General features: G+C 60.0%; 48 protein-coding genes and 1 pseudogene (2 of these 49 running past the window's edge). 25 read left to right on the top strand and 24 right to left on the bottom strand.

Features of this window, described 5'->3' with window-relative positions; all coding sequences use genetic code 11:
- Nucleotides 1-33, bottom strand: the beginning of a protein-coding gene (locus tag ACN0WV_RS09040; RefSeq protein WP_417605175.1) for an NAD-dependent succinate-semialdehyde dehydrogenase. 1,443 nt of this gene lie to the left of the window's left edge; 33 of the gene's 1,476 nt are visible here — the first part of the coding sequence; its start codon is at nt 31-33; the stop codon falls past the left edge of the window.
- An 81-nt stretch (nt 34-114) separates the two neighbouring features.
- Between ACN0WV_RS09040 and ACN0WV_RS09045 the strand changes: the two genes are divergently transcribed.
- The 5 genes from ACN0WV_RS09045 (at nt 115) to ACN0WV_RS09065 (ending at nt 4,436) form a co-directional block, all read left to right on the top strand.
- Nucleotides 115-906 carry an alpha/beta hydrolase gene (locus ACN0WV_RS09045; RefSeq protein WP_417605177.1) on the top strand — a complete coding sequence of 264 codons (792 nt, stop codon included), beginning with the start codon at nt 115-117 and terminating at the stop codon, nt 904-906.
- A 192-nt stretch (nt 907-1,098) separates the two neighbouring features.
- A complete protein-coding gene (locus ACN0WV_RS09050) occupies nt 1,099-2,304 on the top strand; it encodes an aminopeptidase P family protein (RefSeq protein WP_417605179.1) in 1,206 nt (401 codons plus the stop codon).
- Between the two features lie 338 nt (nt 2,305-2,642).
- On the top strand, nt 2,643-3,437 hold the full coding sequence (locus ACN0WV_RS09055; protein ID WP_417605180.1) for a hypothetical protein: 795 nt from the start codon (nt 2,643-2,645) through the stop codon (nt 3,435-3,437).
- A gap of 76 nt (nt 3,438-3,513) precedes the next feature.
- Nucleotides 3,514-3,777, top strand: a complete 264-nt coding sequence (locus tag ACN0WV_RS09060; RefSeq protein WP_417605182.1) for a hypothetical protein — start codon at nt 3,514-3,516, stop codon at nt 3,775-3,777.
- 14 nt (nt 3,778-3,791) lie between these two features.
- A complete protein-coding gene (locus tag ACN0WV_RS09065) occupies nt 3,792-4,436 on the top strand; it encodes a DUF1523 family protein (protein WP_084352847.1) in 645 nt (214 codons plus the stop codon).
- A gap of 150 nt (nt 4,437-4,586) precedes the next feature.
- Here ACN0WV_RS09065 and ACN0WV_RS09070 read toward each other — a convergent pair whose 3' ends face one another.
- The 16 genes and pseudogenes from ACN0WV_RS09070 to ACN0WV_RS09145 all read right to left on the bottom strand — a co-directional run bounded on the left by ACN0WV_RS09070 (nt 4,587) and on the right by ACN0WV_RS09145 (nt 26,855).
- A complete protein-coding gene (locus ACN0WV_RS09070) occupies nt 4,587-6,218 on the bottom strand; it encodes an alpha-D-glucose phosphate-specific phosphoglucomutase (RefSeq protein ID WP_417605364.1) in 1,632 nt (543 codons plus the stop codon).
- 66 nt (nt 6,219-6,284) lie between these two features.
- Nucleotides 6,285-8,345: pseudogene (gene glgX, locus ACN0WV_RS09075) on the bottom strand (glycogen debranching protein GlgX); the annotation flags it as partial.
- Nucleotides 8,346-8,377: 32 nt separating this feature from the next.
- A complete protein-coding gene (gene glgA / locus ACN0WV_RS09080; protein ID WP_417605366.1) occupies nt 8,378-9,805 on the bottom strand; it encodes a glycogen synthase GlgA in 1,428 nt (475 codons plus the stop codon).
- Nucleotides 9,806-9,833: 28 nt separating this feature from the next.
- On the bottom strand, nt 9,834-11,105 hold the full coding sequence (gene glgC, locus ACN0WV_RS09085) for a glucose-1-phosphate adenylyltransferase (protein ID WP_417605184.1): 1,272 nt from the start codon (nt 11,103-11,105) through the stop codon (nt 9,834-9,836).
- A gap of 29 nt (nt 11,106-11,134) precedes the next feature.
- Nucleotides 11,135-13,321 carry a 1,4-alpha-glucan branching protein GlgB gene (gene glgB / locus ACN0WV_RS09090; RefSeq protein WP_417605186.1) on the bottom strand — a complete coding sequence of 729 codons (2,187 nt, stop codon included), beginning with the start codon at nt 13,319-13,321 and terminating at the stop codon, nt 11,135-11,137.
- Complete coding sequence (locus ACN0WV_RS09095) at nt 13,318-15,729, bottom strand: glycogen/starch/alpha-glucan phosphorylase (RefSeq protein ID WP_417605188.1); 2,412 nt, start codon at nt 15,727-15,729, stop codon at nt 13,318-13,320. Before ACN0WV_RS09095 ends, glgB begins: the two co-directional genes overlap by 4 nt.
- Before the next feature lie 240 nt (nt 15,730-15,969).
- Nucleotides 15,970-16,869, bottom strand: coding sequence for a dihydrodipicolinate synthase family protein (locus tag ACN0WV_RS09100; RefSeq protein WP_417605189.1), 900 nt, complete (start codon nt 16,867-16,869; stop codon nt 15,970-15,972).
- Between the two features lie 269 nt (nt 16,870-17,138).
- A complete protein-coding gene (locus ACN0WV_RS09105) occupies nt 17,139-18,041 on the bottom strand; it encodes a 5-dehydro-4-deoxyglucarate dehydratase (protein WP_417605368.1) in 903 nt (300 codons plus the stop codon).
- A gap of 43 nt (nt 18,042-18,084) precedes the next feature.
- Entirely contained in the window at nt 18,085-18,774 is a 690-nt protein-coding gene (locus tag ACN0WV_RS09110) for an SDR family NAD(P)-dependent oxidoreductase (protein WP_417605190.1), read from the bottom strand.
- 2 nt (nt 18,775-18,776) lie between these two features.
- On the bottom strand, nt 18,777-19,811 hold the full coding sequence (locus tag ACN0WV_RS09115) for a DUF475 domain-containing protein (protein WP_417605191.1): 1,035 nt from the start codon (nt 19,809-19,811) through the stop codon (nt 18,777-18,779).
- An 18-nt stretch (nt 19,812-19,829) separates the two neighbouring features.
- A complete protein-coding gene (locus tag ACN0WV_RS09120; protein ID WP_417605193.1) occupies nt 19,830-20,771 on the bottom strand; it encodes a 2-hydroxyacid dehydrogenase in 942 nt (313 codons plus the stop codon).
- The gene (locus tag ACN0WV_RS09125) at nt 20,768-22,387 is read right to left on the bottom strand and encodes an ABC transporter ATP-binding protein (RefSeq protein ID WP_417605194.1); all 1,620 of its coding nucleotides are present in this window, start codon (nt 22,385-22,387) and stop codon (nt 20,768-20,770) included. The genes ACN0WV_RS09120 and ACN0WV_RS09125 overlap by 4 nt, the downstream gene beginning before the upstream one ends.
- Nucleotides 22,380-23,303, bottom strand: a complete 924-nt coding sequence (locus ACN0WV_RS09130) for an ABC transporter permease (protein WP_417605196.1) — start codon at nt 23,301-23,303, stop codon at nt 22,380-22,382. The genes ACN0WV_RS09125 and ACN0WV_RS09130 overlap by 8 nt, the downstream gene beginning before the upstream one ends.
- Before the next feature lie 7 nt (nt 23,304-23,310).
- The gene (locus ACN0WV_RS09135) at nt 23,311-24,225 is read right to left on the bottom strand and encodes an ABC transporter permease (protein WP_084352837.1); all 915 of its coding nucleotides are present in this window, start codon (nt 24,223-24,225) and stop codon (nt 23,311-23,313) included.
- A gap of 66 nt (nt 24,226-24,291) precedes the next feature.
- Nucleotides 24,292-25,794, bottom strand: coding sequence for an ABC transporter substrate-binding protein (locus ACN0WV_RS09140; protein ID WP_417605198.1), 1,503 nt, complete (start codon nt 25,792-25,794; stop codon nt 24,292-24,294).
- Nucleotides 25,795-25,985: 191 nt separating this feature from the next.
- The gene (locus ACN0WV_RS09145) at nt 25,986-26,855 is read right to left on the bottom strand and encodes a DMT family transporter (protein WP_417605200.1); all 870 of its coding nucleotides are present in this window, start codon (nt 26,853-26,855) and stop codon (nt 25,986-25,988) included.
- A 252-nt stretch (nt 26,856-27,107) separates the two neighbouring features.
- Here ACN0WV_RS09145 and ACN0WV_RS09150 point away from each other — a divergent pair, with 252 nt between their 5' ends.
- From ACN0WV_RS09150 to ACN0WV_RS09165, 4 genes are read left to right on the top strand one after another with little or no spacing between them, the layout of a single operon-like run.
- Nucleotides 27,108-28,241 carry a sialidase family protein gene (locus ACN0WV_RS09150; protein WP_417605202.1) on the top strand — a complete coding sequence of 378 codons (1,134 nt, stop codon included), beginning with the start codon at nt 27,108-27,110 and terminating at the stop codon, nt 28,239-28,241.
- Nucleotides 28,238-29,185, top strand: coding sequence for a 4-hydroxythreonine-4-phosphate dehydrogenase PdxA (gene pdxA / locus ACN0WV_RS09155; RefSeq protein ID WP_417605204.1), 948 nt, complete (start codon nt 28,238-28,240; stop codon nt 29,183-29,185). The genes ACN0WV_RS09150 and pdxA overlap by 4 nt, the downstream gene beginning before the upstream one ends.
- Complete coding sequence (locus tag ACN0WV_RS09160; protein ID WP_417605206.1) at nt 29,182-30,087, top strand: dihydrodipicolinate synthase family protein; 906 nt, start codon at nt 29,182-29,184, stop codon at nt 30,085-30,087. The genes pdxA and ACN0WV_RS09160 overlap by 4 nt, the downstream gene beginning before the upstream one ends.
- Nucleotides 30,088-30,100: 13 nt before the next feature.
- Nucleotides 30,101-31,222, top strand: a complete 1,122-nt coding sequence (locus tag ACN0WV_RS09165; protein ID WP_417605208.1) for an iron-containing alcohol dehydrogenase — start codon at nt 30,101-30,103, stop codon at nt 31,220-31,222.
- Here ACN0WV_RS09165 and ACN0WV_RS09170 read toward each other — a convergent pair whose 3' ends face one another.
- Nucleotides 31,223-31,951, bottom strand: coding sequence for a FadR/GntR family transcriptional regulator (locus ACN0WV_RS09170; RefSeq protein WP_417605210.1), 729 nt, complete (start codon nt 31,949-31,951; stop codon nt 31,223-31,225).
- Nucleotides 31,952-31,957: 6 nt separating this feature from the next.
- Nucleotides 31,958-32,962, bottom strand: coding sequence for a nucleotide-binding domain containing protein (locus ACN0WV_RS09175; RefSeq protein ID WP_417605212.1), 1,005 nt, complete (start codon nt 32,960-32,962; stop codon nt 31,958-31,960).
- A gap of 97 nt (nt 32,963-33,059) precedes the next feature.
- Here ACN0WV_RS09175 and ACN0WV_RS09180 point away from each other — a divergent pair, with 97 nt between their 5' ends.
- The gene (locus ACN0WV_RS09180; RefSeq protein ID WP_417605213.1) at nt 33,060-33,971 is read left to right on the top strand and encodes a LysR family transcriptional regulator; all 912 of its coding nucleotides are present in this window, start codon (nt 33,060-33,062) and stop codon (nt 33,969-33,971) included.
- On the opposite strand, the gene ACN0WV_RS09185 is transcribed toward ACN0WV_RS09180, so the two are convergent.
- Complete coding sequence (locus ACN0WV_RS09185; protein WP_417605215.1) at nt 33,940-34,179, bottom strand: hypothetical protein; 240 nt, start codon at nt 34,177-34,179, stop codon at nt 33,940-33,942. The genes ACN0WV_RS09180 and ACN0WV_RS09185 overlap by 32 nt on opposite strands.
- Nucleotides 34,180-34,400: 221 nt before the next feature.
- On the opposite strand from ACN0WV_RS09185, the gene ACN0WV_RS09190 reads away from it, so the two are divergent.
- From ACN0WV_RS09190 to ACN0WV_RS09205, 4 genes are read left to right on the top strand one after another with little or no spacing between them, the layout of a single operon-like run.
- Entirely contained in the window at nt 34,401-35,060 is a 660-nt protein-coding gene (locus ACN0WV_RS09190; RefSeq protein WP_084352827.1) for a paraquat-inducible protein A, read from the top strand.
- Nucleotides 35,027-35,662: a paraquat-inducible protein A gene (locus tag ACN0WV_RS09195; RefSeq protein WP_417605217.1), complete on the top strand. Its 636-nt coding sequence runs from the start codon at nt 35,027-35,029 to the stop codon at nt 35,660-35,662. Before ACN0WV_RS09190 ends, ACN0WV_RS09195 begins: the two co-directional genes overlap by 34 nt.
- Nucleotides 35,659-37,785 (top strand): MlaD family protein, encoded by a 2,127-nt coding sequence (locus ACN0WV_RS09200; RefSeq protein WP_417605218.1) that lies wholly within the window; start codon nt 35,659-35,661, stop codon nt 37,783-37,785. Before ACN0WV_RS09195 ends, ACN0WV_RS09200 begins: the two co-directional genes overlap by 4 nt.
- 4 nt (nt 37,786-37,789) lie before the next feature.
- Entirely contained in the window at nt 37,790-38,344 is a 555-nt protein-coding gene (locus ACN0WV_RS09205; RefSeq protein ID WP_417605220.1) for a PqiC family protein, read from the top strand.
- An 85-nt stretch (nt 38,345-38,429) separates the two neighbouring features.
- Here the strand turns inward: ACN0WV_RS09205 and ACN0WV_RS09210 are convergent, their stop codons facing one another.
- Nucleotides 38,430-39,347 carry a hydrogen peroxide-inducible genes activator gene (locus ACN0WV_RS09210; RefSeq protein ID WP_417605222.1) on the bottom strand — a complete coding sequence of 306 codons (918 nt, stop codon included), beginning with the start codon at nt 39,345-39,347 and terminating at the stop codon, nt 38,430-38,432.
- A 94-nt stretch (nt 39,348-39,441) separates the two neighbouring features.
- Here ACN0WV_RS09210 and katG point away from each other — a divergent pair, with 94 nt between their 5' ends.
- The 5 genes from katG (at nt 39,442) to ACN0WV_RS09235 (ending at nt 50,146) form a co-directional block, all read left to right on the top strand.
- On the top strand, nt 39,442-41,667 hold the full coding sequence (katG, locus tag ACN0WV_RS09215; protein ID WP_417605224.1) for a catalase/peroxidase HPI: 2,226 nt from the start codon (nt 39,442-39,444) through the stop codon (nt 41,665-41,667).
- Nucleotides 41,668-42,081: 414 nt separating this feature from the next.
- The gene (locus ACN0WV_RS09220) at nt 42,082-44,265 is read left to right on the top strand and encodes a DEAD/DEAH box helicase (RefSeq protein ID WP_417605226.1); all 2,184 of its coding nucleotides are present in this window, start codon (nt 42,082-42,084) and stop codon (nt 44,263-44,265) included.
- Nucleotides 44,266-44,493: 228 nt separating this feature from the next.
- Complete coding sequence (locus ACN0WV_RS09225) at nt 44,494-47,466, top strand: hypothetical protein (RefSeq protein ID WP_417605228.1); 2,973 nt, start codon at nt 44,494-44,496, stop codon at nt 47,464-47,466.
- A 122-nt stretch (nt 47,467-47,588) separates the two neighbouring features.
- Entirely contained in the window at nt 47,589-48,812 is a 1,224-nt protein-coding gene (locus ACN0WV_RS09230) for a multidrug effflux MFS transporter (protein WP_417605230.1), read from the top strand.
- A 152-nt stretch (nt 48,813-48,964) separates the two neighbouring features.
- The gene (locus ACN0WV_RS09235; RefSeq protein ID WP_417605232.1) at nt 48,965-50,146 is read left to right on the top strand and encodes a GAK system CofD-like protein; all 1,182 of its coding nucleotides are present in this window, start codon (nt 48,965-48,967) and stop codon (nt 50,144-50,146) included.
- Between the two features lie 39 nt (nt 50,147-50,185).
- Here ACN0WV_RS09235 and ACN0WV_RS09240 read toward each other — a convergent pair whose 3' ends face one another.
- From ACN0WV_RS09240 to ACN0WV_RS09250, 3 genes are read right to left on the bottom strand one after another with little or no spacing between them, the layout of a single operon-like run.
- Nucleotides 50,186-50,782 carry a MotE family protein gene (locus ACN0WV_RS09240; protein WP_417605233.1) on the bottom strand — a complete coding sequence of 199 codons (597 nt, stop codon included), beginning with the start codon at nt 50,780-50,782 and terminating at the stop codon, nt 50,186-50,188.
- On the bottom strand, nt 50,779-51,144 hold the full coding sequence (locus ACN0WV_RS09245) for a hypothetical protein (RefSeq protein ID WP_417605235.1): 366 nt from the start codon (nt 51,142-51,144) through the stop codon (nt 50,779-50,781). The genes ACN0WV_RS09240 and ACN0WV_RS09245 overlap by 4 nt, the downstream gene beginning before the upstream one ends.
- A gap of 10 nt (nt 51,145-51,154) precedes the next feature.
- Nucleotides 51,155-51,652, bottom strand: coding sequence for a flagellar basal body-associated FliL family protein (locus tag ACN0WV_RS09250; RefSeq protein WP_417605237.1), 498 nt, complete (start codon nt 51,650-51,652; stop codon nt 51,155-51,157).
- Between the two features lie 118 nt (nt 51,653-51,770).
- Here ACN0WV_RS09250 and fliF point away from each other — a divergent pair, with 118 nt between their 5' ends.
- The 6 genes from fliF to ACN0WV_RS09280 form a co-directional block, all read left to right on the top strand.
- A complete protein-coding gene (gene fliF / locus ACN0WV_RS09255; RefSeq protein WP_417605239.1) occupies nt 51,771-53,366 on the top strand; it encodes a flagellar basal-body MS-ring/collar protein FliF in 1,596 nt (531 codons plus the stop codon).
- Nucleotides 53,363-53,965, top strand: coding sequence for a FliH/SctL family protein (locus ACN0WV_RS09260; RefSeq protein WP_417605240.1), 603 nt, complete (start codon nt 53,363-53,365; stop codon nt 53,963-53,965). Before fliF ends, ACN0WV_RS09260 begins: the two co-directional genes overlap by 4 nt.
- Nucleotides 53,958-54,257, top strand: a complete 300-nt coding sequence (locus tag ACN0WV_RS09265) for a FliM/FliN family flagellar motor switch protein (RefSeq protein WP_417605242.1) — start codon at nt 53,958-53,960, stop codon at nt 54,255-54,257. Before ACN0WV_RS09260 ends, ACN0WV_RS09265 begins: the two co-directional genes overlap by 8 nt.
- Entirely contained in the window at nt 54,257-54,988 is a 732-nt protein-coding gene (gene fliP / locus ACN0WV_RS09270) for a flagellar type III secretion system pore protein FliP (RefSeq protein ID WP_084352811.1), read from the top strand. The genes ACN0WV_RS09265 and fliP overlap by 1 nt, the downstream gene beginning before the upstream one ends.
- 308 nt (nt 54,989-55,296) lie before the next feature.
- Nucleotides 55,297-56,910, top strand: coding sequence for a S8 family peptidase (locus ACN0WV_RS09275; RefSeq protein WP_417605244.1), 1,614 nt, complete (start codon nt 55,297-55,299; stop codon nt 56,908-56,910).
- Nucleotides 56,911-56,934: 24 nt separating this feature from the next.
- Nucleotides 56,935-57,671 carry the 5' portion of a S1 family peptidase gene (locus ACN0WV_RS09280; RefSeq protein ID WP_417605246.1) on the top strand. Its footprint extends 1,075 nt past the window's final position, so 737 of the gene's 1,812 nt are visible here — the first part of the coding sequence; its start codon is at nt 56,935-56,937; the stop codon falls past the right edge of the window.

Here is a 57,671-nt window from a genome sequence, read left to right on the forward strand (position 1 = left end):
CAAGGACTTGAGGTTGGTGGTTTGGTCGGGCATGTCGCGCTCCTCTCGAAATGTTATGGAAGTTCCAGATCATCTGCTAGGCTTCTTGTCCAGCACTGCCTTTCGGAGAACGATATGGATCTTGATGACGCCTTTGCCAATGCTGCCTACATTCCTCAGGCAGATGACTACCCACCGCGCTGGGCAAAAAAGGCCGAGGCGTTTCGCGAAAAGATGGCCCAGAACCATCGCGCCCGGCTGGGCGTGGCTTACGGCGACAGTCCACGGCAGGAGATGGACATCTTCCTGCCCAAGGCCGCACCCAAGGGCCTCGTAGTGTTCGTTCATGGCGGCTACTGGCTGCGCTTTGACCGGTTCAGCTGGTCGCATCTGGCAGCCGGGCCATGCGCGCAAGGCTGGGCTGTGGCGATGCCCTCTTACGATCTGTGCCCGCAGGTTCATATCAGAGACATCACCGGACAGATCGCCCATGCCGTGACGCTTGCTGCCCGTGAGATCTCGGGCCCGATCCGACTGGTAGGGCATTCCGCCGGCGGACAACAGGTTTGCCGGATGGGGGCCGCAGGCGTGTTGCCCGATACCGTCGCCCGGCGGATTGCCCGGATCATGTCAATCTCTCCGGTGGCTGATCTCAGGCCTTTGCGACACACCCGAATGAACGAGGCACTCGCGCTGGATGCCGCCGAGGCAGAGCTGGAAAGCCCGTTGCTGGCCGCACGTCCAAGCGCGCCCGTCACGGTCTGGGTCGGCGCCGATGAACGTCCCGTCTTCGTCGAACAGGCAGCCGCGCTTGCCACTGCCTGGCAGGCCGATTTGACCGTCGAACCGGGTCGCCATCATTTCAACGTGATCGACGCGCTGGAAGACCCCGAAAGCGCGATGACTGCCGCTTTGCTTCAGGACTAAGAATTTGCTTGCCAGAAGCCGCCCCGCAGCCTTATCAGGTGGCAGGCACGGCGATGGCGTCGCCAGCGTGAGATACGCACGCGCCCCCTTGATTTTCTGTCCTGAACGCCGGGACCTTTCTTTGCTGCCCACGCGGTAAGGATGGGTGTCCCGTCCTTGTGTCCAAGCAGCATATTATCGGAGGGTCACACCATGGAACGTCCAGAATTTTCCCGCTTTCACAATGGCGACAAGGCAGCACTGCCCTTTGCGCCTGCCGAATATGACGCCCGCCTTGCCGGACTGCGTGAAATCATGTCGCGCGACGGCGTCGATGCCTGCGTCTTCACCTCGATGCACAATATCGCCTACTATTCGGGCTTCTTGTATTGCAGCTTTGGCCGCCCCTACGGCTTGGTCGTCACGGCGTCCGAAAGCGTGACAATCAGCGCAGGCATCGACGCAGGCCAGCCTTGGCGCCGTTGCCACGGCGACAACATCACCTATACCGACTGGAAGCGCGACAATTACTGGCGCGCAATCCTGTCCGTGACCGGGCCGGGCCAAGTGATCGGCTATGAGGCGGACCATATCAACATGGCGCAATTTGCGTCGCTTGGCGAATTTCTTACCCCGTCCAAAACAGTAAACATCGCCCCTGCAACCATGCGTCAGCGCATGCATAAATCCGCTGCTGAAATCGCCCTGATCCGTGAAGGGGCGCGCGTGGCTGACGTGGGCGGCTATGCGATCCGCGACGCGGTGCGCGAAGGCACCCGCGAGATTGACGTGGCCATGGCCGGCCGCGACGCGATGGAGGCCGAAATCGCGCGTGCCTTCCCGGATGCCGAATATCGCGACACCTGGGTCTGGTTCCAGTCCGGGCTGAACACCGATGGTGCCCACAACCCCGTCACCGCACGCAAACTGGAACGCGGCGATATCCTGTCGCTCAACACCTTCCCGATGATCTCTGGCTATTACACCGCGCTGGAACGCACCATGTTCGTGGGCGAAGCGGATGCCGAAAGCCTGCGTATATGGGAGGCGAATGTCGCAGCGCATGAATATGGCATGAGCCTGCTGAAACCCGGTGCGACCTGCGCAGAAGTCACGCACGCGATCAACGATTTCTTTGCAGAGCGTGACCTGCTGCAATATCGCAGCTTTGGCTATGGCCACTCCTTCGGCGTCCTGTCGCATTACTACGGGCGCGAAGCGGGGCTGGAGCTGCGCGAAGACATCGATACCGTGCTTGAACCCGGCATGGTCATCAGCATGGAACCGATGCTGACCATCCCAGAGGGCCAGCCGGGGGCCGGCGGCTACCGCGAGCATGACATCCTGATCATCAAGGAAGAAGGCAACGAGAATATTACCGGATATCCTTATGGGCCCGGCTTCAACATCGTCGGCTGATCACAGAGTCACGGTGCTGTATTCAAAGCAGTTAAGCCCAGGATACAGCACCTGATCGCAAACTCTGAAACCATCGAATATGGCCACGCGTTTCACTGCGTGCCATTTTCCAATTATGGGTGTGGATCATCTGTGCCTCAAACGGCTGCGCTGCTTTAATATCGACTTATGTATTCCAGCGCCTACACACGACCAATCAACATGCTAGATGAGGGGTTGAACACAAAGACCGCCCGGTTTTGCCAACGCACATACCTTCTTGATCAGCCCCGGCGGTCGGGTACTGACTTACTGACGCCTTCGGCGGTGGATAAGGAATGTAAGAAAAGGAGCGCGCCATGAGTCTCGCATCTGGCCGGATGGAACTGCGCGAGGTGGATATCCGCAAGCACTACCCTGCCGCAACAGCGATGCTCCAGAAACTTGACCACACGCCCCGGATTGCCAAGGCAACGGAAATCCCGGTGCAGGAACGCGCGGCGATGCTTGGCACGCGCCGACGGTTCCGCACAAATGCATCTGGATTGGCGATGCGTTCCGGTGCCCGCGCCGAAGACGTACACCTGCTGTCGCGGATCGAAAACGTGAATAAAGACGATCCGATCATCTCGCCCTTGCAGGCTACGGTGATGAACGGTCTGCGCCGCGCATTGGCAATTGCACTGGCGATCGGAGACGCGTTTTCCGACACATCCGATCTGGGCGATCTGAAACGCGCCAATCTGCAAGGTTCCCTGCCCGCTGCACGCAAGTCCGACTTTACGGAACTGTTGCAGGCAGAAGCGCTTGTCGTGGGGCACGTCTTTGCCAATGCGCTCGCCTTCCTGCTTGGCCCACACGAAACCGATGTTTCGGCAAAGCCCGGCGGGGTTGAAGAAGTCCTGACCGATAATGCTCGGCTGATTTTACACGGGGCATTATGGGAAATTGATCGGGACATCGCCGCCCATGCCGATGACGATGCGCAGCTGGTGGCAACCGTTGCAGGTTTTGCCGAAGAATTGATGACAAAGCTGGAACTGCGGGCACAGACCTCTACCCGCATTGCCGCCTTCGCAAGCGCCTCTTGGCGAGTGGAGGCCGACGGTTTCATCATTTGTGGCCTCACGAAGCGGCCAAGGCCAAACGGGTGACCGGAATGACTTCGTGCCCGCTCCCGCGGAAGGTGTCATATGGGTTGCTTTTCGAGGCGCTGCCAGGAGATAGAACATGATGGGGTTGGCGCGGCTTGTCGGGATCGGGTTTATCGTCCTGTCGGTGATCTATATCTCTCTGTCTTTCTATTCGCGATCCATCCGGCGCAAGAAGCTTGAGCAGGAATGGAACGAGGCAGACATGTCCGGCGACAAGGACAGCTTTGTCGAACAGGGGCTGAAAAGCTACGATAGCTCGCTCAGGCGGAAACTGATACTTGGGGTCTATGTCATTCCTGTGGTCATCATCGGAACGATCATCTATGTCGTGAACCACTGAAGGGAGTGCCTGGCATGGTCTATGTGAAGTGGGTTTTCTGGGGGACGTTCTGGCTGCTGATCGCGGCCTTCTTTCACTATACTCTGCCGCAGCATGACATCGTCCGCATCGTGAACACCTACGAAGAGCGGCAGGATCTGGGCGACTGGACCCGTATTTTCTGGTCCGTTCCCGATGACCAGACGGAATCGCTGGTCAACCGCGACGTGCAGTTCATTCAGGCCGTGCGTCCCAACGGCAAGGCCGTGGTGTACCGCAACGAAGATACCAGTTGGCGCTGGCCGCCCTATTTCAAGTTTGACACCGCGAACCTGTATACCGAGGCGAACGATTCCAAATCGACACGCGACAACCCGAAATGGGTATCGGTCACGCATTACGGCTGGCGCAACGAATATTGGTCGATATTTCCCAACGCCGTCGCCATCAAAGACGTCGAGGGGCCGGATGCGACGATCATCCCATGGGTCAACATCGTCATTCTGGTGATTTTCTTCGCCTTTGTCTGGGCCATCTGGGTGCGCTGGCGGCGGTTCCGCAGGGCGCGGATTGATCCGGTCCTGGAAGATATGGGCGACAGTTTTGAGGCAGCAGGCGACCGCATGGCCGCGCGCCGCGGCAGGTTCCGCCGCTGGCTGGACAGCTGGAAGAAGAAGTAGTGCTGCGCGGCGTGATCGCTGCCTGAAAGTTCAAAAGCCAGGGCGGCACTGGCTTTGCCGCCCCATGAGAGACCGCGCAAGGCGGCGCAGCCTGACGCTTATGGCTCGCCGTCCGGGGATTAAGCGTAACACCCTACGCAGACGCAAGTCTCAGGTGATGACGTTTGGCGTGTCACGACCCGTGCGGCTGGCGATGCCCGCCAGTTCCTCGGCGGCGGCAATCATCGGGGCCAGTGCTTCTTGTGGATCAATATTGTGTTTGGCCGTATCGGGCTCGTATTTCTCAAGGTAAAGCCGGATCGTCGCGCCTTCGGTGCCGGTGCCTGACAGGCGCAGCACGATACGCGAGCCATCCTCCATCACGATCCGCAATCCCTGCTTCGTCGAGACCGAACCATCAACGGGATCGGTATAGGCAAAGTCATCCGCCGCGGCGATGGTCATGCCCTGCACCTCGCGTCCGGGCAGATCAGAAAGCTGGCCGCGCAGATCATCCATCAACGCATTGGCAACATCGCTGTCGATTGCCTCGTAATCGTGGCGGGAATAGTAGTTTCGACCGTATTCCGACCAATGCGCGTTCAGAATGTCAGAGACGCTTTCCCCACGGGCGGCCAGCACGTTCAGCCATAACAGCACGGCCCAAAGCCCGTCCTTCTCGCGCACATGATCGGACCCGGTGCCAAAGCTCTCCTCGCCGCAGATCGTGGCCTTGCCCGCATCCAGCAGGTTGCCGAAGAATTTCCAGCCAGTCGGAGTCTCGAAACTGTCGATGCCCAGCTTTTCGGCGACCCGGTCAGAGGCGGCAGAGGTCGGCATGGACCGCGCGACACCAGCGACCCCCTTGGCATAACCGGGCGCAAGATGCGCGTTGGCGGCCAGCACGGCAAGGCTGTCTGACGGGCTGACATAAATGTTGCGGCCCACGACCATATTACGGTCGCCATCGCCATCAGAGGCAGCGCCGAAATCCGGGCCGTCGACGCTGAACATCTCGTCCATCAATGCCTTTGCCCAGAAAGGGTTCGGATCGGGGTGATGCCCGCCGAAATCCGGCAGGGGCGTTCCGTTCACGACAGTGCCATCGGGCGCGCCCAGCGCACCTTCCAGCAAGGCTTTGGCGTAAGGTCCGGTGACGGCATGCATCGCGTCGAACCGCATCCGGAAGCCACTTTCGAACATCGCGCGAATGGCGGTGAAGTCGAACAGGGTCGCCATCAGGTCCGCATAATCGGCGACCGGATCAACCACGCTGACGGTCATCTCGCCCAATGTCTGATCGCCCACCGTCCCCAGATCCACATCCGCAGCATCGAGGATACGATATTCGGTCAATTCCTTGCTGCGCGCATGGATCGCCTCGGTCACCTGTTCGGGCGCGGGGCCGCCGTTGGGCGTGTTGAACTTGACGCCGAAATCCTCATCCTCGCCGCCGGGATTGTGGCTGGCCGACAGGATGATACCGCCATCGGTCTTGTTCAGCCGGATCAAATGGGACGCGGCGGGCGTGGACAGGATCGCATCCTGCCCCACGATCACCCGCGCCGCACCATTGGCCGCCGCCATCTTCAGAATGGTCTGGCTGGCCTCAAGATTGAAGAACCGCCCGTCACCACCAAGGACAAGCACCTTGCCATCGACGCCACCGATACCGTCAAAGATCGCCTGCACGAACGCTTCCAGATAATCCGGTGCCATGAAGGCACGGGTTTTCTTGCGCAGCCCGCTTGTGCCGGGTTTCTGGTCCTGAAACGGCGTTATCTGGCAGGTCTTGATCGGCATGGGCTGTGTCCTCGTTTGAGTTTCGGTGCCACCGTAATTAGCGGGCGCTGAATGGGCAAATAGCTGAACCGATGATCCAGCAATCTCGATCTGGTGTCCGACGATTTTTTGCGCTGTCATGTCCGGGGCAGACGTGTCGAGCACATGCCACCAGTCAAATCCCTCGGTTTTTGGCAATTTCAGGCAGGTGGCATCCGACCCGTTGAACACCACATAAACGGCCTTGTCGTGATTGCCCTCGTCCGGCGACCGCGCGCTGACGCGGATTTCGGCACAGAGCGTCCGCCAGGCAGGGTCGGACCAATCCTCGGGCTCGGGGTACTTACCATCTGCACGGCGCCAGCCAATATCCAGCTTGTGGTCGCTGTCACGCTCAAGGCTGTGCAGGAACCGCGTCTGGCGCAGCACCGGATAGGCCCGGCGCAGCTCTGTCAGGCGCTGCACAAACCTCGTCATCGCAGTGTCGCCTTCGGCCCAGTTCAGCCAGCTTATCTCGTTATCCTGCGCATAGGCGTTGTTGTTGCCGCCCTGGCTATGGCCGATCTCATCGCCGGCAAGGATCATCGGCGTGCCTTGGCTAAGCATCATCGTCGCCATGAAATTGCGCCGCCGCAGCGCGCGGGCCGCATTGATACCGGGATCGTCTGTCGGGCCCTCGACACCGAAATTGTCCGACACGTTATGGTCGTGTCCGTCAGCATTGCCTTCGCCATTGGCATGGTTGTGCTTCTGGATATAGCTGACCAGATCGGCCAGCGTGTACCCGTCATGCGAGGTGACAAAATTGACCGAGCTGGTGGCCGCCCGCCCGGAATGATCGAATTCTTCGGCGGACCCCAGCACGCGTTTGGCCAGTTCCGAGGTCTGCAACAGGTCACCGCGCCAAAAACGCCGCACGCCGTCGCGAAACCGGTCGTTGAGTTCCAGAAACGGATGCGAGAACGCGCCCAGCTGATAGCCGCCCAGCCCGATATCCCATGGCTCTTGCACCAGTTTCGTGTTGCGCAACACCGGATCTTGCCGGATCGCCTGCAAGAGCGGTGCATCACGGTCGAAATGTCCCGAGGCCGTCCGCCCCAGAACGGTGCCCAGATCAAAGCGGAACCCGTCCACACCCATCACCTGAACCCAGTAGCGCAGGCTATCCAGCACCATCTGCATCACCATCGGATGCGCGGTGTTCACCGTATTGCCGGTGCCGGTGTCGTTGACATAGTAGCGCAGATCGTCGGTCAGCCGGTAATAAGACCGGTTGTCTAGGCCGCGGAACGACAGGGTCGGTCCCATCTCGTTGCCCTCTGCGGTGTGGTTGTAGACCACATCCATCAACACCTCGATACCCGCAGCGTGAAAGCGGCGCACCATCGCCTGAAATTCCCAGATCTGGCCTTGAGTGAGGTATCGCTGCGAGGGCGCAAAAAACCCAAGCGTCTGGTAGCCCCAATAGTTCTTGAGGCCCTTTTCGACCAAGAAGCGGTCGTCGACGAAAACCTGCGACGGCATGATCTGGATCGTCGTCACGCCCAGCTTCTGCAAATGCTCGATGACAGGATCCGACGCCAGCCCGATGAACTTGCCGCGATGCGCTGGGTCCACCTGCGGGTGCATCGCGGTCATGCCTTTGACATGCGCCTCATAGTGTACGGCTTCGTCCCGTGGAATGTGCGGGCGGTCGTCGGGCGCATCGCTCATCGGGCCGGTCACGATACATTTCGGCATCGCGAAGGCGCTGTCGCGGCTGTCATAGCTGAGGTCTGCCTTGGGCGAGCCGCTGCGATAGCCAAGAACCGCATCCGACCAACGCAGATTGCCCCAGAAACGCCGCGCATAAGGGTCCATCAGCAGCTTGTTGGGGTTGAACCGGTGCCCGGCATGCGGCTCGTAGGGACCGTGAGCGCGCAACCCGTACTTGGTGCCGGGCAGCAGCCCGCCGACATGCAAATGCCAGACATCACCGGTGCGGTGACGAAACGGCAGGCGAAAGCGTTCCTTGCGGCCATCTTCGGAAAAGATACACAATTCCAGCTTTTCGGCATGCGCAGAGAACACCGCGAAGTTGACGCCGCTGCCGTCAAACGTGGCACCCATCGGATCCGGGCGGCCTTCGGTCAATGTGTGATATTTCATATCGTGAGACGTGGTCCGAACCATTGCGACATTCAGCCGAGCAGGTCTTGGTAAATGGCTGCGTATCGTGCCGAGCTGTTCTCCCAGCCTACTGGTTGCCGCATGGCGTTGCGCATCATCTGCTGCCAAAGTTTGCGATCTGCGAACAGCGTACACAGCCTGCGCAAGCTGTGCGAGAATGCCGTGGCGTCGGTCGGATGAAAGGTCAACCCGGTGGCAACGCCTGCGTCCAACGCTGCGTCATTGGCGTGGATCACCGTATCCGCCAGCCCGCCGGTCGCCGCGACCACCGGCAACGTGCCGAACCGTAATCCGTAAAGCTGCGTCAATCCGCACGGCTCGAACCGCGAGGGGATCAGGACCGCATCACCGCCCGCGAACATAAGCTGCGACAGATCCTCATCATAGCCGATATGGACGCCGATCTTGCCGGGATACTCTTTGGCCAGCCCTGTATACGCCGCTTCCAACCCCGCATCGCCACTGCCAAGCAGCGCCAAGGTGCCACCATGCGCAATAAACTCTGGCAAAAGACCCGGCAGCAGGTCCAACCCTTTCTGTCCGGTCAGGCGGCTGACTACAATCGCCAGCGGCCCGTCTGTTTCGGCCAGTCCGAAACGGTCTCGCAGGGCGGTGGTTGCCGCTGTTTTCTTGCTCAACGTCTTGGCCGAGTAGGGATGCGGGCCTGCCTGTGGGTTCCAGACCTCCAAGTCTATGCCGTTCAGGATGCCGTGCAAATCACCCGCCCGCGCCGCGATCAGCCCTTCCAGTCCCATGCCGAACTCTGGCCGCATCAGCTCTGCCGCGTAGGTCGGGCTGACGGTAGAGATCGCATCGGCATGCACCAACCCGGCTTTTAATGTGCTGATCTGCCCGTAATATTCCAGATCGTCGGCGTTGAACGCCGTGAAAGGCAATCGCAAAGAGGCGAGCCGGTCTGCGGGGGCAAGACCCTGAAACGCGATGTTATGGATCGTCATCAACGTCTTGACGCGCTTGTCGCCAATGAACCGCAAATAGGCGGGTGCAAGTCCTGCCTGCCAGTCATGCGCATGCAGGATGTCGGGCACCCAGCCATCGGACAATCCGTTCTGCGCGATCCGGGCCGCAGCCCAGGACAGTGCTGCAAAGCGTTCAGGATTGTCAGGCCAGTCATGACCTTCGGGCGTCAGGTACGGACCGCCGTTACGATCAAACAGGTGGGCCGCCTCAAGCAATAGGAACTCTACCCCGTCGACCTTGCCGCCCAGCACTCTTGCAGGCCCGCCGAACAACGCCTCATCCTGCCACAGTTCCACCGGGTCCCTCAGCCGCGCGGCCAGACCCGGATATGCAGGCATCAGCACGCGCATTCGGTGGCCCAGCGGCACCATCGCCTTGGGAAGGGCCCCGGCCACATCGGCCAGCCCCCCGGTCTTGATCAAGGGCACACATTCGGACGTGACCGACAGGATGTTCAGGGCCATTCGTACCTCTTTCAACAGGCGATCAGCCCACTTTGGCCGCGCGCTGGTCCATCATTGATTTGGTCACCAGAACAACGCCCCCTTCAGAGACGCGGAACCATTTGGCGTCTTCTTCCGGATCCTCGCCAATGACAAGACCCGCCGGAATTTCCACGCCCCGATCCAGCACCACGTTGGTCAGCCGCGCGTTGCGGTGAACCTGCGAATAAGGCAGCGCCACAACCTTTTCGAGCGCAGAATAGGAATGCGTCCGCACGCCTGTAAACAGAAGCGAATTGCGCACTTCCGACCCCGAGACGATACATCCGCCCGAAATCAGCGAGGACACTGCAAGGCCGCGCCTGTCCGCCTCGTCATGGATGAACTTCGCAGGCGGCGTGATCTCGGAATAGGTCCAGATCGGCCAGGAATTATCGTAAATGTCCAGCTTTGGCGTGAAATCCGTCAGGTCGATATTGGCCGACCAGAACGCATCAATCGTGCCTACGTCGCGCCAGTAAGGCTCTTCTTCCAGACCCGACGTGATGCAGCTGTCGCTGAACAGATGCGCCATCGCCTTGCCGTTCTTGACGATGTCGGGGATCAGATCGTGACCAAAGTCATGGCTGGAATTGCTGTCCTCGGAATCGCGGATCAGCAAATCGCGCAGGAAATCCCAATTGAAGACATAGATCCCCATAGAGGCCAGCGAGTTTGCATCATCACCCGGAATCGTCGGGGGATTGTCGGGTTTTTCCAGAAAGCTGGTGATGCGCTTGTCGTTGTCGATACCCATGACGCCGAAGGCCGTCGCTTCGGCCTTGGGCACTGTCAGGCACCCCACGGTGACATCGGCACCAGTTTCGACGTGCTGACGCAGCATCACCTCGTAATCCATCTTGTAGATGTGATCGCCCGCCAGAATGATGACGTATTTGATGTCGTAACTGTCAACGATGTCGATGTTCTGAGTTACGGCATCGGCCGTACCCAGATACCACTTGTTTTCGGCCACCCGTTGCGATGCAGGCAATATATCAAGGTATTCGTTCCGCTCGGCGCGAAAAAAGCTCCACCCGCGTTGCATGTGCCGGATCAGGCTGTGGGCCTTGTACTGCGTGGCAATCGCCATCTTGCGGATGCCGGAATTCAAAGCATTCGACAGGGCGAAGTCGATGATCCGGGACTTGCCGCCGAAATAGACTGCGGGTTTGGCACGGGTGTCGGTCAGTTCTTTCAGACGGCTTCCGCGCCCCCCGGCCAGAACAAAGGCCATGGCTTGCGAAGACAGTCGGCCGGATTGTGATGGTTGCATGTGTATCCTCCCCGAAAAATGCTTTGGATCTAGTCTGCCTGAAACATCAGTACCGCCAACGGCGGCAGCACGATTGACGCGGAATGCGGATGGTTCATCCACTCCTTTTCCTCGGCAGTGACCCCGCCCATGTTGCCCCGATTGCCACCGCCATAGGTGACGCTGTCAGAATTGAAGATTTCGCGCCAACGCCCCGGCCCCGGCAATCCGATACGGTAATCCGTGCGCTCCACCGGGGTGAAATTGCACAGCACCACCACCGGCTTGTCTTTCGGTCCACCCTTGCGAATATAGCCCAGAACGGAATTTTCGGCATCTCCGCCTTCCAGCCACTCGAACCCCTCGGGCCGCGTATCGTTGACATACAGCGCGGGCGTCGCGCGGTAGATGTTGTTGAGGTCGCGGATCAGGCTTTGAATGCCGCGATGCTGCGGGTAGTCCAGCAAATGCCATTCGAGCGAACTGTTGTGGTTCCACTCGCTGCCTTGCGCAAACTCGCAGCCCATGAACAGAAGCTTTTTGCCCGGATGCGTCCACATATAGCTGTAATAGGCCCGCAGGTTGGCGAATTTCTCATCCCCCTGCCCCGGCATCTTGGCGATCATGCTTCCCTTGCCATGAACAACCTCGTCATGGCTGATCGGCAGGATGAAATTCTCGGTGAACGCATAGTTCAGCGAAAACGTGATCTCGTTGTGGTGATGCTTTCGGTGGATCGGGTCTTGTTCAATGTAGCGCAGGCTGTCGTTCATCCAGCCCATGTTCCACTTGAACCCAAAGCCCAACCCGCCTGCATCAACCGGGCGGGATACGCCGGGAAAGGCCGTGCTTTCCTCGGCTGCGGTCATAATGCCCGGCACCTCGCCATAGGCGATGGTGTTCGTGCGCTGCATCAGCGAGATCGCTTCGTAATTCTCGCGCCCGCCATCCTTGTTGGGCACCCATTCCCCCTGTTTGCGGGAATAATCGCGGTACAGCATCGATGCCACTGCATCGACGCGCAGCCCATCGACATGGTATTCCTCAAGCCAATAGAGCGCGTTGGAAATCAGGTAGTTGGCAACTTCGGTCCGGCCGTAGTTGTAGATCAGTGTGTTCCAGTCCTGATGGAACCCCTCGCGCGGATCGGCATGTTCATAAAGCGCCGTACCATCGAACTGACCAAGCCCGTGAACGTCGGTGGGGAAATGTCCCGGCACCCAGTCCAGCAGAATGCCGATACTCTTCTTATGCGCCGCGTCCACGAAGGCGCGAAACTCATCCGGCGTGCCATAGCGGATCGTCGGGGCAAACATGCCGACGGGCTGGTAGCCCCAGGACCCATCAAACGGGTGTTCGCTGATCGGCATCAGTTCGATATGGGTGAAGCCCATGTCGGCGGCGTAATCGACAAGGTCCGTCGCCATCTCGATATAGGACAAGGGCCGCCCGCCATCTTCGGCGACGCGTTTCCAACTGCCCGGATGCACCTCGTAGATCGACATGGGCGCATCGACATTCTGCACCTTGGCGCGCTTGTTCATCCAAGCCTTGTCGGCCCATTTGGTACCCCGGATGTCACGCACCACAGACCCGGTGGCAGGCGGGTGTTCGGACCCAAAGCCGACCGGGTCGGCCTTGGCAGGCAGCACGGTGCCATCCGCGGCCATGATTTCGTACTTGTAAACTTCGCCATCGCCCAGACCGGGGATAAACAACTCCCACACACCAGTAGCCCCGCGCCGGCGCATCGGGTTGCGGCGGCCATCCCAGACGTTGAAATTGCCGATCACCGACGCGCGCTGCGCATTTGGTGCCCAGACCGCGAAATGTGTGCCCGTTACCTTTTCATGCGTCATCACATGGGCACCCAGCACCTGCCAGATCCGCTGATGACTGCCTTCGCCCAGGAAATATTCGTCCTGCTCGCCGATCACCGGGCTGAACCGGTAGGGATCGTCAAACTCCCATTCGGCCTCCGCATTTCGTGCCCGCAACCGGTAGTTTGCAGCCTTCCGTTTCAGCGCCCCCGTGAACAGCCCTTCGGAGCCTGCGACGGGCGACAGGGGCGTCACGGTCGCCTTGCCAGTCAACACCTCGACGGTTTCCGCCCCGGGGACGAAGGCCGTGACCGTGGGCTTGCCGTTCCGTTCGTGGGGACCAAGGATCGTGAACGGGTCCCCGTGTCGGCCCTGCGATAGCGACTTGGCCGCGTCCGAGTTTAGGGCGTCGCTCATGCTGCGTCTTCCTCCCTGTCCAGGGCCGATTCTGTGCCCCAGATATCCGCCATGTAACCACGAATTGTCCGGTCAGATGAGAAAAATCCGGAGCGGGCAACATTTAGCACCGCCTGCTCCGACCAAGCCTCGGGATCAAGATACAGTTTATCGGCAGCGCGTTGAGCGGTGTAGTAGCCCTCAAAATCCGCCGCGACGAGGTAGTGATCGTGGTTCCACGCCCTGTCGACCAACCCGTGATAGCGGTCGGGATCGGTCGGGCTGAATCGGCCTTCGACGATCAATTGCAGGACATGCTGCATGTTCCGGCTTGCCTCGATCGCGTCACGCGCGTGGCGGACATTGCGGCGGCGCTTGACGACCTCATCGGCTGTCAGGCCAAATAGAAAGAAGTTCTCCGCCCCCACATGCTCGCGGATTTCGACATTGGCCCCGTCCAGCGTGCCGATGGTCAAGGCCCCGTTCATGGTGAACTTCATATTGCCGGTGCCAGACGCCTCTTTGCCCGCAGTCGAGATCTGTTCCGAAAGATCAGACGCCGGGATCAGCCGCTCGGCCATCGAGACGTTGTAATTGGGCGGATAGATCACCTTCAGCATATCGCCGGTCACGGGGTCATTGTTGATGACCTGCGCCACGTCGTTGATCAGGTGGATGATCTCTTTCGCCACGGCATAGCCCGGCGCGGACTTGCCGCCAAAGATCTTCACACGCGGTGCCCAGCCCGCATCCGGATTTTCGCGCATGTTGTGCCACAGGGCGATGGTCTCGAAGATGTTGAGATGCTGGCGCTTGTATTCGTGGATGCGCTTGATCTGGACGTCGAACATGGCATCCGGGTCAATCTGCACCCCCATGGTTTCGCCGACCCAGTTCGACAGCGCCACCTTGTTGGTCCGCTTGGCGGCGCGGAAATCCTTGCGAAACGCCTTGTCATTGGCATGTGGTTCAAGCGCCTTGAGCTGATCAAGATCGCCGATCCAGCCATCGCCGATTGTGTCAGAGATCAACCCGGCAAGCGGCGGGTTCGACAGTTTCAGCCAGCGTCGCGGGGTCACGCCGTTGGTCTGGTTGATGATCCGGCCGGGATGCAACTCGTTCAGATCGTGAAAGACCGTCTTTTTCACCAGATCGCTGTGCAGTGCCGAGACGCCGTTGACCTTATGCGACATGATGAAGGCCAGCTCGCCCATCTGCACCTCGTTGTTGCGCACGATCCCGACATGGGCAGGGCGCTTCGTGGCGCGTCGATGGTCATCGTCGATACGTTCGATGATCTGCATGTGGCGCGGCAGGATATTCCCCATCAGCCATGTCGACCACCGCTCCAGCGCTTCGGGCAGCAATGTGTGGTTGGTGTAGCTCAGTGTCGCGCGGGCGATGTCCTGCGCCACGCCCCATTCCAGCCCGTGCTTGTCGGTCAGCAGCCGGATCAACTCTGGTCCGGCAATTGCCGGGTGGGTATCATTCATCTGGATCGCCACTTTCTGTGGCAGCTTTGTCAGATCATCATATTCCGACATGAAGCGCCGCAGGATGTCCTGAAGCGCGGCAGAGGTCAGGAAAAACTCTTGTTTCAGGCGCAATTCCTTGCCCTGATAGGTGGTGTCGTCCGGATACAGCACCCGGCTGAGCGTGCGCGCCAGCGCCTCTGGTTCAGCCGCTGCGGCGTAATCGCCGGAATTGAAACGCTCCAGATCAAACAGCGTTGTGGGCTTCGCGCTCCACATCCGCAATGTGTTGGCCCAGCGTCCCTGCCAGCCGATCACCGGCATGTCATATGCGGACGCTATGACGCTCTCCGACGGATGCCAGTCACCATTCACGGCCTCGCCCTTAAAGCCAATCTCATAGGCAGATTCCGGGCGGGCAAATTCCCACGGATGCGCCTGCGTCAGCCAATCTTCCGGCGTCTCGACCTGCTGCCCGCCCTCAAAGCGCTGCCGGAACAAGCCGTGTTCATACCGAATTCCGTAGCCATGCGCCGGACATCCCAGCGAGGACATCGATTCCAGAAAACACGCGGCAAGACGGCCAAGGCCACCGTTTCCCAGTGCGGCGTCAGGCTCATCCTCGATAATCTGGCGCAGATCGAAACCCAGCGACTTCGCGACACTTTCAGATGCCTCAAGCAGGCCGAGATTAATCATTGCGTCTTCCAGCATCCGCCCGATCAGAAATTCCATCGACAGATAGTAGACCCGTTTGCACTGTCCCTCATACGTCCTGCGCGTTGCATGAAACCACGGCCCGACGATGCGGTCGCGAATGGCATAAGACAGCGCCATCCGCCAATCGTAGACCGACGCATGGCTCGCATCCTTGCCAAGCGTGTAAATCAGGTGCTGTTCGACGGCTTGCTTCAGCTCTGTATCGTTCACCGGCCGGGCGTCTTTGGTCATGCTCATGTTAAGAATAATCCCTTGCATTCGCCCTTTATTAGCAAAATGTTTGCGCTAACGTAACCCTGAACCGATCCCCCAGTGGCACGAGACGATTTTGCCACTGCCCTTGCCCAAGCAATTTGCCAATGCCGTCTGTGGCAGATTTGTGCGGCGCGGCCACTGATCCGGGTTCAATTGCATTGTCCGAGCCCGTCAAAAATGCCGCCGACGAGCCGTGTACCACAGGCAACCTGCCCTGTTTCGTCAGAACGTAATCGTATGTCGCGCAATGAAACTTTCCAGCATATCCTGCTGCGTCTCAGTCAAAGGCCAGGCTGACGGTGGCCGCGTCGGTCCGCAATCGTGGCCAATGGCGCGCAGAGCCGCCTTCACCCCCGTCACATTTGTCCCGTTCGATTCTTGCGCTCGGACATCCTCGAAGGGCTTCATCTCGGCAATCAGCGTCTTGGCGGTTGCGTAATCGCCGGAATCGAGCGCCGCGTGAATTGCCACGGACCGTTCTGGCCAGACATTGATCAGGCCAGAGGTAAACCCACGCGCGCCCACGGCGTAGAACGGCGGTGCCCACACCTCGGCCAATCCGCCGACCCAGATGATATCGGGATCGCTGGCCGCCATCGCGTCGGCGAGTTTCAGCGGGTTGGGTGTGGCCCATTTTACGCCCACAACGCCCGGAACGGCGCAAAGGTCGGCAATTGCCTGCGTTCCGATGGTGTCATTGCGCAGATAAAGCACAATCGGCAGGTCCGCCGCCTCTGACACAGCCTGCACATAGGCCACCAATCCGCGCGGCGCGGCGAAAGGATCTGGCGGCTGATGGATCATCAGCGCATCCGCACCTGCGGCTTTCGCACTGCGCGCCAAATGGCATGCGTCCACGACAGAGCGGCCCACCCCGGCAACAAGCGGCACGCGGCCCTGAATGTGTCGGGCAGCGGCGCGGCACATCTCTTCAGCCTCCTCAAGCGACAGGCTATAGAATTCGCCTGTGTTGCCATTGGCGGTCAGCACATGCACGCCAGCCGCAATCGCCTTGTCCACGACCGGTTTCTGACGATCCGGGTCGATTTTTTCATCCGTTGTCATCGGGGTGACCAGGATGCCGGATATCCCGGTGAGAGCTTTGGTCAGATCATGGGGCATGGCGGATCGCTTTCACGTTACTAGATTGATTGGGGCGATGGTGCGGCCTACGCTTATTTTGGGACAAATGGCCGACAATACGGACAAAATTCTGCTCAGTGTGCACACCGGGGCGGGCTGTCAGAACGGTGCGGGGCGCGCCCGCCGCGCCGAGGCTTTGGACAAAAGCTCTGTCTGGCATGCTTCAGGACCGGCTGCCACGATATGGCCTGAATGGCAGGCAAGCAATTCAGGCACAGAATATTCGGACAGCGGACCGCGAACCATGATCAGGAACTTGTTTCGATCAAATCCCTCATCATCTCCATTTCTTCATCGGTCAGATCGGTCAGCGGGCTACGCACGGGGCCTGCCTCGAACCCACGCAGGATAACCCCGGCCTTGACCGCCGAAACCGCGTAGCCGGACTGGCGATCACGGATCGTTGCGAACGGGTAGTAGAAGTCCGCAAGCAGTTGTTCGCAGGTCGCATCGTCGCCCGCCGTAAACGCCTTGTGGAAACGCAGCGCGATTTCAGGAACAAAGTTGAACACGGCAGAGGAATAGGTCGGCATGCCCGCCCCGCGATAGGCTTGCGCGAACAGCTCATGCGTGGGCATCCCGCCGATATAGGACAGACGGTTGCCCAGCTTCAGCGTGACCCGGCGCGCCGTATCTATATCTCCGGTGCCGTCCTTGAAGCCGATCAGGTTGGGACAATCATCCGCCAGCCGTTCCAGCGTTTCTGCCGTGACCCGCGCCTGCCCACGATTATAGACGATCACCGCCATTTTCGTTGACTTGCACACGGCACGGATGCGCGCCTCGACGCCTGCCTGCGGTGCACCGATCAGGTAATGCGGCAGAAGCAGGATGCCGTCGCCGCCCGCCGCCTCGATGCTTTGCGCGAGCTCGCAGGCCATGCGGGTGCCATAACCGCAGCCTGCAATGATCGGCTCATTGGGTTGAGCTTGCTTGGCCGTCTTGACCACCTCGACAATCTCTGCCGGGGTCAGCGAGAACATCTCGCCCGTTCCTCCTGCCACGATAAGACCGGCGACGGGATAGCTCGACAGCCATTCCAGATGCGCGGCAAATGGTTTCGGGGCAAAGTCACCATCGCTGTTGAACGCAGTGACGGGAAAAGACAACAATCCGGTGCGAATGCGTTCCTTGAGGTCGTTGTTATCAATCATAAGATAGCCTTTCTTGTGGGATGTTGAGCGACAGGAGCGATCACAGCGATGCGCCTGCGCAAATGACAATCTGTTGTCCGGTGATGCTGGCAGCAGAGGGCGACAGCAGGTAGACGGCCATCGACGCGACCTCTTCGGGCTGCACGAACCGGCCCAAAGGCGGCACGTTTGGTGCCACGTCTGCACGGCTCGGGTCTTTCAGCATCGGCGTGTCGGTGGCACCTGGAGCCACGATGTTGACGGTGATGCCACGCGGCGCAAGCTCTGCCGCGCAGGACCGTGCCAGACCGGTCAGGGCCGCTTTTGACGCCGCATACAGACTACGGCCCGGCGCCCCCGAGGCGACGCGGCTGCCAATCAGCACAAAGCGGCCCCCGTCGGGCATTTGCGGTGCAAGCGTGCGGATCATCCGCGCGGCGACGTCGACATGCAACTGCCACATCAACGCGCCGTCCTGCATATCCATCCGGTCGTGCGTGCCGACCCGCAACAAGCCCGCCGCGTGGACGGCGGCGTGGGCCGGGCCAACTTTTGCCAACGCGTCATCTGCCGCTTTCGGGTCCGAAAGGTCCACGACGATATGCGAGAATGCAGGCGCGGTCAGATCCGGTATGCGGCGGCTGATGCCCGTGACCTGCCACCCGGCCTCCAACAGTGCCAGAGTGACGGCCTGCCCGATGCCGGAACTGCATCCGGTCACGAGCGCGCGTTTTGCCTCTGGCCGCTGCATTTTCAGGTCTTCCCCTCAGCCCGGCGGTAAAGCACCGACGAGATGAACGCCATCAGGATGAACCCTGCGCCCAGCGATCCTGTGATGATCTCTGAAACGTGCCAGATGGTTTGCAGGAACATGATGATAGACAGCACAAGGATGGACCAGAAAGCGCCATGTTCGAGATAGCGGAACTCTGCCAGTGTTTGCCGCTCTACCAGCATGATGGTCATGGACCGGACGTACATCGCACCAATCCCCAGCCCGATGGCGATCAGGAACAGATTCTGCGTCAGCGCAAAGGCCCCGATGACCCCGTCGAAGCTGAACGATGCATCCAGCACCTCAAGATACAGAAACGCGCCAAGGCCGCCTTTGGCCACGGTGCCCGCCGCATCGGATTGGTCCAGAACATGACCAAGCATATCAACGGCAAGAAAGGTCAGCAGGCCGGCGCTGGACGCGAACAGGAACCTGCCCGTGTCGTGATCCGGCAGCGCGGTCGCAAAGCCAAGCATCACGGCCAGAACAAACGCAACCTCCATCCCCCGGATAGAGCCAAACCGACGCATGTTGCGTTCCAGCGCGGCGATCCAGTCAACCTCTTTGCCCTCATCCACAAAGTAGCTGAGCGCCACCATCATCAGAAACGCCCCGCCAAAAGCCGCGATCGACAGATGCGCGTCCCCGATGATGCGGGCGTATTCGGCAGGCTCGCGTGCGGCCAGACGCACGGCCTCTATCGGGCCGATGCCAGCGGCTATCACCACGATCAGCAGCGGAAAGACAATGCGCATCCCGAACACCGCGATCAGGATACCCCAGGTCAGAAACCTTTGTCGCCAAATCGGCGTCATGGTCTGCAATTTGTTGGCATTCACGATGGCATTGTCGAAGGACAGCGAAATCTCGAGGATCGCCAGCACAAGGCCGATCATGAAGAAGCTGAGCGTGCCGCCGATGGTGCCGGAATAGGCCCAGCCCAGCCAAAGCGTCAGGAGCAGGCCAAGAACGGTAACGGCGAAGGCCCAGCGGAAATAGTGCAATATGGACATTATGTTCCTGTGGCAAAGCTAGTTAACTGCTGTCAGCAAGGGCTGATCAGCATAAAATGCGGCGAGGTTATCGACGACCAGTTGCGCCATGGCGTCACGCGTTTCCTCCGTCCCCGACGCGTGATGAGGATAGAGCGTCACATTGGGCAAGGCGGTCAGTTCTGGATCGGGGTTCGGTTCGTTGAGATACACATCCAGACCGGCCCGCCCCAGCCTGCCGTCTTTCAGCGCGCGGATCATCGCAGGCTCGTCCACAACGCTGCCGCGCGCGATATTGACCAGCACACCGTCGGGACCAAGCGCATTCAACGCGCCCTCATCCATCAACCCGCGCGTTGCGTCCCCGCCGGCAACGGCCAACACGATCACATCGCTTTCAGCCGCAAGCGCCGTCAAGTCAGCAACATAAGGATAGTCGATCTCGGGCTTTTCGCGGCGACCGTGATAGGCGATCTGCATGCCCATGACAGCACACCGCGTGGCAATCGCCTGCCCGATGGTGCCCATGCCGACAATGCCCAACCGCGCGCCTTTCAGCGTGTGTTGCAGCGGATACATGCCCTTTCGGCCCCAGTCGCCAGCGACGGTATAGGCATGCGCATCAATCAGCCCACGCCGCGCCGCCAACATCAGCATTACTGCCGTGTCGGCCACATCATCGCACAGCGCGACAGATGTGTTGGCCAGCTTCACGCCATGGTCGGTCAACGCGTCCACATCGATATCTTCGTACCCGGCCGACGAACAGGCGACGACTTTCAGTTGCGGCATTGCCTCGACCATCTGCCGCGACAGTTTCGCATGTCCATTGGTGACGATACCCTGGCATTTCGGGCCGTGCTCAGCCAGGAACGCAGCCTTGTCTTCCGCTTCGTCGTAGCGGTGCAGCGTATAGGCCGCTTCCAGTTGCGCCCAGGCTTTTGGGCGCGTCGGGTACAGAACCATCACGTCAGGTTTCATTTAGCCATCTCCAGTCGTTTTACGCGTCGCGCGGCCTGCACCTCGGGATCGGGGTTCAGACTCGCAGCCAGAAGGTCTTGGGTGTAGCGCATCCTTGGTGCTTCGAATATCTGCCGGACGCTGCCCTGCTCGACGATCTCGCCGCCCTGCATGACAATCACCCGATCGGCAAAATCGCGTACCACCGGCAGGTCATGCGCGATGAATATGTAGCTCAGGCCAAGCTCTTGGCGCAAACTGTCGAGCAATTCGATCACCTGTGCCTGTATCGACACGTCCAGCGCCGAAACCGCTTCGTCGCAGACAATAATCCGCGGCTCCAACGCAAGCGCACGCGCAATAGCGATCCGCTGACGCTGCCCACCCGAGAACTGATGCGGGTAGCGGTGCATATGCTCTGCCAGCAGCCCGACCTGTTCCAGCAATTCCGCGACGCGGGTCTTCCACTTGTCTTTTGGCAGGATTTCACGGTGGATCACCCACGCCTCGGAGATCAGATCGTAGACCGACATACCGGGGTTCAGGCTTTGTGTCGGGTCCTGAAACACCATCTGGATGTCGCGACGCATTTCAAACAATTCGGCCGGGCTGAGCGCGAAGAGATCTCGGCCCTCGTACTCGGCCTTGCCGCCAGACGCCTCTTCGAGGCGCAACAGAACCTTCGCCATGGTCGATTTCCCCGATCCGCTTTCGCCCACGACGGCAAGGGTTTCGCCCGCCAGCAGGTCAAAGCTGATGCCTTTCAGAGCCTCGAATTCGCCATAGCTCTTTTTTACATCCGTCAGCCGCAAAAGCGGTTCCTGCTCGGCCACGCCAAGCGACATGTCCCCCTGACCGGGCGCTGCCGCGATCAGCTTTTGCGTATAGGGGTGCTGCGGAGTGTGATAGACTTGCGACGCGCTGCCGGATTCGACGATCCGTCCGCCATTCATCACCACAACGCGGTGCGCCATCTCTGCGACCACACCCAGATCGTGGGTGATGATCAGAAGGCCCATCCCGGTCTCTGCCTGCAACTCTTCCAGCAAAGCCAGAATCTGCGCCTGCACAGTGACATCCAGCGCCGTGGTCGGCTCATCCGCGATCAGCACGTCAGGTCGCAGGGCAAGCGCCATGGCAATCATCAACCGTTGCAGCTGACCGCCGGAAAACTGGTGCGGATATTTCTTCGCGGCACCTTCGGGGTCGGGGATGCCGACCTTGCGCAGCAACCTGACCGTCTCGGCCCTGGCCTCGCTGCGCGACGTGCCGTGGATGACCATCGTTTCCTCGATCTGCCAGCCGACGCTGTAAACCGGGTTTAGGTGACTAAGCGGATCCTGAAAGATCATCGCGATCCGCTTGCCGTTGATCATGCGTCGCTCGTCACGGCTCATCGTCAACAAATCGCGCCCTTCGAACAGGATGCGCCCGCTGGAAATTTCGCCCGGCGGGATGTCGATCAGATCCATGACGGCCGAAGCGGAGACCGATTTTCCGGACCCGCTTTCACCCAGGATCGCCAGCACTTCGCCGCGATCCAGATGCCAGCTGACATCGCGCACCGCATGCACCGGGCCGCGCACCGTGTGGAAAGTAACCGACAGATCCTGCACTTCGAGTAGGTGGTCACCCATTCTTCTTGTCTCCGATTTCCAGACGCCAGCGTTGCTGCGGGTCCAGCGCTGTGCGCATCCAGTTCGACAGCAAGTTGAGGCTGAGTGTCGTCAAAACGATTGCCAGACCCGGCCAGAAAGACAGCCACCATGCGGTGGTCAGATAAGGCCGCCCCTGACTGACCATCAGGCCCCAGGTAATCTCTGGCGGTTGAATGCCGATGCCAAGAAAGGACAAGGCGCTTTCCGCCAGCATGACGAAGGCAAAATCCAGCGTCGCGATGGTCAGAAGCGTGGGAAAGATCACCGGCAGCATATGACGGAAGATGATCCGCATCTCCGACGCGCCCATCACCTTGGCCGCCTGCACGAACATGCGTTCGCGGACCTCCAGAATTTCAGCGCGCGTGGTCCGCAGGTAGATCGGGATACGGGTGATCGCCAGAACGATGATGATGTTCCCCACCGACGGCTCCAGCATGTACAATACGATCACCGCCAGCAGCAGCGATGGAAACGACATGATCACATCCGCCAAACGCGGAATGATCTGCCCCGCGCGACCCCGCGAATTTCCCGCGATCAGGCCCAGAGTGGCCCCGACCGCCATGGCGGTCACGACAGAGCCGCCCGCCACCATCATGGTGTTATGCGCCGCAACGATGATCCGCGCCAGAAGCGGGCGGCCCAACTGGTCGCCGCCAAGGAAAAATTGCCAGCCGCGCGAGAGATCAAACGGCGGGGCGTTACGACCACGCAGGTTTTGTCGTCCTGCGTCATATTCCAGAAAGAACGGGCCGATGAAGGCGCAGGTGATGACGATCAGCAGAAAGATCACAGCGGCCAGCGCAAGCTTGTCGGCCAGCAGCATCGACCAGAACGCAGCAAGCTTGCTTTTTTCCTTGACCGCGGCGCTTGTTGGGGGGGTATGGGTCATCGGCACCTCAATACCGGATGCGCGGATCGAGCACGGAATACGCCAGGTCGATCAGCAGGTTCATAACGAAGATCGCAAGAGCCGTCACCATGATGGCCGCCAGAACGACCGCGAAGTCACGTTGCAGGATGCTGTCGATCATCAGTTTGCCGACACCGGGAAAGCCGAAGATCGTCTCGACCACGACGGCACCATTCAGAATGGCGGCGGCCTGATCGCCGATAACAGTGATCACCGGCAGCATCGCATTGCGCAACGCATGCACGAAGATGATCGGACGCGAGGCGACCCCCTTGGCGCGTGCGGTTTTGACATAGGCCGACCCGAGCGCGGTTATCATCGACCCGCGCACAACTTGCAGGATCAGCCCGAAGGGGCGGATGAAAAGCACTCCGATGGGCATGATCCAATGCCAGACCGTGCCGGTACCAGAGGTCGGCAACCATCCCAGATTGACCGAAAACAGCACGATAGCCACGATGGCGATCCAGAAGTCCGGGGCGCTGGCACCGATCAGGGAAAAGAACGTTGCCGTGCGGTCAAACAATCCGCCGACCCGAAAAGCAGCCAGAGAGCCGATCACAATGGCTGAAATGGTAACGATAGCCATGGTGATGGCGGCAAGTATCAGCGTCCACTCGAACGCTTCCAGCACCACGTCCAACGCGGGGCGCGAGCGGCGGATCGACTCGCCGAAATCAAGCATTGCGAGATCCGCCAGATACCGCCCGAACTGGACGATCAGCGGATCGTTCAGCCCATGCAGGGCTCGGAAATTCTCGCGCGCTTCCAGGCTGGCATCGACCGGCAGATACAAGTTCGTCGGGTCGCCCGTCAGCCGTGACAGAAAGAACACTGCGACGACCAGAAACAGCAGCGATATCAAGCTGGCATAGGCACGCTTGGTCAGAAACGACTTCATGACACGAGGCTCCGTGATGTTGGGTTCGGAAGGCGCACGGATACGCCTTCCGATGGCTTCAAGGCGTTACTTGAAATTGATCTGCGCCAACTGAAGCTCGGAGTTGGTGGCGATGGTCGGAGTGAATTCCAGACGCTCTGCCACACGGCTGAAGCCGACCATGTGAAACAGGAATACATCCGCCACGATATCGTTGTGGATCATCGCGAAAGCGTCTTTCCAGATAGCGGCGCGGTCGTCACCGGTGGCGGCAGTCGCGTCAGCCATAATCTGATCAAGCTCCGGCGAGCAGAACCCTGACTGAAGCCCCTCGCAGGCGTATTTGAAGAACATCGAGAAAACCGGATCGCCGCGGCTGTTGTCATGCATCGCCAGCAGGATGGACGGTCCCCGACCTTCTGCAAATGGCTTGGAGTACAGGTCGATCCATTCCGCCACTTCGTACATCCGAAGGTCGACGTTGAGACCGACATCCCCGAACATCTGGGTCAGCGCCTCGGCAACTTCAGTCACGTTGGGGAAGTTCCCGATCCGTGCGATCATGGTGATTTCGGCATCCACCGGAACACCGTCCGCCTTGGCTTCTTCCAGCAGCGCACGAGCCTGTTCGGGGTCATAGGGCCAAGGTGACAGATCGCTGTTCCAACCCAGAGTCGAGGGGGGCACCATATGGGTCGCGGACACGGCGTCCTGCGGCAGCAGCGTGCCCAGAAACGCCTCGCGATCCACGGCCATATTCATCGCTTTGCGCACCCGGATATCATCGAGCGGCGCAACCTCGTGATCGATACGCAGATAAGTGGTTTCCGAGTTCGGGTAGGCAAAGTCAGTGGCCGGGTTCGTGGCCTGCTCCTGACCGATCAGCGGCACGATATCGGCCTCACCGGTCGCGACCATCGCGGCACGCACTGCATCATCCGACCGGAACAGATAAGTGGCCTTCGTGACCGCCGGTACCTCACCCCAGTAATCGTCACGACGTTCCAGCGTGATGTTCTGGCCGACATTGCGCTCGGTCATCTCATAGGGTCCGGTGCCGACAGGCTGCTGCACGAATTCGAACGGCGTTTCGGACGGGACGATTGTCAGCGTGGACATCAGCAATGGCAGGATTGGCTGCGCCGGGTCCGACGTGATTTCAAGCGTGTGTTCGTCCACCACATCCATGTCCAGCGTCATGCCACCGAAATACTTCGCCCCGATCTCGCAGGCGATCTGGTCGGATACGGCGCGTTCGTAGCTTTTGACCACATCGGCGGCGTCAAACACCGACCCGTCAGAAAAGCTGACGCCCTGCCGAAGCGTGAAGCGCCAGGTATCCTCATCAACCGCCTCCCAGCTCTCGGCGAGACGTGGCATCAGACTGCCATCCTTTGTGTTCAGCTCAACCAAGGTCTCCGAGATGTTCTGCTGAATCACGCGTCCGATATTGGACTGCGATGTCATGCAGGGTTCAACCGTTTCCAGATCCTCGTTGAGGACGATGGTCACGTCGCTATCCTGTGCAAATGCCGGAACGGCCGTGGCAAGCGCGATGGCGCTTCCATAGAGATAGGATCGAATGTTCATGCAGGTCTCCTCCGTGTCGTGCAGCGTGTTTTTCGTACCGGGCATCGCTGCCTGACCCGGCCGTTTCTTGGATTCGCGGCTCTTCTCTGGCCCATGAACCCTCTGAAACTGTACTACAGCGCAAAGTCTCCGTGAAACAGGAACTGGCGCGCAGTGATGCTAATCCTGTATCATTCCAACTCCGAACAACATCATTCCAGCGGCATCCGGCTGCGTGCAGTCGACGCCATCAGCGCGATGGAAACAAAAATGAGTGAGGCTCCGACCCATGTGGCCAGACCGGAAACCTCTCCAAACAGCATGTAGGCGAGCGCCGCGACAAGAGGCAGCCGCAGAAAATCCATCGGTGCCACCAACGAGGCATCACCAAGCTGGAACGCCCGCGTCACCGCCACCTGATTGATCGCACCAAGCGAGCCTTGCAGCGCCAACAACCCCCACTGCAAAGGCGTCGGTGTGGTCCAGAAATATATCGCCGGCAACACGGCCAATGGCACCATCGTGATAAGATTCCAGGCAACCAATGTTTCGGCACCCTCGGTGCGACCCATCACCTTCAAAATCAGCTGAATGGTCGCCACCAACAACGCCGACAGCAGCGCCAACCACAATGCTGTTGCCGTGGCACCGCCCACCATCGCGGGCTTGAGGATCACCACGACACCAACAAAGCCAAGTGCGGCGGAAAACATCCGGAGAGGCCTTGGCTGCTCTGCCAACAGGAACCACGCGCCCACGGTCACGAATACGGGCGCAGCAAATCCGATTGCAGTAACAGACGCCAGCGGTGCCCCGGCCAAGGCCGCGAACAGCGTCACAAGCGACAAGAGTTTCAATCCTGCACGCAAGGCGTGAAGCGCGTAGCGCTTGGTTCTCAGGATATGCGGGCGCTTCATCATCCATGGCACCATCGCCAAAAGACCAAACCCCGCCCGTGTAAAGCCGATCACGAATGGATGGATATCACCCGCGAGAAGACGGACAATCACAGCATCCGTTGCACTGATAATCGCAACGAACAACATGAGAACAATTGCCGTCATGGCAGGCTTGTCGCGCATTACCAGACCTTTCCACGGGAGGACAATCCGCCCACCATACTGCTGCCAGACAGATGAAATGACAAGTAAAGTTATTTGTCAACTGTTGTATTAACTTCATTGCTTCGAAAACAAGGATACATAATTTATTGTTTATTTACAATATATAATGACTACAAACCCGTATTCAGTTTACGCCAAAATGAACTTTTCAACTTGACAACTGTTTATTTCCTGCCGCAATTGTTGCGTCCCAATCAACGCGGAGTCCTCATGTTGTCCTTCCCCAAAGCCCCCGCAGATATTGCGCGCGCCATGACCGGGCGCGTCGCGGACAGGCATGCAGTGCTGGGCTCGCCCCGTGTACAAAATCATGCAGCTTTCCTGACGCGTTCGCCGCAAGGACAATTGAGCTGTGTCTGGTTCGGCGGCAGTCTGGAAGGCAAGGCGGACATCTGCATTTTTCGCAGTCGGCTGGCAGGCGACACCTGGTCGGCCGCAGAACAACTGACGGATGATCCGGACCGGTCGGAACAGAATCCGGTCCTTTTTTACGCTCCGGATGGGCGCACTCTGCTGTTTCACACCGCCCAGCCCGGAGGCGATCAGGATCGCTGCGTCGTGCGGATGCGCGAAGTCGGGCAAACGCCGCAAGATCTTCCGTTGCCCGGTGGCAGCTTTGTCCGCGCGAGGCCAGTGATCCGCGACGACGGGGCCTGGCTTTTGCCGCTATTTCACTGCACGCCCAAAGACGGGGCGCGCTGGACCGGGCGGCATGATACAGCCTCTGTCGCGATCAGCGAGGATGCGGGCAAATCGTGGCGGCGCGTAGAGGTTCCTGGCTCTACCGGATGTGTTCACATGACGATTGTGCCGGGGAACGGCAAGCTGCTGGCCTTTTTCCGCCGCCGGCAATCCGACTTCGTGCATCGTACTGTCAGCTTGGATGGCGGCGAAACGTGGTCAGAGCCTTTGGCCACCTCGATGCCCAACAACAACTCCTCCATCGCCGCGATCCGATTGTCCGACGGGCGCGTCGCGCTGTGTTGCAATCCGGTGAACGCCGACATGTCCCCGGATAGACGCGTGTCACTTTATGACGAATTGGGCGACGACGACCGTCCCGAAGCGACTGGCGGCTGCACCCCGATCTGGGGCGTCCCTCGCGCGCCGCTTATCGTCGCTTTCTCGGAAGATGACGGACAGACCTTCTCACGCAGCATTACCGTCGCCGAAAGCACCGGAACGTGCCTCAGCAACAACAGTGAGGATGGCCGCAACCAGGAACTGTCCTACCCGGCACTGCTGGAATCGCCCGATGGCGGGCTGGACGTGGCCTTTACATTGCACCGCCGAGCCATCGCCTACCGGCATCTGACACCATTTGACATCGCGGAGGCCACATGATCGGCATTACCATGGGCGACCCTGCTGGGGTTGGCCCGGAAATCACGCTTAGGTCTATCGAGAGCATGTCGCACGATGACCGCGCGCAAACCCGCGTTTTCGGCAATACAGAAACGCTTCGCCATGTGGCGGGGCTGATCGGCAGCCCGCTGAAACCGGGCGAGGATTTTGCTGTGACCGACCTGCCCGTTGAGGGCGGGCCACTGCCGATGGGCAAGCTGGACAAGCGCGCCGGGGAGGCAGTGTTTCGGTTCATCGAAGCCGCCGTGCGGGCGGCCGAGGCTGGACGGATTGGCTGCATCGTCACTGGCCCGATCAACAAGGAAGCACTGAATGCCGCCGGGCATCATTATGACGGGCATACCGGGATGCTGTCGTCTCTGACTGGCCAAAAAGGCGCGTTCATGCTGCTCGCCTCGGAACGGCTGAAGGTGATCCACGCCTCCACGCATGTATCGCTGAAAACCGCGATCGAGCGGACCAGCCCCGAGCGGATCCGTGACACCATCCGCGCCGGGCATTCCCATCTGCAACGCATTGGCATCAAAGCTCCCCGGATCGCCGTCGCCGGGTTGAACCCGCATTGTGGCGAAGGTGGGCTTTTCGGCGACGAAGACGATCGCCTGATCGCGCCCGGCGTGCAGATGGCGCGCGACGAAGGTATCGACGCGCAAGGCCCGATTTCCGCCGATACGCTATTTCATCGCGCGTATAGCGGTGCTTTCGATCTGGTCGTCGCCAATTACCACGATCAGGGCCATATCCCGATCAAACTGGTAGCCTTTGATACCGCCGTGAACGTCTCTGTCGGGCTGCCGATTGACCGCACATCCGTTGACCACGGCACCGCTTTTGACATCGCGGGCAAGGGCATCGCCAAACACGAAAACATGCTTGAGGCCATCGCATATGCACGGCGTCTGGTCGCTGGGAGGTCCGCATGATCGCAGAAAATTTCGGCGTCAACTGCGCCGCTGCAACCCCTGTCGGTGCGGATGGTGCCCCTCGGCTGGATCTGTTCGCGACCCATTGCAAGGCGCTGCTGAACGAGGGCTGCCACGGCGTCGCCCTGCTGGGCACCACGGGCGAAGCCAACAATTTTGCCGTTTCAGAGCGCAAGGCCCTGTTGGAGGCGGCCCTGAAGGCTGGCGTGCGTGGCGACCAACTGCTGCCCGGCACGTCAAGCTGCAACGTGCCTGAAACCATCGACCTGACCCGGCACGCGGTGGACCATGGTGCCAGGGCTTGCGTCCTGCTGCCACCCTTTTACTACAAAGGGATCAGCGACGAAGGGCTGTTCCGCTTTTACGCCAGCGTGATCGAGGGTGTGGCAGATGACCGGCTGCGCGTGATCCTTTATCACATCCCGCAGGTCACGCAGGTGCCGATCAGCCATGATCAGATCGCGCGTTTGCGCGCCGCGTTTCCCGGTATCGTGGTGGGCATCAAGGACAGTGCCGGCGACATCGCCAACATGACCGCGATGATCGAACGTTTTCCCGGCTTCGCGGTTCTCGCCGGGGCCGATCCGCTGCTGCTGCCGCTGCTTCAGGCGGGCGGTGCCGGATGTATCACGGCGACCTCGAACCTTCGCTCTGACGCGCTGCGGGTGATCTGGGCCAACTGGTCCGACCCGGATGCTGCTGAAAAAGTGACTGCGGCGCAAGAACGGATTAACGGCTGGCGCACACTGACCAACGCTTATGTGCAGCTGCCCACGGTCAAGGCCATGCTGGCCAAGGCGCGCGGAGATATGGACTGGCGCAATCTGCGCGCCCCGTTGGTCAAATTGACCGACGAGGAAACGAATGCTGTCTGGGCCGAAATGGACCGGCTGAACGCCTGAGGGGGACACCACAATGAGCATGGACAGAGCCATCACTCTGCACCAGCCCGCAAGGCTGGAGATCGGCGCCGGATCTGCCGCAACTGTCGGCCAGTGGGCGATAGGTGCCGAACGCACGCTTGTCCTGACCTCCGGCTCTGTCGTCGGTCATGTGGATCGGTTGAACCCGCCCGGAAACGTGCGCGTCTTTGACACGGTCCCACCCGAACCGGATGACAAGGCACTTGCCACCGCTCTGACAGCCGCTGCGGAATTCAAGCCCGACACCATCATCGGGCTGGGCGGTGGGTCGGTCATGGATATTGCCAAGCTGGTGGCATGCCTCTGGGATGGCGCGCAGGCGCTGATAGACGTTGTCGGGCCAGACAAGATCATGCGGCGGCTGTCGCGGCTTGCGCTGGTGCCCACGACCGCGGGCACCGGGTCCGAGGCGGGGATACGCGCACTTGTCACCAGTTCGGCGACCTCTGCCAAGATGGCGGTCGAAAGCCCGCACATGCGCGCCGATCTCGCAGTGCTGGACCCGGAGCTTACCTACTCTGTCCCGCCCGCCGTGACGGCCGCCACCGGCGTTGATGCAATGGCGCATTGCGTTGAGGCTTTTACCAGCCTGCGCGCCCATGACATGATCGACGGCTATGCCCGTATGGGGATCGGCCTCGTGGGCCGCTATTTGCGGCGCGCGGTCGAAAACGGACGCGACACCGAGGCGCGCAATGGCATGATGCTGGCCAGCTATTACGGTGGCATCTGTCTGGGTCCGGTCAATACTGCGGCAGGTCACGCGCTGGCCTATCCGTTGGGCACCCGGCTGCACCTGCCGCACGGTCTGGCAAACGCGATCATCTTTCCGCATGTATTGGCCTTCAACGCGCCTGTCCGTCCGGAAAAAACCGCTGAAGTCATGTCCGCCCTCCGGCTTGGGACAATTTCGGACAGCGAAGAGGTGGCGAAGAGCGCGCATGGCTTCTGCGCCTCGCTCGGCATCGAAATGCGCTTGTCAAAGCATGGCGCGACGGAAGCCGACCTGCCGAGTTGGGCCAAAGAGGCGCACGCAATCCGACGGCTTATGGACAACAATCCCCGTGATATGAGCGAGGATGACGTGCGCAACATTTATGCTGCCGCCTTCTGATCATTCGGCGAACAATCGGTCTCTCGATCCGATCAGATGGGTAGCCATGAACTGACGCGCATCCTCGGCCCTGCGATCCTGGATTGCGTCGAAGATCGCCTGATGTTCGGCATAAACATGATCCAGCCCGTCAGGCGTTTGCTTCAGAGATCGACCGTGGAACTGCATTCCAACCGCGATGTGGTCTTTGAGCGCCTCCATCGCGGTCGAGAAATAACGGTTACCCGACGCTTTCGAGATTGCCAGATGGAACTGAAAATCCGCATCCTCACGATGTCGGTTACGGTTTGTGGCATCGCGCATCAACTCCAACGCGCTTTGGATCAGTGCCAGATCCTCTGGCGTATGACGTTCCGCGGCAGAGGCTGCTCCGGCGGGTTCCAGCGTCAGGCGAAATTCGTAACAGCGATGCAGATCCGAAAAGTTTTCGACCTGCCCAAACCCCAGCGGTTCACGCATACCCGCCTGCCGAACGAAACTACCCGCCCCCTGACGCGAATAGATCAGCCGTTGATCGCGCAACTTGCGCAGCGCTTCGCGCACGATCGGACGCGACACTTCAAATTCGCTGGCCAGATCATGTTCTGTCGGAAGACGCTCGTCCGGCGCATACGCACCGGATTTTATCGCGCGGTACATCCGGTCAAAGACCATATCCGAAAGGCTCTTGCGCTGACCCGGAAGGCTGCTTTCACGGGGGCGCGACGTTGCTGGCACCTTATCTGTCATACCAAGTCACTCCACATCGCGCGTCAGATCATTCAGGGCAGACGGCACACCAAATCCGCCGGATTTGGTGACAATACGCCATCCTTTTGCCGCCGACAAAGGCAAGCCGGGCACAATCTCTCCCTCCACTGTCAATATTTCAACATTCAACGCATCCAGGACCGCCTCTGCCGTGGCACCGCCGGTCAGGATCAAGGACCCGACCTGTCCTGCCAGCGGTACGAAAGAGCGCGCGAGCGCCTGTGCAATCCGACGCGGATCGCTGTCAGGCCCGATCACCGCCTGCATCAGCGTGACCCTGTTCAGCGTCGCAGGCAGATCGGTCTTGCCGGACGGTGCCAGCAGATGCGTCGCATCCGTAAGCTCCGCCACCTGGTCCAAGGTGATCGGATCGGTGGAACCGACGACAACACCGATCCGACCCGTCAACGGATCAGGCCGACGCTGCGTGATCCCGGCTGTGTCGGCCATCGCTTGCGCCAGACCGCGTGCACCCACCAACACTGCGCAATCGTCAGCCCCGTTGAACGCCGCCCGCATCTCTGCCTGACTGACCGTATCGGGGATCTGTGCCTGCGCCCCGCGCGGACCCAACCTGTCGCGTACTTGAATTGGGGGTGGCACGCCGAAACCCCGCAACTCTTCTGCCTGTACGATCCTGCCAAACTCTGGAATTGCGGGCAGCACGAGCAACCTGCCGGACGGCAGCGCCGACAATTCTGCCGCAATCTGTCCCTTCAGACGCGAATCAACTTTCTTGAGGATGCGGCTGCCGGGCGGGATCTGTCCAATAATTGACGCCACGCATCGGCTTGCTGCATCAGGATCAACATCTCGCGTCCGGGTAGACACCGCAGTAACGTCAGCATTGCGCGCCAGGGCATCTGCAAATGCCTCTGGCCGCGTGGCGACTACGACCGATGAATCGGGGGCACAAAATGGCGCTGCCATGTCCAGCGCACCAGTCAGATCATCCGCGACAATAACAAGCTGTTCAATTTGTTCACTCACAGAGCTAGCACCACATTTTATCTAAGAAAATTGATGCTTCATAGTTTACACCTGCTAAAATGAAACACAACGGCACAGCGGCATCCGGGGCACGGAAATGGACGGAAAACTCTTCGAGCTAAACCACCTTCGGTCTTTTGTTGCCGTCGCGAAAGAGCTGAACTTTCGCCGCGCGGCGGCCCGTCTGAACATGACCCAGCCGCCCTTGTCTCGTCATATCAGCCTGCTGGAACATGCCGTCGGCGTACGGCTGCTGGATCGCAACAATCGGTCGGTCAGGCTTACGGCTGCTGGTCGCCGGTTTCTGGGAGACGCCGTAGACATTCTGAAACGGGCCGAAAGCGCCGCTCTTTTTGCGCGGCAGTCAGCACGCGGCGAAAGCGGATCTTTGGTGTTGGGCTTCGTGCCCTCTGCCTGCATCGAGGTCATCCCCAGAATACTTGGGCGTGTGGAGAGAGAGATGCCCGGAGTTCAGTTGATACCCGGCGAGATGATGACATTCGAGATTATCGAAGCGTTGCATTCCGGCGGTGTCGAAATCGGTTTGTTTCGCCTGCCCCAACGGCAGACAGGACTGGATATTCACAAAGTATGGAGCGAGGGGTTCGTGTTGGTCGTGCCACGCGACCACCCTTTCGCAACCAAGCCGGACCTTTGCGCCGAAGACCTCAATGATGCGCCGTTTATCGGGTTCTCGACGGAACGTGGTGGGTTTCTTTTCGACGTGGTTCAGGGGTTCTTTTCGGCGCGCGGGATCAGCCCGGCGACCCGCTATTCGGTCTCCCAAAGTCATACGATCATGTCGCTGGTAAACGAGGGGCTGGGCGTTGCACTTGTGCCGGCGTCGATCACCAAGACAAAGATGGCTGACACTGTGGTCCGCAACATCGAACTGCCCCGCGATCTTTGTTCCGACCTTTACATGGGGCTTGGCCTGAAGGAACCGGACCGGCTGGTGCGAGAAGTCTCTGAATTGATCATAGATGAGCTGTCGCTGCCCGCACGTTGACAGGACAGCGCCCCGCGCGCCGCCGCGCGACAAAGCCGTCCGGGAAGAAATAGGCGCTGAGGATGAAAAGCGCGCCGAGCCAAAGCAGCCAGCGATCCGGATCAAGCAAGCGCGCGATCGCAGATGTGGCCGAAGTCGCCTCGGACGCGGCAGCCATCATGTTTTGCAGGTGGGTTTGAGCGGGGATGAACGGCTTTGTACCGGTCATCGCGTCTTATATCGTTACCATAGCGCCAATCACCACCATAAGCAGAATAACCAGCATGCTCCCGAAGCTGCGCGTTGTGTCCGGTCCGACATAGCCTCGCCAGATCGCGAACAGGCTGCCCGTCAAATCGGCCAAAACCATTGTGTCACACTCTATTTGGTCGCGCGTCACTAAAACGAGTTGTGCTTTTCACTCTGCCGTGGGCGCACTAGGTTAGGCGGATGATGCCAAACGTAACCGATGTGACAGTTGCTGATGATTTGCCAGATCCGGCAAAGCTGATCGCCTGTCCACAATGCGATGCCTTGCACCTGGATGCCGATCTTCCCATCGGGTCCACCTCGCGCTGCGTCCGCTGCCACACGGTTCTGGAATCGCCACGCCAGTTGGCACTGACACGGATCGTGATGCTGGCCGCCGCAGCGCTGATCCTGATGATCGCGGCAATTTTCTTTCCCTTCCTCGAACTGCACGCCGCAGGGCGGATACAGCGCAGCTCGCTATTGGACACCGTCATGGCATTCTCAACCGGCATGACCGCCCCACTGACGCTGGCAATGGCTGCATTGATCGTGATCTTGCCGGTCACGCGCTTCGTTTCGCTGATCTATGTACTGGCACCGATGGCCTTTGGCTGGACACCCGCACGCCACGCTTCGCGAGCTTTTCGGATTGCCGAAGCGCTGCGCCCCTGGGCGATGGCGGAGGTGTTCATCGTCGGAGTCGCCGTGGCGCTGGTCAAGGTTGCAGGGCTGGCGCATCTGTCCATCGGCCCGGCATTCTGGGCCTTCGTCGCACTGGTCATCGTGACCGTGTTGAAAGACAATTTCATGTGTAGGGTAACGGTTTGGAAAACACTCGAACAGCGCCGCCCGTCCTGACCGCGCGCGCTGCGGGTCTGATCGGATGCACGCAATGCGGTCGTGTTCAAACGCCGGCTGAGGCACGATGCATCCGGTGTGGCAGCGTCCTGCAAAGCCGCGACGAAGCCAGCCTGCAAAAGGTCTGGGCCTGGTTTTTTGCGGGCTTGGTCGTTTATGTGCCTGCAAACATATATCCGATGCTGCGAACGTCATCGCTTGGCAAGACGACCGACAGCACTATCCTTGGAGGCGTGATTGACCTTATCCACCATGGCTCTGTCGGAATTGCGCTGATCGTATTCTTCGCCAGCATCGTCATTCCCGTGGGTAAGTTCATGGCCATCGCCTACCTCGCGCTCAGTATCCGGCACAGGGTCAAGCTAAGCGATCACCGCAGGCATGTGCTGTATGAGGTGGTGGAGTTTGTCGGGCGCTGGTCGATGATCGACGTCTTTGTTGTCGCAATTCTTGCGGCACTTGTGCAACTGGATTTCGCGGCAAGCATCAATCCGGGCATTGCGGCTGTAAGTTTTGCACTTTCGGTTGCATTTACAATGATGTCCGCACAAAGCTTTGACCCGCGTCTGATCTGGGACGCCAACAAAGGTAATCCCGCATGAGCCACCCCCGCCCCGCGGAAATGGAGATGAGCCCGCCCAGAAAATCTTTTTGGCGGAACCTGTCCTTTGTCTGGCTGGTGCCGATTGCCGCTTTGGCGGTCACGCTGTTCATCGCCTGGCAAAGCTGGGCCGCCAGAGGCACTCTGATCGAGATCCGTTTTACCAACGCGGCGGGTGTCACCGCCGATGAAACCGTTGTGCGTTATCGCGATGTTTCGGTCGGGCTGGTCGAAAACGTGCGGTTTTCACCAGATATGGAAAGTGTGATCGTCGCGGCCCGTGTTGACCAGAACGTCGCCGACAACCTGCCCGTGGACGCGCAATTCTGGGTCGTCCGTCCGGAGGTTTCCGCGCGCGGGATCTCAGGCCTGTCGACGGTACTGTCCGGTGTCTATATCGAAGCCTCGTTCACGCCTGAACCTGGTGTGGCCGCGTCTTCTTTCGAGGGGACCAACAAGGCACCGCTTGTGTTGCCAGGCAAGGAAGGCACACGCCTGACAATCCGCGCATCTGACGGCAGCCGATTATCGGCCGGCTCACCCATCTTTTACCGAGGCATAGAGGTTGGCAGCATAGAAGAGCCGCGCTTGTTGGACAGCGGCGATGGTGTGGTGGTTGAAGGCTTTGTCGAAGCCCCGCATGACCGGCGCATCAACAGCGCCACGCGGTTCTGGGACGTTTCAGGGTTTTCGGTTTCATTAGGGGCTGGCGGGCTGGATCTGTCTGTGGACTCTCTGGCGTCGCTGGTCACCGGCGGCATTTCCTTCGACACGGTATTTTCCGGAGGGACCACCATCGACGATGATCAGGTATTTGACCTGTTTGAAAGCGAAAAATCGGCCCGCGAAAGCGTGTTCAGCGACGTGATCGACAATGCGGTCAAGCTGACGGTGGAGTTTGACGAATCCGTCAGTGGCCTGTCCGCAGGGTCGCCCGTGCAATATCGCGGTTTGCGGGTTGGTGTGGTCAGTGCCATCGGCGCGTTCATCCAGGACACGCCCGGCGGCCAGACGGTCAAGCTTCGCGTGACAATTTCGATAGATCCGCAATCCATGGGCTTGCAAAAGGACGTGCGGCAAGCCGAAACGCTCGCATTTCTGGCCGGCGCGGTAAGGGACGGGGTGCGGGCTCAACTGGCGGCGAAAAGCATCTTCAGCAATACGCTGGTCGTCGATCTGGTCGATGCCCCCGATGCGCCTGAGGCCACGCTTGGGATATTCAATGGCGAGTTTCCGGTGCTGCCCTCAATCCAATCGGACTTGCCGGACGTGACCGCGACGGCCGAAGGTCTCTTGCAACGGGTCAATGATCTTCCTGTCGAAGAGGTCATGGAACAGGCCATCTCGCTTATGGCGTCGATCGAGGCTGTCGCGGCCGCCGAAGGCACGCGCACCGCACCGGACGCCATCCTTGCACTGATCGAGGATGCGCGCGGGTTGATCGGCAGCGAGGCCACTCAAGCCATCCCGCAAGAGCTGCGCGATACGGTGGGCGAATTGCGCAGCACGATTGCCGGGCTGACCAAGGTGACAGAGGATCTTCAGACCGCCGATGCGGTGGGTCAGCTTGTCGCCGCCCTGAATGCTGCCGAGGTCGCGGCCGAGGATTTCTCAGGCCTCAGCGCCGAACTGTCAGAAGCGGGGTCCGACGTGCCCGCGCTGATCGACGACTTGCGCGCACTGACCGCAAAGGCCAATTCGCTTGAAGTTGAACAATTGATGACCTCCGCCGCGTCCTTCCTTGATGGGGCGGACAAGCTGGTTGACAGCGATGACATGCGCGCTCTGCCCGCGGCCCTGACCGGTGCGCTACAAGAGGCACAGGCCGCGCTTTCGCAACTGCGCGAAGGCGGCATTGTCGAGAATGCCAATGCAACGCTCGCCTCTGCCAGCGATGCAGCCAAAGCTGTCGCAACGGCGGTGGAATCCCTGCCAGCGCTTTCCGACCGGCTGGCAGGTCTGGTGCGCCAAGCCGAAGGCACGCTGGCCGGGTATAGCAATGAATCCAGCTTCAACCGCGAAACTGTCGCCGCCCTGCGCGAAGTGCGCCAAGCCGCTGCCGCCGTCTCGAAACTCGCCCGCGCGCTGGAGCGCAACCCGAATTCCTTGCTGTTTGGAAGGTAGTCCCATGTTCCGCATGCTCCCCCTCGTCGTCCTGCTTGTCTCCGCCTGCGCGGGGGCCGAGCCGCGCTATCTGATTGATCCGCCGGACGTGACGGGACAGACCAGACTTGCTGTCTCGACCATCGAGGTTCGGCAGGTGTCATTGCCAACATATGCGGAAGGCTCTGACATTCTTCTGGAAGATGCGGATGGTGCCCTGATGCCCATCAAAAGCGCAGCCTGGGCGGACGATCCCGTGCGGGCCGTGACCCTTGCGCTTGCCGATCAAATGGGCCGCGCCAGCAATGCTACCGTCGCCGCAGAGCCCTGGCCGCTGGAAGACAGCCCCGACATCTCGGTCCATGTGCGCGTGACGGCAATGGTCGCCCGCGCCGACGGCACGTTTGACCTGACCGGGCAATATGCCGTCTCCTCTTTCAACAAGGTTGTCCGGGAACGGATCTCGCGGTTCGACATCTCGACCCCAATGCCCGAGACGACGCCAACCGGCATTGCGCGGGCCACCAGCCAGTCCGTCACGGCCCTGTCCGACCAGATCCTGACGGCACTGCGCCGCTGACATGCCTCTCGCGCCAGTGCCCGATAGTCTGCGCCTGCCTGGCAACAGGGCGACCCCGCGCCGTGCCTGACACGGCGCCTTTTGGCTAGGCCTGCGAATCGTTCGCCTGCTTCATTGTCTCAGCCGACCGGCGCACCACCGCGGCGATGCCGCGCAACTCTGCCGCGAGCGGGCTGGTCTTTCGCCAGATCATGCCAATCGTGCGCGACGGCTCAGGCGACCTGAACCGACTGACCGTAACCGTCGCGGCCCGCGTCTCGACCGGCACCGCCATCTCCGGGATCAGCGTCACCCCGATTCCGGCCCCGACCATCTGCACCAGCGTCGCAAGAGAGCTTCCATCCAGACCGTCACGCGGCAATGCAGCGTTCATTCGACAAAAAGACAGTGCCTGATCCCTGAAACAGTGCCCCTCTTCCAGCAACAAGAGCCGCATATCCCGCAAGGCTTCCGCGTCCGGTATCGGCTCTGGTACCTCGAGAGGTGGCCGTATCAATACGAAATTCTCTGAAAACAGCGGGATTTCGGTCAAAGACGGCTCTGACACTGGTAGGGCGACAATCGCGGTGTCAATGCGCCCTTCCAGCAATTCCTGCACCAGCCGCGAGGTCATCGTCTCGCGAATATGAATATCCAGATCGCCATATTCCTGCGAAAGCTCCCGAAGCAGGGTTGGCAACAGATAGGGCGCGATGGTCGGGATCACCCCGATCCGCATCCGGCCCACCAGACGATCACGGGAGGCGCGCGCAAGCTCTCCCAATTCATCCACCGCGCGCAGAATATCCCGAACCTGCCTTGCGAACTCTATTCCAAAACTGGTCGGACGCACCTGACGCGGCCCCCGCTCGAAAAGCGCGGTGCCAAGATCCTCTTCGAGATCCTTGATCTGCACAGACAAGGCGGGCTGCGAGATGCCGCAAGCGTCGGCGGCACGGCCGAAATGCGCGTGCCGGAGCAAGGCCTCGAAATAGCGCAACTGTTTTAGCGTCAGGTTCTTCATAATGTTAAACTATCGTAGCGATCCAAATTTTCAACTTATGTTAATGACATGGCATTGCTATACCTTCGCCAACTCATAATTCAGGGAGAAAATCATGGACGGAAATGATATGACGCAGAGCGGCGGCTGTCCGGTTGTGCATGGCGGCGCGCTCAACACCAGCTTCGGCGTGCGATCCAACCGCGACTGGTGGCCAAACCAGCTGAACCTTAAGATCCTGCATCAGAATACACCGCTGTCGAGCCCGATGGGCGAGGGCTTTGACTACGCAAAGGCCTTCAAGACGCTGGATCTGGATGCGCTGAAGCAAGACCTGCACGCGCTGATGACAGATTCGCAGGATTGGTGGCCCGCCGATTACGGCCATTACGGCCCGTTCTTCATTCGTATGGCATGGCACAGCGCGGGCACCTACCGGACGGGTGACGGACGCGGCGGGTCCTCATCAGGCTCACAGCGCTTTGCGCCGCTGAACTCCTGGCCTGACAATGGCAACCTCGACAAGGCGCGCCGTCTTCTGTGGCCGATCAAGCAGAAATACGGCGACAGCATTTCCTGGGCGGATCTGTTCGTTCTCACAGGCAACGTCGCGATTGAATCGATGGGCGGCAAAACCTTCGGTTTCGGAGGCGGTCGCGTCGATATCTGGGAACCCGAGGAGGACATCTACTGGGGCACAGAGGAAGAATGGCTTGCCACGTCTGACAAACCAGGCAGCCGCTATTCCGGCGAACGCGAATTGGAAAACCCGCTGGCCGCTGTGCAAATGGGTCTGATCTACGTCAATCCCGAAGGCCCGGACGGCAACCCCGATCCTTTGGCCTCCGCCAGGGACATCCGTGAAACCTTTGCCCGCATGGCGATGAACGACGAGGAAACCGTGGCGCTGACGGCTGGCGGCCACACTTTTGGTAAAACCCACGGCGCAGGCGATCCCGCACTGGTCGGCGTTGAACCCGAAGCCGGTTTGATGGAGGCGATGGGTCTTGGCTGGCTCAACGGGTTCGAGTCCGGCAAAGGCAAGCACACCACCACCTCTGGACTGGAAGGGCCGTGGACGCCAACGCCGACCAAGTGGGACAACAGCTATTTCGATGTGCTTTTCGGCTACGAATGGGAACTGACTGAAAGCCCCGCCGGTGCCAAACAATGGCAGCCCAAGGACATCCGCCCCGAGGATATGGCCCCGCAGGTCGATGGTTCCGGCGAGACGGTCAACCTGATGATGACCACCGCCGACATGGCGATGAAAATGGACCCGGAATATGCGAAAATCTCGCGCCGCTTCCATGAAAACCCGGACCAGTTCGCCGATGCCTTTGCCCGCGCGTGGTTCAAGCTGACCCACCGCGACATGGGACCGAAAGTGCGCTATCTTGGCAAGGAGGTCCCTAGCGAAGAGCCGATCTGGATGGATCCCATCCCCGAGGCCGACCACGCTGTGATCGACGCCGCGGATATTGCTGATCTGAAGTCGAAGATCGCAGAGTCCAGCCTCAGCATTCCCGAACTGGTGTCAACGGCCTGGGCGTCTGCCTCGACCTTCCGCGGATCGGACAAGCGGGGCGGTGCCAATGGTGCACGCATCCGTCTTGCCCCGCAAAAGGACTGGGACGCGAACCAGCCGGAGCAGCTGGCGAAGGTGCTGAGCGTCTACGAGGGCATCCAGTCTGCGTTCAACGACGCGGCGCGCGGCGGCAAGGCCGTGTCCCTGGCGGATCTGATCGTGCTGGGTGGGTCTGTCGGAATCGAAAAGGCCGCCAAGGCAGGTGGTCACGACATCGAAGTGCCTTTCGCGCCGGGACGCACCGATGCATCCCAGGAACAGACCGATGTTGACAGCTTTGACGTGCTGGAGCCCGTCGTCGATGGTTTTCGCAACTACAGGCAGGTCGATTACAAGGTGCCGACCGAAAAGCTGCTGATCGACCGGGCGCAATTGCTGACGCTCACCGCGCCGGAAATGACGGTATTGATCGGGGGTCTGCGGGTTCTGAATGCCAATCACGGCGGCGACCAGGCTGGCGTCTTTACGGACCGTCCCGAGGTGCTGAGCAACGATTTCTTCGTGAACCTGCTGGACATGGGGACCGAGTGGAAGCCAGTCGGCGACTCAGACCAGCTGTTCGAAGGCCATGACCGCGCGACCGGCGCGCCGAAATGGACCGCCACCCATGTCGATCTGGTCTTTGGGTCAAATTCGCAGTTGCGCGCCCTGTCCGAGGTCTATGCCAGCGCCGATCGCAAAGAGGCATTCGTCAAGGACTTCGTCACCGCGTGGACAAAGGTGATGAATGCCGACCGCTTCGATCTGGCCTAACGCCGAGGCACTACTGACCTGACAAGAGGCGGCGTTTCAGATGACTGAAGCGCCGCTTTTCATTTTTTTATCAGCCGGTTGGCTGAGCAAGACCGCGTTGAGCAAGGACGACAGACCGTGGCACACTTCCCACGAACAGGCTGCACAAACACCGTTGGTCACACTCGCATGCCCGTCTGAAGGTGTTCGGCGTGGGACTCCGCTTTAGTACGTCAAACGCGCATCCCGGCAACGCAGGTGTCAGCTGCATCAAATCCGACAACTGTGGCTCTAATCCCCATGACACAGGGAAACGCACGGCACTTGGGGGATTCGCGATGTACTTCCCACACAATCGTCGTTAAAGACGCTGATCTCGCGCGGCATTGGCCGGGCAATCGGGCGGAATGCGCCCCTGACCTACGGAAACCCTGCATGATCCCTCCCCTCTCCGAAGCGCTCGCCGAGCGTGGCTATGACAAACTTACACCCGTTCAAGAAGCTGTCACCGACCCCGACCTGACCGGCTCTGACCTACTGGTCTCTGCACAGACCGGATCCGGCAAGACGGTGGGCTTTGGCCTTGCCATCGCGCCGACCATCCTTGAAGAGGCAGAGCGTTTCGGACCTGCGGCAGCCCCGCTGGCACTGGTCGTGGCCCCGACACGCGAATTGGCGTTTCAGGTGATGCGCGAACTCAGCTGGCTGTTTGCAAAGACCGGCGGGCGCGTCACCTCTTGCGTCGGCGGCATGGACATGCGCGACGAACGGCGGGCGCTGGATCGCGGCGCGCATATCGTCGTCGGAACGCCGGGGCGGCTGCGCGACCATATCCAGCGCGGTTCGCTGGATATGACCGGCTTGCGCGCAATCGTGCTGGACGAGGCGGACGAGATGCTGGATTTGGGCTTTCGCGAAGATCTGGAATTCATGCTGGGCGAAGCACCGGAAGACCGGCGCACGCTGATGTTCTCGGCGACGGTGCCGCCGATGATCGCCACGCTGGCAAAACAGTTTCAACGCGATGCCCGTCGTATCAGCACGCTTGGCGGAGCGAAGCAACATACCGATATTGAATATCAGGCGGTTCGCGTCGCCCAGTCGGACAGCGAGCATGCGATCTTCAACATGCTCCGGTTTCACGACACTGAAAGCGCCATCGTCTTCGCCAACACCCGCGCCGCCGTCAGCCACCTGACCGCACGGCTGGCCAATCGCGGTTTCGCCGTGGTCAGCCTGTCCGGAGAGCTAAGCCAGACCGAACGGACCCACGCGCTGCAAGCGATGCGGGACGGACGAGCGCGGATCTGCGTTGCCACGGATGTCGCGGCGCGGGGCATCGACCTGCCTAACCTCAACCTCGTCATCCATGCCGATCTGCCGACGAACACCGAAAGCCTGCTGCACCGTTCGGGCCGCACGGGCCGCGCCGGGCGCAAGGGCATTTCCGCGCTGATCGTGCCGGCTAAAGCCGCCAAGAAGGCCGAAAGGTTGCTTAAATGGGCAAAAATCAATGCGGAATGGGTCACCGCGCCTTCCGCTGACGACATTCTGAAGCGCGACGAAGAACGCCTGCTGAACGATCCAGCATGGGGCGAACCCGTCACCGAGGAGCAGGGTGCATTTGCTGCCAAGCTTCTGGCGCTTCACACGCCAGAGGCGATCGCCGCCGCCTATCTGCGGCTTTATCGTGACAAGCGGTCCGCGCCGGAAGAGCTTTTGCCGCCCGACACCAAAGCCCCCGCGCGCGAACACAAGGCATTTGGACCGAGCCAATGGTTTGCCTTGTCGGTCGGCAACAAGGACCGGGCCGAAGCACGTTGGCTACTGCCGCTGCTCTGCCGGGCCGGGAATATTGATAAATCCGCGATCGGCGCGATCCGGGTACAGGATTCCGAAACCTTCGTTGAACTGACAAAGGCCAGCACCGCCGGTTTTGTCTCGGCTCTGGGTCCGGACGGCTTGCTTGAAGAAGGCATCACAGCGCGTCAGTTGGACCGCGCCCCCGATATTGCGCCGCAAAGAGGCGGACCGAATCGTGGACCTCGGCCTGCCCCGAAAGGCGCACATGGCGGCAACCGCTCCGACGCAGCGCGCGGCGAGCGTAAACCACGGACCAATGCAGCGCCGCGCCCGGCATCAGCAGGTGCCGCGCCCGCAAATGCCGAGGCATCGGTTTCACCCAAGCCCACGGCGGCCCCCCGACCAGCCGCAGACAGTGCAGCACCGGACGCCGCGCCACGCCCGGATTACGCGGCGGCGCACGGCCCTGCAAAGGCCAAGCATACGCCAGCCCGCGGAGGCAAACCCGACGCGCGCGGTGGCAAACCGGGTGGTGGCAAACCGTCCACCGGCAAGCCCTTTGGTGCCAAGGCCTCTGGTGGCAAACCCTTCGCTGGCAAACCTTCTGGTGGCAAACCCTTCGGCGGGAAGCCCTCGGGCGGGAAGCCCGGCGGTGGCAAACCAGGCGGCAAGCCAGTGCGCGCTGCCAGTGATGCGCGCGACAGCTCCAAGCGGTTCACCCCGCCTGGCAAAGCAACCGCAGGGCCGCGCAAATCCGGCCCCGGATCGCAATCGCGAAAGGGCGGAACCGAACCGCCCCGACGCACCAAACGCTAGGCAAGGACGCACAAGACGCCCGGACGGCACAGGCCTCCGGGCGTTTTTTTGCGCGTCGCGTTCTTGACGATGGACGCCGCTTGGCAACGCCACGAGCAGGACACCAAGCATCTTCGTGACTGCGCGCGACCCAGCGGACCCGGTTTACCAATCTTTCTCTAACACTCTTTCGGATTTTTAGCTTACCCTAAGGAAAGCAAGGATCGCCAATCAAAAAGAGGGTTCCCGATGACCACACTGCCGCGCCGCACAAAGTCGAGACGAACCCTCGCCGCAACGCTTGGCCTTGCGCTTGCCGCCGGACAGGCCTTTGCTGCGGACACTTGTCCTGCGCTCCAAGCCAGCCCCCTACTGCCCAGCGATACCGATGCGTGTCACGCCTTGCTGCCAAAAATGCAGTCGCCGGGTTCTGTGCCGCTGGCTGAATACGAGGCCACGCTCGACAAATTTCTTGGCAATTTCTGCCACCGGGATGCGGCTGCCGGGTGGGTGCCCGACAAGGACGTGCGCGACACCGGCCCGTTTACCGTATCGCTGACGGACGGGTCGGATGACGGACAATACCACGGAACTCACGCGCCGGTGGTGATCTGGTATTCGCCGGAAGCCGCGCAATGGATCCGTGAAAACAGGTCGTCCGATGCGCCAACGGAACCCGCCACCCCGATGCCTGCGGGTGCGATCCTCGTGAAAGAGATGTACCCCGCGCCCGCAGCACTTTGCGCCGGGTCGGACCTGACGCATCTGCTGCCCACATCCGGCGCGGCGGTGATGGTTCGCGCGCCGGAGGCCAGCCGCGATGGCTGGTTCTGGGGTTGGTATGGCTGGGCGGGCTGGACGCCGGACTACCCTGCCGATCCAGCGACGAACCGCCTTCCCTATATGGGATTCGGGCAATATTGCACGAACTGCCACGCCTCGGCGCGGGACAATTTCACCTTTGCATCCCCCGTCAACATGGAAGGCGAGCCGGGCACACCGCTGGCGTTTCTCAGCCAGCACCGGATTGGTGCCAGCACGCCTGTACAGCCCCATCATCTGAATGTCGTGCTGCCCGATGACGACGGTTTGCGGCTGGGGGAACCTCATTATTCTGCCAGTGCCGCGTTTATCGAAGCATATCTGGCCGGGCAGGACATGCCCGACCGGGCGGATGTGCCGCCGATGCCCTCGCAAACCTATGACACCGTGTGGGCGCCGGCCGATGCGCCTTCGGATCACGGTATGTTCCTGACGTCGGACCAGTGTCTTGGCTGCCATGATGCGGGCAGCACCGGATTGCAATTCGACATGGCCATCCCGGCGACGGGCGACCATGCGGGACTGCTGCAAAACAATTCGCCATACGGAACATGGGCAACATCGCCAATGGGGCTTGCCGGGCGCGACCCGATCTTCTTTGCGCAACTCGCCAGCGAGACCCAAAGCTTTCACGCTGAAAGTGCCGCAATGGTCGAAGATACCTGCCTGGGCTGCCACGGGATCATGGGGCAGCGGCAGTTTGGCATCGACAATGTGGGCGCGGGCGAAAGCTGTGGCGAGTTTGGCCGGGACATGGTCAATGCCACGCCAGTTTCTGGCGGGCAGGCGTCTTTCGGGGCGTTGGCGCGGGACGGGATCTCTTGCCTGGCCTGTCACCGGATGGAACTGGGTGCCGAAGCCGATGCTGTTAACGAAGTTGCGCAACGCAATGCCTGCGTGACCAAACGGCGTGACCTGCTCAACCCCGATGAGGAAGGGTTTGCGCGCTCCTTCACCGGGTCATTCTTCGTGGCCGAGCCGAAAAAGGTTTTTGGCCCGTTCAAGGACGTGAAAACCGCCCCGATGGAGGCCGCATTGGGCGTCATCCCGCAGCGTAACGACACCATTGGCAGTTCCGAAATGTGCGGGACGTGTCACACGGTGCATCTGCCGGTGATGGAGGAAGGAAAGATCCTGACCCGCACCTACGAACAGCTGACATACCCCGAATGGGCCTTCAGCGGCTATCGCACTGGCTGGACGGTGGATGGCGACCTGCCGTTCGGACCGGGTGATAGGGAACAGTCCTGCCAGGACTGTCATATGCCCTCCACCGAAGCGGACGGCACGCCGACGGTCAGCAAGATCGCCTCGATTCAGGAGTTTTCCAATTTCCCCGCAGCAGAGTTTACCCGCGCGCCGGACAAGATCGACCTGCCGGAACGCGAAGGGTTTGCGCGTCATGTGCTGGTTGGGTTGAACGTGTTTTTCATCAAGATGGCACAACAGTTTCCTGATCTTCTGGGCATTCGCACCCAAGATCCGATGTTGGTGGCAAAAGGCGTCGATTCATTGATTGCCACCGAACAGGCGATGCTGGATCAGGCTCAGGACCACACCGCGCAGGTGACTTTGACCACGCCACAGCTAAGCAATGACACGCTGTCAACGACAGTTACGGTGACCAATCTTGCCGGGCACAAGCTGCCCTCGGGCGTTGGATTTCGCCGGGCGTTTCTGAGCTTCGAGGTGTTGGACACGCGCGGTCGCGTGCTTTGGGCCTCGGGCGCGACGGATCGTTTGGGGCGGATCGTGGATGGCGCTGGCGCGCCGATCGCGGGCGAGGAATGGTGGACCCCCGATTGCGCGACCCGGATCGCGCCGGAACAACGCGTGCACCAACCGCACTACCAGAAGGTCACAGCGCAATCGCAGGCGCAGATCTATCAGGAGCTTGTCTCAACCCCAGCACCGGGCGCGATCTGCGGGCATGATGCGGAACCGGCGGGACAGTTGACGACGTCGTTCCTGTCAATCTGCGCCGAGGTGAAGGACAACCGCCTGCCACCCTTTGGCTATCTGCCAGAGGCCAAGCGGGTCGAGATTTCTCATGCGCTTGGCGCGGGCACCGATATGGCGCAGGATGCGGGCTTTACCGCCGTAGGTAACGACCCGGATTATGCGATCCCCGAGGATGGCACCAGCGCGGGCAGCGACAGTGTAAGCTTTGCAGTGTCTTTGGCCGGACTGGCGTCACGCCCTGCAAGTGTGCGGGCCCGGCTATGGTATCAGGCGATCCCACCTTATTATTTGCAAGACCGCTTCTGTACGGCCAAAGGCGTTGATCGTGACCGGTTGGCGCTTATGGCGGGACATCTGAACCTTGATGGCACCGCCGCGGAATCGTGGAAACTTCAACTGGGTGAGACCGCCAACGCCCTATTGCCTGCCACACCGTAACAAGCGAACTATCGACAAAAGCATTATGCGCGGGCCTGCTGCAAAATATTCACCGTTCCCTCGCTGGGCTCTTTCAACTACGGAATATAGCATTGGAAAGATGCTTGTGGATTGCGCCCTGTATGAGTGAACAGATCCAACCCGACGCGGCCCATCGCGAGCGCATCATTCTTTATGCGATGCTGACGTCGCTGACTGCGATCAGCATCGACGCGGTACTTCCCGGCTTGCGTGCGATCGAGGCGGATCTTGGTCTGTCGCCGCCACTGTCAACGCACCACGTCATCTCGCTGTTCATATTCGGAATGGTATTCGGCGAGTTGGTCCTCGGCCCGCTATCCGACTCGATTGGTCGCAAGAAAGCTCTCTTGCTCGGGCTGTCAGTCTATGTCGCAGGGACGATCATCGCCCTGCTCGCCGGGTCGATAGAGACGCTTGTCCTTGGCAGATTTCTTCAGGGCGCCGGGGTGGCAGGGCCAAAGATCGCGACGCTCGCGATGATCCGCGATCAATACGAAGGTGACGCGATGGCGCGGGTGATGTCCTTCATGTTCACCTTGCTCATCTTCGTCCCGATGGTGGCGCCCTTTCTGGGGCAAGCAATCCTTCTGGCGGGCGGATGGCGATCAATCTTCGGCGGCTATCTTGTCTTGGCATTTGTGCTGGCAGTGTGGCTGGTGGTCCGTCAGCCAGAGACGCTGTTGCCGCAACGGCGTGTGTCGATTACGGCAGGAAAACTGCTGCGGAACACCGGACGCATTCTGGCATGTCGCAGGGTCTCGCTAATCATCGTCGCCACGGGATTGGTTTTCGGGGCGCAATTGCTGTTTCTAAGCACGTCCGTCGATCTGTTCCATGACGCATACGGCATTACCACAGGGTTTCCGATCTTCTTTGCGTTCCTCGCCGCAGCAACCGGGCTGGCGGCGTTCTGCAATGGTACGCTCGTCCTGCGGTTCGGAATGGACCGGATGGCACGCGCAGGTTTTGTCGGCTTGACCGCAGCGGGCCTGCTGATGCTTGTCGTGTCGGGGCTGTCCGGGGGGCGACCGCCGTTCGCGATCTTCATGGGGCTTGGTTTCGTGGGCTTCTTCGCAATCGGGGTGCTTTTCGGAAACCTGAACGCCATGGCGATGCGGTCATTGGGCCAGGTCGCCGGACTTGGGGCGTCATTGATTGCGTCGGGGTCCAGCCTTGTCGCAACCGCTTTCACGCTCTGTCTTGGGGCGTTCTATGACGGCACGATCTTATATCTTGCCACCGGGTTTGCACTCTCCGGTACGGTTTCGTTGACCTTGTCCGAGATTGCCACACGCGGCGATGTATCCCCGGTGACCGGTATTTAGTAGATGCAGATCGCCCATAGTACTGTCCATCTGATCTGTTGCGTCTAGCGGATGACGAGATAGGCCAAAATAGCTATGAAAGATCTCAGCGCACAGTTTTCTAAACCTTTGACGATGGAGTCGCTTCTTTTGCCTGCCTGGAACTCATCGCCATGACCACGATCAGGATAGAGCGGGACCAAAGCCTGCCAGACGATCTGCGGGTCGCGCGCGCGCAAAGCGCCCCGCATCTGGGGCCGCGCATCCTGTTTTTCAGCGGCGGAAGCGCGTTGAACGACATATCGCGCCAGCTTAAACGCTACACGTTCAACTCCATGCATCTCATCACACCGTTTGACAGCGGTGGCAGCTCGCAGATCCTGAGAAAGGCCTTTGACATGCCTGCCGTCGGAGATTTGCGCAGTCGGCTGATGGCGCTGGCGGACGAATCCGTTCTTGGTCAGCCCGACGTCTTTGCCTTGTTCAGCCATCGTTTATCAAAAACCGCGCCCCAAGGTGAACTCAGGTCCGAAGTCGCGCGGATGATCGCCGGCCAGCATCCGCTGATTTCGGCAATCGCCAAACCGATGCGCCAGTTGATCCAAACTTTTCTGGACAGTTTCGGCAAAGCGGTTCCCGAAGATTTCAATTATCGCAACGCCAGCATCGGCAACCTGATCCTTGCGGGCGGCTATCTGAGCAATGGGCGTGCGCTGGAACCTGTGCTGTTTTTGATGTCCAAGATGGTTGACGTGCGCGGCACCGTGCGCGCGGTGGTGGATGAAAACCTGCAACTCGGTGTCGAACTGTCCGATGGGCGCAAGATTATCAGCCAGCGGCTGATCAGCGGAAAAGAAGCACCACCGATCGACAGCCCGATTGCTCGCTGTTTTTTAAGTGACGGAACGTCTGAATTGACCGCCAGTGATGTGGAACTGCCAAAGCGCAATCGCACCCTGATCGAGCAGGCAGACGTGATCTGCTATCCACCCGGCAGCCTTTATTCCAGCGTTGTCACCAACCTTCTGCCCGGCGGCGTGGGAAACGCGATCGCCGATCGGCGCGCTCCGAAAATCTATCTGCCAAGCCTCGGCGCGGACCCCGAAGCTTTGGGTCACAGACTTAGCGATCAAGTGTTGGCCCTCATCACCCCCCTGCGTGCGGATGCCGGTGCAGATACTCTACCGACTCGTTTGATATCGCACGTTATCTGTGACCGCTCAGTACCCGAAGAAGACTGCAACGAGGTTACGCGCCAGACCGGCATCCAATGCCATCGGCTGCCACTTTGCGCCGCAGAAGAGGCCAAATACGATCCGACGCAAGTCGCGAAAATCCTCGTTTCTCTGGATTAACCGATCGCCGGACGGTGACAGTTTAACGCGGGCCGCTCTCTACTTTGAACCGGCACCGATATTGCGCCCAGCAAGGACAACGCTAATCGCATATGCGGCTTTTGGTGTCATTCCCGCCATGACTTGTGCTGCGGCACCGGGTGCCATCCGCCCCAGGAAACCCGCCGCAAATTCCGGATCCATTTCTTCGAACAGGCCCGCTGCCTGCTTGGGCTTCATGTTGGCATAAACCTTGGTGAGTTGCGAAACGTCGTCCTCTGCCGCCGATGCCGCTGCCGCCATCGTCAGCCGCAATTTCTCTTCTTCAGCTTTCGCAGATACAATCCTTGCCTCTGCTTCTGCCTGCTGAATTTCAAGCGTCTCAGATCGACGCGCGATCTCTTCTTCCCGGGCGTCCAGCTTTTCCTCTCTTCGCTTGAGGGCGGAAATCACTTCTTCAAGCTCGGCATTATCAGGACAAACCTGAGGTTCTTCGATGGGCGTCGATGCAACCTCTGGTGCCGACTGGAACGCAAATGCCGATGTCGCGTGCGTGCCAAGACGAATGATGCCCGAGGCGAGCAGCAACCCCGCGATGATCGACAGCGTGCCCCGCCCTTTGCGACGCCGTGGCGTTGTATTCTTTACCTTACTCATTTCGCTGTCCCGGACTGATTGTGACGCACGAAGAACGGTTCGTTCGAAACAGCCTCACCATTGGTTTTGCCGTGTCCGGACGGCAGATCGTGCATGGAGGCAACCAGCATTTCCAACCGGCGGGCGACATCATCCGCACGCGAGGTAAGATCCTTCAGCGATCCTTCCGACGCAGTGGCAGCAGTTTGCGCGGTCTCAAGTGTCTTCTTCAGATCGTCAACCTGCATCGAAAGCACCGCAACCGCACCACCGACACCGCCTTCAAGATCGTTGAACCGACTCAGTCGCCGGGCAAGAATGAAACAATAGAACCCGGCCCCCAGAGCACCGGACACAAGCAAGATATCCGCGATATATTCCATCTCGGGCTCCTTAATTGACCAAAAATTCCATGACGAGAATGTCGTTCACACGCTCATCACCAACAACAAGCTGAACGCGGCGCAGCATCTGACCGCGGAGCTTGGGCAGTGCTGCGGGCTGTTCAAAATCCTTCAGATCAAGCGCGCGCAGATAGCTGTTGAGCACGTTGATAATCCGAGGCAGCAGGAACTCCACTTCGGACTGATAGGCGGCGGGCACTTCCAGCTGGGCAGAGAACCGGACATGTGACCGCTCACTTCCTTCACCGATCGAGATGATCATCGGCTCCATCGCAAGAAAGGCGACGTCGGGAAGGTTGTCGGGCACATGCATGTCCTCGGGCACCGTTTCGGCCACCGGGCTATGACCAACACCGGGAATCAGTCCCGTCTTTGCCGCAATAAAACCGCCGCCGCCCCCAGCAAGAGCAAGGACAAGCCCAAGAACCAGCGGCATTTTTGAACCTTTCGGCGCGAGTTCATCCTCGGGCATCGCCGCATCAGTCATAGAAACCTCCTGTGTTTGTCTTGTCCGTTTATAGACGTGCAGGGACTAACCGATTGTTAAGGCTGTTGCGCCAAACATGCCGTTATCCGGGCAGAACGCCTGACGAACGGAGGATACTGTGCAGCAGCTCATAACCATGTGGAACGCGTTGGATCTGCGTAGGAAAATCTTCATCGCGGGGGCAACATTTGCGATTTTTGCAGCCATTCTTGGATTGTCTCGCATGGCAACGACACCGTCGATGGACCTTCTCTATGCCGGACTGGAGCCGGTTGCCGCAGGCGAGGTGATTACAGCCCTCGAACAGCGCAACGCTGCTTACGAGGTGCGCGGAAGCTCTATTTTTGTCGAAACGGGGCGGCGCGATGAACTGCGCATGACCTTGGCAAGCGAAGGCCTGCCCGCAAACGGCACACAAGGATATGAACTGTTGGACAGCCTGTCGGGATTCGGCACGACATCGCAGATGTTCGATGCCGCCTATTGGCGGGCGAAAGAAGGCGAGTTGGCACGCACCATCCTCGCCAGTCCCTCCGTCAGTTCCGCGCGCGTGCATATCGCCAATGCCGGATCCAACCCGTTCCAACGCGATCTCAAACCGTCTGCATCGCTGTCGATCACAAGCGGCGGTGCCGCATTGGGTGCGGCCCAAGCGCGGGCGTTTCGTTATCTGATCGCCTCTGCCGTGCCCGGCCTGCAACCCGACGATGTCGCTGTGATTGACGGACAGGGAAAACTGGTCGCCGGAGATGATGAGCTAAATTCTTCAAAAACCGCTGAAGACAAGGGCGAAATGCTTCGTAGCCGGGTACAACGGCTGGTGGAGGCCCGCGTTGGTCAGGGCAATGCCGTGGTGGAAGTCAGCGTCGATACGGTGACGGAAAGTGAGTTGATTACGGAACGCCATTTCGATCCCGAATCCCGAGTGGTCATCAGCACGGACAGCGAAGAAGTCTCTACGGAGGAAGAAGATCAGGGTGGCGGCAACGTGACTGTCGCTTCGAACTTGCCTGATGGTGAGGCCGGAGGAAACGATTCCTCCAAGAGCCGCAATTCGGAAACACGCGAACGGGTGAACTACGAGGTGTCCGAAACCCGGCGCGAAATCACCCGTGTGCCCGGCGCGGTCAAGCGGCTGACGGTCGCTGTTCTGGTCAATGGCACGATTTCCACCGATGCCAATGGCAATCAAGTCTTCGCCCCGTTGCCCGAAGCGGAAATCGAGGCGTTGCGCGCCTTGGTCGCCTCGGCCGTGGGATACGAGGAAAGTCGCGGCGACGACATCACGATACGGTCCATGGCCTTCGAGCCGCGCAACGTCATCGGGACCGAAGCTTTGCCACAGCGCTGGATAAACTGGGATTTGCAGCCGATGCGGCTTGTGCAGATGGCGGTATTGGCGATTGTCGCTCTGATTTTGGGAATTTTCGTCGTGCGCCCGGTCCTGTCGCGGCCAGTTCCGAACGCTCTGCCCGCGCCTGACGCGGCCACTGCCCAGGATGCATCAATGACTGCATTGACCGGGGAGATCGAAGATGGGAACGGCGACTTCGGCAGCATGCAACTGGTCAAAAGAAATCCCGCCGAGAGCATTGAGGATCGCAGCAACGGCGATGATCCGGTTGACCGTCTGCGCGGGCTGATCGCGGAACGGCGCGAAGAAACCGTCGAAGTCCTTCGGACATGGCTTGATGAAAAGGAACCTGCCACATGAAGGCACTTGCCGACTTGCTGGAGGATTTTGGAATCGGGGCAGAAAGCGCCGGGACGTTGATCCAGATGAACGAAGACGAATGCGAAGCGATGCGGCTGGACTCTTTCGAACAGGGCTACAAGGCCGGCTGGGAAGATGCGATCAAGACGCAATCCGAAGACCAATCCCGAATTTCAAGCGACTTGGCCCAGAACTTGCAGGATCTGTCCTTCACCTATCACGAGGCCTATTCACAGGTCGTCGAAAGTATGGCGCCGCTGCTCAATGATATGGTCGAGTCCCTGCTGCCGAAACTGGCACGCGATGCGCTTGGTCTGCATGTGGTGGAAATGCTGAAGGATCTGACGCTGACGCAATCGGCGCAATCAGTAGAGATCGTCGTTGCCCCCGGAAACCGTGCAGCGATTGCGCCTTTGCTGAGTGGCGACTTCAAAATGCCCGTGACGCTTACCGATGATTCCCAACTGGCTGAAGGACAGGCCGATATACGCTTTGGTCAGATCGAACGCCGCGTCGATTTGGCGGCCGTTCTGAACAACATCCAGGAAGCCCTGCAAGGCTTTATGCAAGATAACCGCAAGGAGGTGGTCAATGGTTGACAGTACTACCACGCAAACCCCGACACCGGGCGATCAGCAAAGCATGCTGACCCGCATTCCGATCGAAATCTCAATCAGCGTCGGCAAGGCGCGACCTTTGGTGCGCGATTTACTGGGACTGGAGGAACAGTCCGTTCTGGTTCTGGACAAGCTGGTAAGCGACCCGGTGGAACTTTACGTTGGCGACAAGCTGATCGGCGTCGGATCTTTGGAGATGGTCGAAGGGGATGAAACAGGCCGCCTTGCCGTCCGCATCATCGAGATCGCCGACCTTCAGTCCAGTCTCACCTGATGGTCCGCAGCCTCCTTCCAGTCCTGACTGCGCTGTTGTGCATCGTTGCGCTGCCTGCAAGCGCGCAGCAATTGTCACTGGACCTCGGCGGAGGTGAATCGCTGACCGCGACAAGCCTGCAATTGATCGCGATCGTCACGGTGCTGGGACTGGCACCTGGCATCCTGATCATGGTGACCTGCTTTCCGTTCATCGTGACGGTGCTGGCGATCCTGCGGCAAGCTGTCGGGCTTCAGCAATCGCCACCAAACATGCTGATCGTCAGTCTGGCACTCTTCCTGACCTATTTCGTGATGGAGCCGGTCTTCACCGAAGCCTGGACCGTGGCCATCGAACCCTTGTTGGCGGAACAGATAGAGCTGTCAGAGGCGCTCAGCCGTGGCTCTGAACCGTTCCGTGCGTTCATGTCAAACAGGATGGATGATCAAACATTTGCGGCCATGGCGGAACTGCGCGAAACCGAAGGCGCACGTTTCACGCCCACGAATGCACCGTTTTCCGTCCTTGTTCCCAGCTTTCTTCTTTCCGAGATCGCCCGCGCATTCCAGATCGGCTTTCTTGTATTTTTGCCCTTCCTGATCATTGATCTGGTCGTGGCCGCCGTGCTGATGTCGATGGGGATGATGATGGTGCCGCCTGCTATCGTCTCACTCCCGTTCAAACTTGCCTTCTTCGTGATCGCCAATGGCTGGTCACTGATCGCCGGGGGTCTGGTAAAAAGCTACTTCTGATGCTCAGTCGCACGCACTTCGTTGGCAATACGATGTCGCATCATCGGTTGGCAGAGTTGGCCAATGTCACAACAATTCACGGCGATCCAATACTGTGCTACTATTGATGCTAACCGGCTATTTCGCTGGCTTCGTGCGGATCAAATTGTTTTAGGAATTACGATGACAGTTTTCATGTCCAAGACTGCGCTTGCGCCGTCGGACGCCAGCGCGCAACGCCCTTGCACTCGCGCTGCCGGACGACGCTTCAGGCCGACAACCCATTATAATAACCGCTAAAAGCATTTTTGCCGAAGGAGTATTCAACAATGGTTAAATCGGAATATGCCGCCCTGATTTCCACACCGGCCAGCGATGACCGCGACCCTTTGCATATTGAGCTGGTGTATGACGCACCCCTGTCGCAAGCTGAGGTTCAGACCCGCCTTTCAAACGCCTTGCCAGAGGTAAACGCACGGGCGGAAGCCGCGTTTGATGCAAACGGCGACCGTTTTTTCTTTATCACCTTCCCAGAGATTGATCCGCATGGACAGGAGCGCGAGGTTTTCGCCTTTGCCCGCGCCCTGCGATCCGAGATGCAGGCAGCCGAAGCCAATCCCGTTTTGCCGGATAGCCTGTATGGTGCGGTGCATGTCGGAACCGAGGGGTTGTTCGGTTTTTGCGAAACCCCGCGGGATAATTCGCGCCCTTTCGGCTGGCATCACGCCAGGATCCGTACACCGTTGGCTTGGGCACACACCCGCGGAAGCGGCGTCAAAGTGGCGGCAATCGACACCGGATATACCGGCCATAACGAGTTGTATGACGTGATCGAAACGCAGGGCCAGTGGAATTTCGTCGAATCAGATGGCGATGCCCGCGACCGGTTTTCTGGTGGTTTTCTGAAGAACCCCGGACACGGAACGCTGGTCGCCTCGGTTATTGCCTCGCGCGGTGATGCCGACATGCAGGGCAACACGACCTCGCCGGGTGGTGTCACGGGAACCGCGCCAGCCGCCAAGGTGTTGCCGATCCGGACGGTGCGTTCGGTGATCGACTTTACCCAACGCCGCATTGCCGCCGCGGTCACCCATGCGGTGAATGAACGCGCAGATGTGATCATAATGGCGCTTGGCGGGCCGACCCGCGTCGCCTCGACAGAGCAGGCCATGCGCAATGCAGTGGCCGCCGGGACGGTCGTCGTTTGTGCAGCAGGAAATTGCTATCCGGCAGTAGTGTTTCCCGCGGCCTACGCACCGATGGGGATCTGCACCGCCGTGGCGGCCCTGCAACCTGACAATCGGCCATGGAGGAAATCCGGCCGTGGCCGAGAGGTCACCTTCGCCGCATATGGGGAACATGTCTGGGGCGCGGCAAAAAACAAGGCATCGGACCCTGATGCGGGTATCCGCTCCAGTCAGGGAACCACGCTTGCTTCCTCCATGACCGCTGGCCTCGCCGCGCTTTGGGTGGCGCGGCATGGTGGCAGGCTGGCTTTGCTGGACAAGGCGAACGCGGCTGGCACCACGGTTCAGGCGATGTGGGTGCATTGTGCGACCCACGGTATGACCAAGCCGCCCGAATGGAATGGAGCGCGCGATCTGGGCGCGGGGATCATCGACGCGAAACGGCTGTTGGATGCACCCCTGCCGACAGGCACCGAAAGCCCTGCCCCGCCAGACAGCGATGCCACGACCACGCTGAATGTGCTCGTCGAACATCTGGCCGGACAAAGCAGCGAAGCGGCGACCGAAGTGACGCCCGAGCTTGCCGAATATGCGCCAGAAATACTGTGGCTCAGCTATCGTCGCGGTGCCCGCGCCCGGATTGCCGAAAGTGACGGCGGCACCGAAGCCCTGTTGCCGCAGGATATGGCGACCGTGGGCTTGCAACAGGCGGTGACGGACAAACCGGCGCTGGCCGCGCTTATCGGAACCGGTTGACCGACGATGCTGACGGTGGGGAAAATGCGCAAGGCGCTGGCGCTGCACGAGGCAACCATTCGTCGCGCCCTGACCGCCCTCTTTCCCAGCCCGGATGCTCCGTTAAGCCTTGATGCGATTGCCCTCGGGGTCGAGGAAGAGGACGACGAGGACCTTGCCGATGTGCTGCTGGCGACCCTGCATCAGTTTGGCAAAGTGCCGCATTTCATCAGCTATCTGCGCGCCCGTGGTGCCGACCCGATGCCGCGCAAACGCAACCGGATCTTTGCGGAGAATATCGCGCGCTTCACCCGGATCGAGATTGGCGAACCACCGAACAAGGATTTCGATTTTGACGCTTTGGGCGCTTTCGCCCCACGGGCAGAGGCGTTTCGCTGCCGCATCGCACTCGATAACACGCCCGAAGGGTCAGGCGCATTCGTGGCACCGAACCTTGTCTTGACGGCCTCGCATGTGCTGGACCGTTTCTACGCCCAGCGCCCCGACAATACGCCACCGCCGCGACTGGGCATCATCGCATCCGACGGCATCCATTATCCGGCAAGCTGCGTGCAGAAATGGCCCTATTTCGAGGGCGAGATAGATGGAGATCTGCCTCCGAACGGCGTTGCGGACACCCATGTGGACGTCGCCCTTCTGCGGGTGTTCATGCCGCTGGGTCAGGTCTATGGGCGTATCGACACCGATTGCACACCGCCGGATTTCGTCGGACCAGAGCTGTTTACCCTGGTTCATTACCCAGACGGGCGCGAGTCCGGCTT

This window comes from Primorskyibacter flagellatus, assembly GCF_048268605.1.
Classification (GTDB): Bacteria; Pseudomonadota; Alphaproteobacteria; order Rhodobacterales; family Rhodobacteraceae; genus Primorskyibacter; species Primorskyibacter flagellatus.

What these genes read in the sequence shown, in the direction of transcription:
- ACN0WV_RS09170 (WP_417605210.1), bottom strand. Translation starts at nt 31,951, where the DNA reads ATGACAGATAAGGTGCCAGCAACGTCGCGCCCCCGTGAAAGCAGCCTT.
- ACN0WV_RS09160 (WP_417605206.1), top strand. Translation starts at nt 29,182, where the DNA reads ATGATCGCAGAAAATTTCGGCGTCAACTGCGCCGCTGCAACCCCTGTC.
- glgB (WP_417605186.1), bottom strand. Translation starts at nt 13,321, where the DNA reads ATGAGCGACGCCCTAAACTCGGACGCGGCCAAGTCGCTATCGCAGGGC.
- ACN0WV_RS09095 (WP_417605188.1), bottom strand. Translation starts at nt 15,729, where the DNA reads ATGAGCATGACCAAAGACGCCCGGCCGGTGAACGATACAGAGCTGAAG.
- ACN0WV_RS09070 (WP_417605364.1), bottom strand. Translation starts at nt 6,218, where the DNA reads ATGCCGATCAAGACCTGCCAGATAACGCCGTTTCAGGACCAGAAACCC.
- ACN0WV_RS09240 (WP_417605233.1), bottom strand. Translation starts at nt 50,782, where the DNA reads ATGAGTAAGGTAAAGAATACAACGCCACGGCGTCGCAAAGGGCGGGGC.
- ACN0WV_RS09045 (WP_417605177.1), top strand. Translation starts at nt 115, where the DNA reads ATGGATCTTGATGACGCCTTTGCCAATGCTGCCTACATTCCTCAGGCA.
- ACN0WV_RS09060 (WP_417605182.1), top strand. Translation starts at nt 3,514, where the DNA reads ATGATGGGGTTGGCGCGGCTTGTCGGGATCGGGTTTATCGTCCTGTCG.
- ACN0WV_RS09050 (WP_417605179.1), top strand. Translation starts at nt 1,099, where the DNA reads ATGGAACGTCCAGAATTTTCCCGCTTTCACAATGGCGACAAGGCAGCA.
- ACN0WV_RS09190 (WP_084352827.1), top strand. Translation starts at nt 34,401, where the DNA reads ATGATGCCAAACGTAACCGATGTGACAGTTGCTGATGATTTGCCAGAT.
- ACN0WV_RS09110 (WP_417605190.1), bottom strand. Translation starts at nt 18,774, where the DNA reads ATGCAGCGGCCAGAGGCAAAACGCGCGCTCGTGACCGGATGCAGTTCC.
- ACN0WV_RS09140 (WP_417605198.1), bottom strand. Translation starts at nt 25,794, where the DNA reads ATGAACATTCGATCCTATCTCTATGGAAGCGCCATCGCGCTTGCCACG.
- ACN0WV_RS09065 (WP_084352847.1), top strand. Translation starts at nt 3,792, where the DNA reads ATGGTCTATGTGAAGTGGGTTTTCTGGGGGACGTTCTGGCTGCTGATC.
- ACN0WV_RS09130 (WP_417605196.1), bottom strand. Translation starts at nt 23,303, where the DNA reads ATGACCCATACCCCCCCAACAAGCGCCGCGGTCAAGGAAAAAAGCAAG.
- ACN0WV_RS09275 (WP_417605244.1), top strand. Translation starts at nt 55,297, where the DNA reads ATGGTTAAATCGGAATATGCCGCCCTGATTTCCACACCGGCCAGCGAT.
- ACN0WV_RS09250 (WP_417605237.1), bottom strand. Translation starts at nt 51,652, where the DNA reads ATGACTGATGCGGCGATGCCCGAGGATGAACTCGCGCCGAAAGGTTCA.
- ACN0WV_RS09135 (WP_084352837.1), bottom strand. Translation starts at nt 24,225, where the DNA reads ATGAAGTCGTTTCTGACCAAGCGTGCCTATGCCAGCTTGATATCGCTG.
- ACN0WV_RS09200 (WP_417605218.1), top strand. Translation starts at nt 35,659, where the DNA reads ATGAGCCACCCCCGCCCCGCGGAAATGGAGATGAGCCCGCCCAGAAAA.
- pdxA (WP_417605204.1), top strand. Translation starts at nt 28,238, where the DNA reads ATGATCGGCATTACCATGGGCGACCCTGCTGGGGTTGGCCCGGAAATC.
- ACN0WV_RS09225 (WP_417605228.1), top strand. Translation starts at nt 44,494, where the DNA reads ATGACCACACTGCCGCGCCGCACAAAGTCGAGACGAACCCTCGCCGCA.
- fliP (WP_084352811.1), top strand. Translation starts at nt 54,257, where the DNA reads ATGGTCCGCAGCCTCCTTCCAGTCCTGACTGCGCTGTTGTGCATCGTT.
- ACN0WV_RS09180 (WP_417605213.1), top strand. Translation starts at nt 33,060, where the DNA reads ATGGACGGAAAACTCTTCGAGCTAAACCACCTTCGGTCTTTTGTTGCC.
- ACN0WV_RS09120 (WP_417605193.1), bottom strand. Translation starts at nt 20,771, where the DNA reads ATGAAACCTGACGTGATGGTTCTGTACCCGACGCGCCCAAAAGCCTGG.
- ACN0WV_RS09115 (WP_417605191.1), bottom strand. Translation starts at nt 19,811, where the DNA reads ATGTCCATATTGCACTATTTCCGCTGGGCCTTCGCCGTTACCGTTCTT.
- ACN0WV_RS09165 (WP_417605208.1), top strand. Translation starts at nt 30,101, where the DNA reads ATGAGCATGGACAGAGCCATCACTCTGCACCAGCCCGCAAGGCTGGAG.
- ACN0WV_RS09150 (WP_417605202.1), top strand. Translation starts at nt 27,108, where the DNA reads ATGTTGTCCTTCCCCAAAGCCCCCGCAGATATTGCGCGCGCCATGACC.
- ACN0WV_RS09245 (WP_417605235.1), bottom strand. Translation starts at nt 51,144, where the DNA reads ATGGAATATATCGCGGATATCTTGCTTGTGTCCGGTGCTCTGGGGGCC.
- ACN0WV_RS09145 (WP_417605200.1), bottom strand. Translation starts at nt 26,855, where the DNA reads ATGCGCGACAAGCCTGCCATGACGGCAATTGTTCTCATGTTGTTCGTT.
- ACN0WV_RS09265 (WP_417605242.1), top strand. Translation starts at nt 53,958, where the DNA reads ATGGTTGACAGTACTACCACGCAAACCCCGACACCGGGCGATCAGCAA.
- ACN0WV_RS09220 (WP_417605226.1), top strand. Translation starts at nt 42,082, where the DNA reads ATGATCCCTCCCCTCTCCGAAGCGCTCGCCGAGCGTGGCTATGACAAA.
- ACN0WV_RS09205 (WP_417605220.1), top strand. Translation starts at nt 37,790, where the DNA reads ATGTTCCGCATGCTCCCCCTCGTCGTCCTGCTTGTCTCCGCCTGCGCG.
- ACN0WV_RS09055 (WP_417605180.1), top strand. Translation starts at nt 2,643, where the DNA reads ATGAGTCTCGCATCTGGCCGGATGGAACTGCGCGAGGTGGATATCCGC.
- ACN0WV_RS09230 (WP_417605230.1), top strand. Translation starts at nt 47,589, where the DNA reads ATGAGTGAACAGATCCAACCCGACGCGGCCCATCGCGAGCGCATCATT.
- ACN0WV_RS09125 (WP_417605194.1), bottom strand. Translation starts at nt 22,387, where the DNA reads ATGGGTGACCACCTACTCGAAGTGCAGGATCTGTCGGTTACTTTCCAC.
- ACN0WV_RS09235 (WP_417605232.1), top strand. Translation starts at nt 48,965, where the DNA reads ATGACCACGATCAGGATAGAGCGGGACCAAAGCCTGCCAGACGATCTG.
- ACN0WV_RS09100 (WP_417605189.1), bottom strand. Translation starts at nt 16,869, where the DNA reads ATGCCCCATGATCTGACCAAAGCTCTCACCGGGATATCCGGCATCCTG.
- ACN0WV_RS09210 (WP_417605222.1), bottom strand. Translation starts at nt 39,347, where the DNA reads ATGAAGAACCTGACGCTAAAACAGTTGCGCTATTTCGAGGCCTTGCTC.
- glgC (WP_417605184.1), bottom strand. Translation starts at nt 11,105, where the DNA reads ATGCAACCATCACAATCCGGCCGACTGTCTTCGCAAGCCATGGCCTTT.
- ACN0WV_RS09185 (WP_417605215.1), bottom strand. Translation starts at nt 34,179, where the DNA reads ATGACCGGTACAAAGCCGTTCATCCCCGCTCAAACCCACCTGCAAAAC.
- katG (WP_417605224.1), top strand. Translation starts at nt 39,442, where the DNA reads ATGGACGGAAATGATATGACGCAGAGCGGCGGCTGTCCGGTTGTGCAT.
- ACN0WV_RS09260 (WP_417605240.1), top strand. Translation starts at nt 53,363, where the DNA reads ATGAAGGCACTTGCCGACTTGCTGGAGGATTTTGGAATCGGGGCAGAA.